At 41.2% G+C, this 57,671-nt stretch carries 54 protein-coding genes (2 of these 54 cut by a window edge); 4 read left to right on the top strand and 50 right to left on the bottom strand.

Translation table 11 applies throughout. The features are described from left to right. From OTG27_RS10745 to OTG27_RS10665, 17 genes are all read right to left on the bottom strand, one after another. On the bottom strand, positions 1 to 256 hold the 5' portion of the coding sequence (locus tag OTG27_RS10745) for an XdhC family protein (RefSeq protein ID WP_268936880.1). The gene continues 794 nt to the left of window position 1, outside the view; 256 of the gene's 1,050 nt are visible here — the first part of the coding sequence; its start codon is at positions 254 to 256; the stop codon falls past the left edge of the window. A gap of 113 nt (positions 257 to 369) precedes the next feature. Next, complete coding sequence (locus tag OTG27_RS10740) at positions 370 to 1,644, bottom strand: MFS transporter (RefSeq protein WP_268936879.1); 1,275 nt, start codon at positions 1,642 to 1,644, stop codon at positions 370 to 372. A gap of 143 nt (positions 1,645 to 1,787) precedes the next feature. Beyond that, positions 1,788 to 4,166 (bottom strand): xanthine dehydrogenase family protein molybdopterin-binding subunit, encoded by a 2,379-nt coding sequence (locus OTG27_RS10735; RefSeq protein ID WP_268936878.1) that lies wholly within the window; start codon positions 4,164 to 4,166, stop codon positions 1,788 to 1,790. 13 nt (positions 4,167 to 4,179) lie between these two features. Beyond that, positions 4,180 to 4,656 (bottom strand): (2Fe-2S)-binding protein, encoded by a 477-nt coding sequence (locus OTG27_RS10730; protein ID WP_106026480.1) that lies wholly within the window; start codon positions 4,654 to 4,656, stop codon positions 4,180 to 4,182. Further along, positions 4,656 to 5,537 (bottom strand): FAD binding domain-containing protein, encoded by an 882-nt coding sequence (locus OTG27_RS26580; RefSeq protein ID WP_268937059.1) that lies wholly within the window; start codon positions 5,535 to 5,537, stop codon positions 4,656 to 4,658. Before OTG27_RS26580 ends, OTG27_RS10730 begins: the two co-directional genes overlap by 1 nt. A 52-nt stretch (positions 5,538 to 5,589) precedes the next feature. After that, positions 5,590 to 6,039 (bottom strand): SRPBCC family protein, encoded by a 450-nt coding sequence (locus OTG27_RS10720; RefSeq protein WP_176548642.1) that lies wholly within the window; start codon positions 6,037 to 6,039, stop codon positions 5,590 to 5,592. A 394-nt stretch (positions 6,040 to 6,433) separates the two neighbouring features. Next, the gene (locus OTG27_RS10715; protein ID WP_268936877.1) at positions 6,434 to 7,393 is read right to left on the bottom strand and encodes a VOC family protein; all 960 of its coding nucleotides are present in this window, start codon (positions 7,391 to 7,393) and stop codon (positions 6,434 to 6,436) included. 40 nt (positions 7,394 to 7,433) lie between these two features. Continuing rightward, positions 7,434 to 8,222, bottom strand: coding sequence for an SDR family NAD(P)-dependent oxidoreductase (locus OTG27_RS10710; RefSeq protein WP_223255793.1), 789 nt, complete (start codon positions 8,220 to 8,222; stop codon positions 7,434 to 7,436). A gap of 34 nt (positions 8,223 to 8,256) precedes the next feature. Next, the gene (locus OTG27_RS10705; RefSeq protein WP_034312295.1) at positions 8,257 to 8,766 is read right to left on the bottom strand and encodes an aromatic-ring-hydroxylating dioxygenase subunit beta; all 510 of its coding nucleotides are present in this window, start codon (positions 8,764 to 8,766) and stop codon (positions 8,257 to 8,259) included. A 21-nt stretch (positions 8,767 to 8,787) separates the two neighbouring features. Continuing rightward, the gene (locus OTG27_RS10700) at positions 8,788 to 10,089 is read right to left on the bottom strand and encodes an aromatic ring-hydroxylating oxygenase subunit alpha (RefSeq protein WP_034312297.1); all 1,302 of its coding nucleotides are present in this window, start codon (positions 10,087 to 10,089) and stop codon (positions 8,788 to 8,790) included. Between the two features lie 38 nt (positions 10,090 to 10,127). Beyond that, complete coding sequence (gene nadX / locus OTG27_RS10695) at positions 10,128 to 10,913, bottom strand: aspartate dehydrogenase (RefSeq protein WP_268565427.1); 786 nt, start codon at positions 10,911 to 10,913, stop codon at positions 10,128 to 10,130. Between the two features lie 16 nt (positions 10,914 to 10,929). Then, positions 10,930 to 12,375 (bottom strand): aldehyde dehydrogenase family protein, encoded by a 1,446-nt coding sequence (locus OTG27_RS10690; protein ID WP_034312301.1) that lies wholly within the window; start codon positions 12,373 to 12,375, stop codon positions 10,930 to 10,932. A 12-nt stretch (positions 12,376 to 12,387) separates the two neighbouring features. Next, on the bottom strand, positions 12,388 to 14,076 hold the full coding sequence (locus tag OTG27_RS10685; protein WP_268936876.1) for a thiamine pyrophosphate-binding protein: 1,689 nt from the start codon (positions 14,074 to 14,076) through the stop codon (positions 12,388 to 12,390). A 30-nt stretch (positions 14,077 to 14,106) separates the two neighbouring features. Beyond that, positions 14,107 to 14,898 (bottom strand): SDR family oxidoreductase, encoded by a 792-nt coding sequence (locus OTG27_RS10680; RefSeq protein WP_055348419.1) that lies wholly within the window; start codon positions 14,896 to 14,898, stop codon positions 14,107 to 14,109. Between the two features lie 101 nt (positions 14,899 to 14,999). Further along, the gene (locus tag OTG27_RS10675) at positions 15,000 to 15,938 is read right to left on the bottom strand and encodes a VOC family protein (RefSeq protein WP_262868810.1); all 939 of its coding nucleotides are present in this window, start codon (positions 15,936 to 15,938) and stop codon (positions 15,000 to 15,002) included. A gap of 122 nt (positions 15,939 to 16,060) precedes the next feature. Next, entirely contained in the window at positions 16,061 to 16,594 is a 534-nt protein-coding gene (locus OTG27_RS10670) for a cupin domain-containing protein (protein WP_034312308.1), read from the bottom strand. 273 nt (positions 16,595 to 16,867) lie between these two features. Continuing rightward, a complete protein-coding gene (locus OTG27_RS10665; RefSeq protein WP_268936875.1) occupies positions 16,868 to 17,683 on the bottom strand; it encodes an IclR family transcriptional regulator in 816 nt (271 codons plus the stop codon). Between the two features lie 1,143 nt (positions 17,684 to 18,826). Here OTG27_RS10665 and OTG27_RS10660 point away from each other — a divergent pair. Together OTG27_RS10660 and yppF are read left to right on the top strand one after the other, a co-directional pair. Then, complete coding sequence (locus OTG27_RS10660; protein WP_191930204.1) at positions 18,827 to 20,122, top strand: MFS transporter; 1,296 nt, start codon at positions 18,827 to 18,829, stop codon at positions 20,120 to 20,122. 253 nt (positions 20,123 to 20,375) lie between these two features. After that, positions 20,376 to 20,558, top strand: a complete 183-nt coding sequence (gene yppF, locus OTG27_RS10655) for a YppF family protein (RefSeq protein WP_055348417.1) — start codon at positions 20,376 to 20,378, stop codon at positions 20,556 to 20,558. A 211-nt stretch (positions 20,559 to 20,769) separates the two neighbouring features. Here yppF and OTG27_RS10650 read toward each other — a convergent pair whose 3' ends face one another. The 6 genes from OTG27_RS10650 to OTG27_RS10625 are packed head-to-tail and all read right to left on the bottom strand — an operon-like array spanning position 20,770 to position 26,838. Further along, positions 20,770 to 22,095: a GntT/GntP/DsdX family permease gene (locus OTG27_RS10650; protein ID WP_034312312.1), complete on the bottom strand. Its 1,326-nt coding sequence runs from the start codon at positions 22,093 to 22,095 to the stop codon at positions 20,770 to 20,772. Between the two features lie 56 nt (positions 22,096 to 22,151). Further along, a complete protein-coding gene (locus OTG27_RS10645; RefSeq protein ID WP_095678358.1) occupies positions 22,152 to 22,874 on the bottom strand; it encodes a GntR family transcriptional regulator in 723 nt (240 codons plus the stop codon). Positions 22,875 to 22,889: 15 nt separating this feature from the next. After that, complete coding sequence (locus OTG27_RS10640) at positions 22,890 to 23,903, bottom strand: sugar kinase (RefSeq protein ID WP_095393900.1); 1,014 nt, start codon at positions 23,901 to 23,903, stop codon at positions 22,890 to 22,892. After that, a complete protein-coding gene (gene dagF, locus OTG27_RS10635) occupies positions 23,896 to 24,651 on the bottom strand; it encodes a 2-dehydro-3-deoxy-phosphogluconate aldolase (protein WP_034312316.1) in 756 nt (251 codons plus the stop codon). The genes OTG27_RS10640 and dagF overlap by 8 nt, the downstream gene beginning before the upstream one ends. Then, complete coding sequence (locus tag OTG27_RS10630; protein WP_268936874.1) at positions 24,648 to 25,757, bottom strand: DgaE family pyridoxal phosphate-dependent ammonia lyase; 1,110 nt, start codon at positions 25,755 to 25,757, stop codon at positions 24,648 to 24,650. Before OTG27_RS10630 ends, dagF begins: the two co-directional genes overlap by 4 nt. Further along, positions 25,735 to 26,838 (bottom strand): amidohydrolase/deacetylase family metallohydrolase, encoded by a 1,104-nt coding sequence (locus OTG27_RS10625; protein WP_268936873.1) that lies wholly within the window; start codon positions 26,836 to 26,838, stop codon positions 25,735 to 25,737. The genes OTG27_RS10630 and OTG27_RS10625 overlap by 23 nt, the downstream gene beginning before the upstream one ends. 703 nt (positions 26,839 to 27,541) lie before the next feature. Here OTG27_RS10625 and OTG27_RS10620 point away from each other — a divergent pair. Continuing rightward, positions 27,542 to 28,045, top strand: a complete 504-nt coding sequence (locus tag OTG27_RS10620) for a hypothetical protein (RefSeq protein WP_268936872.1) — start codon at positions 27,542 to 27,544, stop codon at positions 28,043 to 28,045. Positions 28,046 to 28,211: 166 nt separating this feature from the next. Here OTG27_RS10620 and OTG27_RS10615 read toward each other — a convergent pair whose 3' ends face one another. Both OTG27_RS10615 and OTG27_RS10610 read right to left on the bottom strand, forming a co-directional pair. Then, a complete protein-coding gene (locus OTG27_RS10615) occupies positions 28,212 to 29,801 on the bottom strand; it encodes a long-chain-fatty-acid--CoA ligase (protein ID WP_268936871.1) in 1,590 nt (529 codons plus the stop codon). Between the two features lie 291 nt (positions 29,802 to 30,092). Further along, entirely contained in the window at positions 30,093 to 30,539 is a 447-nt protein-coding gene (locus OTG27_RS10610) for a MarR family winged helix-turn-helix transcriptional regulator (protein WP_048678868.1), read from the bottom strand. A gap of 121 nt (positions 30,540 to 30,660) precedes the next feature. Here OTG27_RS10610 and OTG27_RS10605 point away from each other — a divergent pair, with 121 nt between their 5' ends. Beyond that, positions 30,661 to 31,848 carry an MFS transporter gene (locus OTG27_RS10605; RefSeq protein ID WP_268936870.1) on the top strand — a complete coding sequence of 396 codons (1,188 nt, stop codon included), beginning with the start codon at positions 30,661 to 30,663 and terminating at the stop codon, positions 31,846 to 31,848. A 182-nt stretch (positions 31,849 to 32,030) separates the two neighbouring features. On the opposite strand, the gene OTG27_RS10600 is transcribed toward OTG27_RS10605, so the two are convergent. The 25 genes from OTG27_RS10600 to OTG27_RS10480 all read right to left on the bottom strand — a co-directional run. Next, complete coding sequence (locus OTG27_RS10600; protein ID WP_268936869.1) at positions 32,031 to 32,165, bottom strand: hypothetical protein; 135 nt, start codon at positions 32,163 to 32,165, stop codon at positions 32,031 to 32,033. 151 nt (positions 32,166 to 32,316) lie between these two features. Further along, positions 32,317 to 33,360, bottom strand: coding sequence for an oxidoreductase (locus OTG27_RS10595; RefSeq protein ID WP_268936868.1), 1,044 nt, complete (start codon positions 33,358 to 33,360; stop codon positions 32,317 to 32,319). Between the two features lie 45 nt (positions 33,361 to 33,405). Further along, on the bottom strand, positions 33,406 to 33,834 hold the full coding sequence (locus tag OTG27_RS10590; RefSeq protein ID WP_098865542.1) for a DUF1801 domain-containing protein: 429 nt from the start codon (positions 33,832 to 33,834) through the stop codon (positions 33,406 to 33,408). A gap of 368 nt (positions 33,835 to 34,202) precedes the next feature. After that, the gene (nagE, locus tag OTG27_RS10585) at positions 34,203 to 35,678 is read right to left on the bottom strand and encodes an N-acetylglucosamine-specific PTS transporter subunit IIBC (RefSeq protein WP_057277786.1); all 1,476 of its coding nucleotides are present in this window, start codon (positions 35,676 to 35,678) and stop codon (positions 34,203 to 34,205) included. Positions 35,679 to 35,868: 190 nt separating this feature from the next. Continuing rightward, the gene (locus tag OTG27_RS10580; RefSeq protein WP_268937058.1) at positions 35,869 to 37,074 is read right to left on the bottom strand and encodes an exo-beta-N-acetylmuramidase NamZ family protein; all 1,206 of its coding nucleotides are present in this window, start codon (positions 37,072 to 37,074) and stop codon (positions 35,869 to 35,871) included. A 46-nt stretch (positions 37,075 to 37,120) separates the two neighbouring features. Continuing rightward, a complete protein-coding gene (locus tag OTG27_RS10575; RefSeq protein ID WP_374941257.1) occupies positions 37,121 to 39,061 on the bottom strand; it encodes a glycoside hydrolase family 3 protein in 1,941 nt (646 codons plus the stop codon). A 202-nt stretch (positions 39,062 to 39,263) separates the two neighbouring features. Beyond that, positions 39,264 to 40,274 (bottom strand): MupG family TIM beta-alpha barrel fold protein, encoded by a 1,011-nt coding sequence (locus OTG27_RS26575; protein WP_268936867.1) that lies wholly within the window; start codon positions 40,272 to 40,274, stop codon positions 39,264 to 39,266. Next, a complete protein-coding gene (locus OTG27_RS10565) occupies positions 40,271 to 41,641 on the bottom strand; it encodes a PTS transporter subunit EIIC (protein WP_057277790.1) in 1,371 nt (456 codons plus the stop codon). Before OTG27_RS10565 ends, OTG27_RS26575 begins: the two co-directional genes overlap by 4 nt. Positions 41,642 to 41,673: 32 nt before the next feature. Beyond that, the gene (locus tag OTG27_RS10560; RefSeq protein ID WP_098185305.1) at positions 41,674 to 42,531 is read right to left on the bottom strand and encodes a MurR/RpiR family transcriptional regulator; all 858 of its coding nucleotides are present in this window, start codon (positions 42,529 to 42,531) and stop codon (positions 41,674 to 41,676) included. A gap of 10 nt (positions 42,532 to 42,541) precedes the next feature. After that, positions 42,542 to 43,450, bottom strand: a complete 909-nt coding sequence (murQ, locus tag OTG27_RS10555; protein ID WP_268936866.1) for an N-acetylmuramic acid 6-phosphate etherase — start codon at positions 43,448 to 43,450, stop codon at positions 42,542 to 42,544. A gap of 359 nt (positions 43,451 to 43,809) precedes the next feature. Beyond that, positions 43,810 to 44,991, bottom strand: coding sequence for an ABC transporter substrate-binding protein (locus OTG27_RS10550; protein WP_268936865.1), 1,182 nt, complete (start codon positions 44,989 to 44,991; stop codon positions 43,810 to 43,812). Positions 44,992 to 45,013: 22 nt separating this feature from the next. Further along, entirely contained in the window at positions 45,014 to 45,721 is a 708-nt protein-coding gene (locus OTG27_RS10545) for an ABC transporter ATP-binding protein (RefSeq protein WP_063576370.1), read from the bottom strand. Further along, entirely contained in the window at positions 45,714 to 46,484 is a 771-nt protein-coding gene (locus tag OTG27_RS10540; protein ID WP_374941256.1) for an ABC transporter ATP-binding protein, read from the bottom strand. Before OTG27_RS10540 ends, OTG27_RS10545 begins: the two co-directional genes overlap by 8 nt. After that, a complete protein-coding gene (locus tag OTG27_RS10535) occupies positions 46,481 to 47,476 on the bottom strand; it encodes a branched-chain amino acid ABC transporter permease (RefSeq protein ID WP_374941255.1) in 996 nt (331 codons plus the stop codon). Before OTG27_RS10535 ends, OTG27_RS10540 begins: the two co-directional genes overlap by 4 nt. A 1-nt stretch (position 47,477) precedes the next feature. Continuing rightward, positions 47,478 to 48,341, bottom strand: a complete 864-nt coding sequence (locus OTG27_RS10530; RefSeq protein ID WP_034312368.1) for a branched-chain amino acid ABC transporter permease — start codon at positions 48,339 to 48,341, stop codon at positions 47,478 to 47,480. Positions 48,342 to 49,429: 1,088 nt separating this feature from the next. Further along, entirely contained in the window at positions 49,430 to 49,801 is a 372-nt protein-coding gene (locus tag OTG27_RS10525) for a hypothetical protein (RefSeq protein WP_268936863.1), read from the bottom strand. Positions 49,802 to 49,813: 12 nt separating this feature from the next. After that, positions 49,814 to 50,341, bottom strand: a complete 528-nt coding sequence (locus tag OTG27_RS10520; protein ID WP_268936862.1) for an NAD(P)H-dependent oxidoreductase — start codon at positions 50,339 to 50,341, stop codon at positions 49,814 to 49,816. A gap of 43 nt (positions 50,342 to 50,384) precedes the next feature. Continuing rightward, complete coding sequence (locus OTG27_RS10515; RefSeq protein ID WP_268936861.1) at positions 50,385 to 51,017, bottom strand: HlyD family secretion protein; 633 nt, start codon at positions 51,015 to 51,017, stop codon at positions 50,385 to 50,387. Beyond that, positions 51,014 to 52,654, bottom strand: a complete 1,641-nt coding sequence (locus OTG27_RS10510; RefSeq protein WP_268936860.1) for an MFS transporter — start codon at positions 52,652 to 52,654, stop codon at positions 51,014 to 51,016. Before OTG27_RS10510 ends, OTG27_RS10515 begins: the two co-directional genes overlap by 4 nt. A 313-nt stretch (positions 52,655 to 52,967) precedes the next feature. Then, a complete protein-coding gene (locus OTG27_RS10505; protein ID WP_053534838.1) occupies positions 52,968 to 53,393 on the bottom strand; it encodes a MarR family winged helix-turn-helix transcriptional regulator in 426 nt (141 codons plus the stop codon). 580 nt (positions 53,394 to 53,973) lie between these two features. Then, on the bottom strand, positions 53,974 to 55,671 hold the full coding sequence (locus tag OTG27_RS10500; protein WP_082854641.1) for a sigma-54 interaction domain-containing protein: 1,698 nt from the start codon (positions 55,669 to 55,671) through the stop codon (positions 53,974 to 53,976). 134 nt (positions 55,672 to 55,805) lie between these two features. Next, on the bottom strand, positions 55,806 to 56,207 hold the full coding sequence (locus OTG27_RS10495; protein WP_268936859.1) for a MaoC/PaaZ C-terminal domain-containing protein: 402 nt from the start codon (positions 56,205 to 56,207) through the stop codon (positions 55,806 to 55,808). After that, positions 56,204 to 56,656 (bottom strand): MaoC family dehydratase N-terminal domain-containing protein, encoded by a 453-nt coding sequence (locus tag OTG27_RS10490; protein WP_095678347.1) that lies wholly within the window; start codon positions 56,654 to 56,656, stop codon positions 56,204 to 56,206. Before OTG27_RS10490 ends, OTG27_RS10495 begins: the two co-directional genes overlap by 4 nt. Positions 56,657 to 56,674: 18 nt before the next feature. Next, positions 56,675 to 57,439 (bottom strand): SDR family oxidoreductase, encoded by a 765-nt coding sequence (locus OTG27_RS10485; protein ID WP_057277805.1) that lies wholly within the window; start codon positions 57,437 to 57,439, stop codon positions 56,675 to 56,677. Between the two features lie 20 nt (positions 57,440 to 57,459). After that, positions 57,460 to 57,671, bottom strand: partial view of an acyl-CoA dehydrogenase family protein gene (locus OTG27_RS10480; RefSeq protein WP_057277806.1) — the 3' portion only. 964 nt of this gene lie beyond the right edge of the window; the window shows 212 of its 1,176 coding nt (coding positions 965-1,176); its start codon lies beyond the right edge, outside the window — the gene reads right to left on this strand; the stop codon is at positions 57,460 to 57,462.

Raw genomic sequence — 57,671 nt, 5'->3', positions numbered from 1 at the left:
TCAAGTCATATTGGTGTGTAACGCAAGTGTTAGTCTCCATAGCCTTTTCCGCCCAGCCATATAAATCACTTTCCAAACATCCGCCACTTATCGTACCAAACATATGACCGTCCGTTGCCATCATCATTTTTGCACCTGGAAGTCTGTATGCTGAACCCTTTACACCTATCTGCATGACCATGGCTGCTTTTTCGTGCCGCTCCCATGCGGATCTTATATTTTCCAATACGTCTTTTAATTCTTGTAACCTTGACACTCCTTAACCCCCTTCTGGTATTCACAATATGGAAGAAGAAAAAGGGAGACAAATAGAAAATGCCCTATTTGTCTCTCCCCCATCATTCCTTATCAACGATTTAAATCAGAGCACTAATATCCTTTTCTTACTAAGAAAACACTTAAGAAAAGGGAGAGGGCAACAAAACATAAAAGGGCAATGAACCCGCCATTATATGAACCGCTCATTTGACTGAATAAACCGACAACCATGGGCCCAAGAGCTGCAATTAAATACGATACACAGCCGAAAACCCCACTGATGCTCCCCATAACCTCAGGTGAAGCGACACGGTGAAGCATGGTCATGGTCAGGGCAGCTGGCATGAACAGAAGACCTATCAATAAAATGCTCAAGACGGCCGCAACTGTGCTGTTAGTAGTGAAGAGTGAGAAGAGCATGAAAACGATGATAAGCCCGCATGCACCGCCTACAAAGATCGCCCTCTTCATGAATCGATCGGAGAGAAACCCAGCCACCATTTGTACAACAATGGCTAATGCGAATCCACCTGCATTTATAACAGCGGAATTTACAAAAGCTATCCCTTTTTCTTCAGTCAAATAACTTGGTAAAAATGTGGAAATCCCATAATAGGCAATGGAAATGCAAGAATATACAATCGTTAAAGTCCAGAACATCGGACTCGCAAGGACCGCTTTAACGTTGCCTTTACTTGCGGTTGTAGTTTTCCCCGCTTTTTTATTACTTTGAATATAATTCAATTCCATTGAATTAACCCCGTAATGCTTCGCCGGATTATCCCTTGTCATGATTACAAATAAAATCAAACATACGACAGATAATGCCGCAAGAATAAAGTAGCTTTCCCTCCAGCCATAAGCGGAGGCTATTATTGCTATTAACGGAAGCCCCAGAACTGGTCCTATCGCATTTCCGTTATACCAAGTTGTCTGTGCCTTTGCTTGTTCATTCTGCGGGAACCAGCTTGAAGTTAATTTCAATGCCATTGGATACAGAACTCCTTCACCGATTCCCAATATGGCCCTGGACCATAAAATCCCTCCGATGGAATCGGCCATTCCACCTAAAACCATCGCAAAAGCCCACAAAGCAATCCCGATGAAACCGCTGCGCAGTGCACCTATCTTATCGATGATGAAGCCCCAAGCCAATTGACCAAAAGCATAAGTCACCAAAAATATGCTGCTGAGTGTTCCTTTCACTAAGTTACCATCAATGCCCAAGTCAGTCAGAAAAGGCTTGTTGGCTAGCAAAATATTAATGTTTGCCTTATCCATCATGGAAACAGTAAAAAGAACAAGCAAAGGAAAAGCCGTGAAGAGCCAACGGGCATTCGTCATTTTGCCTGATGAATCATGTAGTTGTGGATTTAAATTATTCAAAAAAATCAGCCCCTATTATCATGAAATGTCCATAACTAGTGTAATCCCCTATTTACACTTCCATTTTCATGCTCGTCTGTTCTTCTGTCATGGCATAGGGCATTATCCAACAACAATGAATTCTAAACCGCTAAATGAACTTTTTAACTTATTTCGATTTTGTGCTTTTTCGTTTCCGCTTCCTTAATCCAATTTCTGAGTTTACTTGGGCTAATGGGCAATTGATTAATCGTGATATCTAATGGTGCGAGCGCATCGACGACAGCATTCGCAATGGCTGCTGGCGGGGAAATGGCTCCGCCTTCACCCACTCCCTTGATACCAAGAGGATTTCTGGTAGAGAGGTATTCCTGGTGGGACTTTTCAACAGTCGGAATCTCCATGGCAGTAGGCAATAAATAATCCATATAAGAGCCGGTCAAAAGTTGGCCTTTCTCATCGTAAACGACTTCTTCATATAGAGCTGCACCAATCCCCTGGGCTATGCCACCCTGCACTTGACCATCAACTATCATTGGATTGATGACCTTTCCTGCGTCATGAACCACACTATAACCCTTCAACTCGGCAAAACCCGTCTCCTTATCCACTTCCACGATGGCAATGTGGACGGACGATGAAAAAGTAACAGTGGGCGGAACGAAGTAATGTGTGACTTGCAGTCCTGGTTCCATTCCAACAGGCACCTTGCATCTGTTTCCCGGACGTGCCGCTAAAGCAATTTCCTGATAGGTCATACATTTTTCAGGTTCGGTCCTAACAAAGACTTTACCATTTTCCATTTGTAAGTCAGCGGCTTCAACTTCAAGCATGGCAGCTGCGACCGCCAATATTTTTTCCCTTAATTTCGCTGAAGCTATTTGAATGGCAGATCCAGCATTTACTGCACTCCGGCTTGCGTACGTTCCGGCACCAAAGGCCAAGTTCGCTGTATCCCCTACCCTTATGGTAATCTCATCTGGGCAAAGCATTAATTCATCCGCACAGATTTGGGAAAATACCGTTTCGTGACCCTGCCCCTGCGGGGATGCTCCAAGGTATGCCACAACTTGACCGGAACCATCAACTGAGACATGGGCACTTTCGAACGGACCTGCACCGGTGCCTTCTACATAAGTGGAAATGCCGACACCGACCAGCTTTCCTTGCTTCTTCAACTCATTTTGCCGCTCTCTAAATCCTTCGTAATCTACCATTTTCAAACCTTGTTCCAGTGCAGCGGGATAGTCCCCGCTATCATATATCAGTTTTGCTCCATCCTTAACCAAAATCCCTTGATCATAGGGCATATCCTCCGCTTGAATCATGTTCTTTCGCATTACGTCCACCGGATCTTTTTTCAACCTTCTAGCGATCATATCGATTATTCGATCCATTACGAAAACGACCTCTGGTCTCCCTGCTCCCCGAAATGGAACATTCGGTGTTTTATTCGTTAACACAATCTGGCAGGTAACATCATAGTTTGGAATCTTATATGCTCCCCTTAGATGGTAGGCACTATTGTAGGCACAGGTTAATCCGAAATAATTGACAGCGCCGCTATCTATGATGAAATGATCTTTTATTCCCAAAATAGTTCCATCCAGATTATAAGCAACCTCAACATCATGGATTTGATCCCGTGAATGGCGGGCACTTGTCAAATGTTCCAGGCGGTCTTCAATCCACTTGACAGGTCTTTTCAATAGCTTGGATAGATATGGGACCAAGATTTCTTCAGGGTGAACACCGCCTTTTGGTCCGAAACCACCACCTACGTCAGGTGCAGTCACCCTGATTTGCTGTTCAGCCAAATCCAATGATCTAGCAATATAAGTTCTAATTTCAAAAGGAAGTTGAGTGGAAGAATAAACATGCAATTGATCTGTACGATTTTCATAGATGGAAACGACTCCCCTCGTTTCGAGCGGGTTGGAAGAAACTCTAGGCGTTTGGATTCTTGCTTTCAGAATATGATCTGCATCTTTAAGCGCTTGTCCAGTATTTCCAGTCGTGACATGGAAATCTGCCTGGACGTTATTCTGTAAATGCTCTTGAATCAATGGGGCATCTTTTTCCATTGACTTGAATGGGTCGACAACCACTGGAAACGTCCTATAATCCACTTTTATCAAATCGGCTGCATCTTCGGCCACATACCTGTTATCTGCAACGACGACGGCAATGGGCTGCCCTACATACATCACCTTATCCTTGGCCAGGACATCTTCATAACAATAATGGATAGTGGGATTGATCGCTTCCTCCAGATTGGCAGGCAAAGCACAATGTGATTCAAATTGGACAAGAGGCTTTATTATCCCATCTATATCCATTCCGGTGAGAATGGCATGCACCCCTTCCAATGCCTGAGCTTCGGAGATATCAAACCCCTTGATTTCAGCATGTGCATGTGTGCTGCGGACAAAGACTGCTTCAACCATATTTGCCGCTCGGATATCTCCCACGAATTGCCCTGTACCTGTAACCAAACGATAATCTTCCTTCCGCTTAACACTTTGACCAACGTATTTTGTCATGCCTGTTCCCCCCTTAATTGGACACAGTTTGGGCAGCCTGCTTCACAGCTTTAATAATATTGGAGTAACCGGTGCATCGACATAAATTTCCTGAAATGCATTTTCTTATTTCCTCTTCACAAGGGTTTGAATTTTCTTCCAGAAAACTTGAAACCGTCATTAAAAATCCTGGTGTACAAAATCCGCATTGCAAGGCATGATTATCCGAAAATGCTTGCTGTAGGTGATTAAGGTCCCCATTCTCCTGGATAAGTGACTCAACAGTCTTGACTTCACATCCATCCGCTTGAACTGCAAGCATTAAACATGAGCGGACCGGATCACCGTTAACATGGATTGTACAAGCTCCGCAAACACCATGTTCACATCCAATATGCGTTCCAGTTAGTAACAGGTTCTCCCTGATGAAATCCGATAATAGCAATCTAGCGTCTACTTCCCTGGATATATCTTGTCCGTTTACTTTTAGATTTATCTTAACTCCATCCATCACATCACCCTGCCCCCTTGTGCACGAATGGTCGCTTTCTTCAAAGCCCGGATGACCATCGTACCAGATAGTTCCCTTCTATATTCAGATGTACCATGGAGATCTGATTCAGGTTCTACCAGCTCCATTGTTAAATCGCTCGCCTCCTTAAAAAGTTCTTCAGTCGGTTCCTTTCCAAATAAAAGTCTCTCCACATCCTCTAAAGCTGTAGGAATGGAATTAACGCCGCCAATGGCTAACTTAACATCAGAAAAACTTCCTTCTTCACTTAAATCCACTACTGCAGCCACCTCAACCAGTCCAAAATCCCCATGCCTTCTAGCCACTTCAACAAATGCCGATCCACTAGCCGGCTTTATTATCGGGAACCGAATTTCTTTAACCAATTGATCCGGCTGTAAGGATGTTAGCATATAGGTTAGGAAGAACTCTTCAGGGCTTACTATTTCTTCGCCATTTACATCGGCAAGAACTATTTCTCCTCTTAAAGCAGTTAGCACGCATGGCAGCTCAGCAGATGGATCACCATGGGCGATGCTGCCGCCAACAGTTCCACGATTTCGAATTTGTTCATGGCCTACCCAACGGATCGCCTCTGAAAGCAATGGACACTTTTCCTTAACCAACTCGGATTTTTCTATTTCCCTGTGTTTCGTCAAAGCACCGATGACCAGTGATTCACCATCTGCATGTATATAACTCAACCCTCCAACCCTCCCAATATCAATAATGTATTTTGGCGTTGAAAGCCTCATATTCAATAATGGGATCAAACTTTGTCCTCCGGATAATACTTTCGCATCATCACCGTATTCTGATAAATAGTGGACCGCTTCTTCCAAGCTCGAAGGCCGAAGGTAATTAAACTTAGCTGGTTTGATAGGAACCCCTCCATTCGTGATTCACCTTTTACATGGGTAAGAAAGACCGGCATTAAATTCTTTGGCGAGTTTTCAACTGCTTCTCCATATCTTTAAAGAATTTACCTGCCATGAATTTTGCAATGCCACCAATGACCCTGCTTCCTACACCAGCAATCATTCCACCTATATCTGCGTTGCATTCCCAAATCAATTGACAACCATCACCAACAGGAATGATTCTACAGTCCATTTCAGCAGAAACAAAACCTGGCTTCCCGCTGCCTTCCGCATTTAAAATATACCGATGGGGCACTTCCAAATCCTTCAATTTCACCTTTCCCGTGTAGTCACCTTTAACAGCCGCAACACCAAGTTTAAGTTCAACGTCATACTCGCCAGCTGCAACTAATGAAAGATTTTGACATCCTGGAATGGCATTCTTGAGTAAATCAGGATTATGCATGGCTTCCCAAATCACTTCTGCACTATAATCAAAGTTAATCTTTCCTGATATCTCCAATTCCCCTCGCCCCCGATTGTACAAATTTTTTATACCCTTTTGCTCCTTTGGAAAAAAAGACATTACCTGCATACATGTATACACCTTAGTTTAAAAAAATATCAGGCCGATGACTACTTTTAATAATATTAATATTCTGAATTATTTGTCAATGTTTTTTTCGTATGATGTTAAATTATTCACTTTTATCGAACCGTACAAGGCTTTGGTTGAAGTCCCCTTCCCGACCATTGCCTTGTATGCTTTTTCTTCTAGGTAGTTATTCAGCTGATTAGGTGGGAAAATGGCTAGGTTTTTCGATTGAATGACCCCGGGGGTTCTTATTCCTAATTATGTAAGTTCCAAATGCCCGGACAATCATCCATACACCTTTTGATTATCAATGGTTACTTGTTTACTCATCGTAACGTTCCAGCAATTCAATAATCACTTTAAAGGTCGCTTTTGTATCCATATAGGCATACCGGCCTTTTCCGTTAAAAAAGTTTCCTGTCTGTATGACCGGATAGCCCCTTTCTTCCAGCATCTTCATTTTAGCCCCCATGTCTTTAACGACAAAAGAGATATGGTGAACACCCTCACCATATGTTTCTAGATGATCTTTCCACGTACTGGGTGAATCGCCCGGCTCGATCAATTCAATTTGAATTAACGGAGTATTGATGAACATATATTTTGATTTGCCTTCAGTGGGCTTCCCTTTGTAAATCACGTTTGTAATATCGGATGAACCAGAATGGATGATGGGAGGTTTTTCAACACCCAACAACTTACTATATGCATCTGCAGCCGCATCAAGGTCTTTGACAACAAACGCAAGCTGTTCCACTTTGTTAGTCCCTAGTAGCGGCTGAATGCTGTCATCTTCCGGTCTTTCCCATGCCGTTACTCTTGGCTCCGCACTTTCAAGTAGTTCAACAAACGTTTTGTGATCATCTAGTGTATCCACATATACATATCGGCCGTCACTTGAAGTGAATTCACCCGTTTGCAAAGCTGGGTAACCATTTTTCTCCATGATTGGCAGCCTCTTTTGGATAGAGTCCACATCAAAAGCTATATGGTGGATCCCTTCACCTACTTCATCCAGGAACTCACGCATCGTTCCTGGATTTTTATCGGGTTCTATTAGTTCAAATTGGACGGTCGGTGTATTCAGGAAAGCCAGTTTGGATTGCGATTCCGTTGGTATACCTCTAAAAGTGATTTTCGAAACAGAACTGTCACCAGTTAGAAAGGGTTCTGCCTTCTTAATGCCCAGCAGTCTTGTGAAAGCTAGATTAGCTGCTTCAATATCTTTTACAACAAATGCGAGTTGATTAATATTCCTATTGCCCAATAGTGATTCAGCCATACTAATAAACCTACTTCCCCTAGTTTATTTTATTATGAACTCAACCCAGTCCGCGAACGGACAATCCTCCATCACTGGAGATGACTTCACCGGTAATAGCACGCGCTGCGTCTGATGCCAATAGGACATATGCAGCTACATGATCTTCGGGCAGCTGTGCAAGCTGAAGAGGGTTTCTTTTTTTTATGCTATTTGCCTTCGTTTCATTATCCACCATTTTAACGAATGGACGTAGGGGAGGAATGACCGATAATGCGGTTAGAGTGCCACCAGGCGCTACAGCATTCACCCTTATGTTAGGAGCGAGTTCAAAGGCAAGTTGGCGCATCAGCCCTATTTGGGCATGCTTGCTTGCTGTGTACCACACCCCGCCGCCATCCGGATAAAAACTGGCACCGGATACGGTGAAAATAATATTTCCATTCGATTTTTGCAGTTCTTCAAGAGCGGCTTTAGCACCGAAGAAGGATCCTTTAACGTTAATATCGATCAGAAAATCATATGCATCGGAAAGTGCATCGGGAGTTACGTCGGCAAATTTAGCAAATCCATCAAAGACTCCTGCATTGGCAACGAAAACATCCAGCTTTCCAAATTGCTCGACAGTGGCCTGGACAGCCCTCTCATTGTCTTCATATTTGCTTACATCGCCTTGGTTAATGAGAATCTCTTCACCAAATTCCGCTTTCATTTTCTTTAGCGTTTCTATCGAGCGGCCGATGATGCTGACTTTTGCCCCTTCTTGTATAAAACGTCTAGTGACAGCCTCCCCGATACCTGAATTGCCACCGGTAATCAGCACTACTTTATCCTTTAACGCCATTGCCATTGTAACCAGCCTCCTCTTTTTAACCAAGTCAACATTATACGAAGATAGCAAGATTTCTGGTATTTATCGTTGATTGATCAACAATGAATATTCTTTTGGAAAGTTTCCATTTACCTTCTTCGAAAATGAATTCATCATTTCGTTCCCCCGAAATCAGATCATGTTGAATATCCGTGCTGCGGCTACGATAGATGAGCAGGTAGCTCTTGACGACTGCCTTTTCACCTTCAACATAGTCTTTAACACGTACATTTGAGACAAAACGCCTTGTTCTTGATGGCGGTATTTCCGCCCAAGCATAATCCGTTTTCAAACGATCCACACGCAGTTTAAGCAGCTCAATATCATCATTAAATGTAAACATGTCCGTTGAATAATCCGGGCGTTCCACCCCTTCTTTATTAACACGTACAGGCATTTGATAACGTAAGCTCGAATGCATTAAATCGAACCAATCATCAAATTCAATATCATCCAGTAATTGAGCTTCATCATACAGCCACTGTTCAAATTGACATTTGAGCAACATTTTCTCCACATTCATTTCACTTACCCCTCCCGCTTATCATTTCGTCATCAATTCAAGCCAGTACTTGTAAAAATTCCTTTGGCTCGCTTCAGTGAATTTATCATCGTAAGCAACACCAGGACCTATAAAATCAACTGGTTCACGATGAAGACCCATTGTATAATTGTAGGTTAGATTCTTTAGGAAAGGCATTGGGCCTTGGGCTGCTTCAGTGATATCAGTAAAAACTTCCGTATCATCCTGTTCGAAAATACCGGATGGACTAAAGGTCAAGATAAATGAATCTCTTGATCTATCTTTCCAATCTTGGGAGGCGTTCTTTTCCACGAGCATCCAAGCAATCACTTCCATTTTATTGTGACCGATTGGCCGCCACATCCTTATTGAAGTGTTGGAGATGAATTGGTCTTTGATTTTTGTATGGGATATTAAAAATGATAGGTTAGGGAAGACATTCCCAATCATATTCTTTAAGTTTGATAACACTCCATATTGTTCTTCTGACAAATTAGTTTTAAATTCATCTTTCAATTCTTCCGGGAAAGCGAAGTCAGGATTAGGAGTCCCTAAGTTTAGTCCATGTCCGTTATCCGTATGGATTTGGAAACCGCGCTTTGAATAGGTAGCATTGGGCACCATGCCCAGTTTGGCAATGGATCCGTGTGTGACCATCGTGTGATAGGAATCACCAACAAAGTTATCGGAACCAACTTTCCAGTTGGAATTAACAACGAATCTTTGCGGAACTCCGATTACTTCCATTTCTGCACGTCCTACAAGGATATCCAAATACCATTTAATGTCGCCAAGGAACTCTTCAAGCGGTTCTGCATCTTCATTCCAAGTTCCAAATAAAAGACCTTTATAGGATTCAAGCTTTACTTTGTGAAGGCCCATTTCCGAGCGGTCAAGGTTGCCCCCATATATGTCCTTTTGTAATGGCACTCCTACGAGTTCACCAGTGTTTTTAAAATTGAACCCATGGTAGGGGCACGTAAATAATGACTTGTTCCCTTTATCTGCACGGCATAGTTTCATTCCGCGATGGGTGCACATATTATAAAACGCCCTGATTTCACCTTCAGCATCACGAGTAATGATGAGCGAGTAGCCAGCAAGTTCACGGGTCATGAAGTCTCCTTTGTTCGGTACTTCAGAATCATGACCGATAAAAACCCATGTTTTCAAAAACACTTTTTCATGTTCTATATCATAAACCTTTGGGTCTCCAAGGAGGTATGCAGGTATAACGCCTTCCTCTGGTTTAACCGTTTCGTTCAAATAGTCAACAACTTGCTGTTTCGACATTTCTTCTAAGGATTTTTCAGTTTTAAGCATACTTTTTCTCTCCCTTCCAAGCTTTACATCATTATGCATTACCCAATCTGAACGCTTTTTTCCTTGTTTTGCAGAGTCGCCAAAACGCTTAATGCCGCTAGATAACTCGTTTTCGGGTTATTTGGCATCGGATCATTTTCCACTTCCAGTTTCAGTTTCCCGAACGAACCTGACGCTTCTATCAAGTGATTGTTTTTTAACACTTTTGGATCGGCAATGATTTTTACTTTCGTCTTTTCTGATCCAAGACCAGCCATAGACAGCACAATCGCAACATTAATGTTTCTCGGAAACAGCTTGATCGCTTCAGCAGCAGTTCCTTCAAATAATACCGTTTCTTCTGTCACTGAAGACCCTGCCGGCAATGCGTTTGGCGGTTTTCTTGTGGTGATGCAAACAGATTCAAGGCCATTCACCGCTTTTGCCGATTTAAGTACATCTAGACCTCCAATCGCACCAGACGGAAGGAGAATATTCACGTTATTCAATTTACAAATCTGGTTTGATTGTTCTTCAAAGGCGGAATTCGCCATCACGCCAATGCTGCTTAGCAAGAGATCCTTCCCGCTTTTAAGCACTTTCAATGCATACTCTTCAGCTGCTTCTATCGTTGCAGCCTCTATGACTAAATCTACATCGGATTTAAGGAGTTCGTCGACATCATAATATGGCTGTGTCCTGAATTCTTCAGCTAATTGTGCCGCAACTTCTTCACGGCGGGCATAAATCGCAACGATTCTTCCACCTGGAAGAAGCCCGTCGTTATTAATGGCCTTAAGCAGAAATTTTCCGATATTACCGCACCCGATTAAACCTAACTTCATGTAGTTTCATCCTTCCTCAATCAGCAAACCCGTATGAGTCCGCAAAGAATTCCAACCCGCAATGTCTTGTTTCCCGCGAAACACCGCTTTCTTTTAAGCCAGGGAAGTCCAGGGCCAAGTCGCTGAAAACGGTATGATTATTATGGAATACCGCACCAGCTTCAAGGCGATCTGCCATTTCGACAGCGATATCTTCATTCTCGGTCCAAACAGATGCACGCAGCGCAAACTCACTATCATTCGCTAATTTTACAGCTTCATCGATATCATTGAAAGGTAAAATTGGAATGATCGGTCCGAATTGTTCCACTCGAACCAATTCGCTCTGCTGATCGACGCCAGTAATAATGGAAGGAAGCATATAATAACCTTTATCCCAAGTTTCCGGATTCAGCTGAATGCCGGTTGTGATTATATTTCCTCCTGACTTAGCGGTACGTTCGATCAAGCCATTCACAAAGTCATATTGTGCTTTATTATTCAATGGACCCATGGTTACATCAGGCTGAATTCCATCACCGATCACCATCCGGCTGAACTCTTTGGTCAGCTTCTCCACAACTTCATCATATCGTGATTCTTGGACGTACACTCTTTTTACAGCAGAACAAACCTGACCCGCTGCTCGTAAAATCCCCATTCTCAAACGTTTGATAGCCGCTTCGTCCATATTGGCATCTTCCAAGATGATGGCAGGATCATTGCCGCCAAGTTCCATATATACTTTTTGCAGATTTCCAGCTGATTTCTGCATGATATCTTTCCCGGTTTCCGTACTTCCGACAAACGCCAATGTCCTTACGCGTGAATCGGAACATAGTGTGTCGCCGATTGCTTTTCCTGATCCCGAGACTATATTGATGACTCCTGGAGGAAAATGTTCAGCAACTACTTTTAAACAGGTCATGATCGTTAAGGGACAATTCGTTGCAGGTTTAACGACAACGGCATTGCCTGCCAAAACAGCAGGTATGACCCTTTTAAATGTTAATATCATAGGAGAATTCCACGGTGTGATTATTGCCGTGACACCTCTTGCCCTTCTTCGGATTTGGACTTTTTGTTTTCCTGGAAGCACTTCAGGCTTCCACCAATCAAGTAACTCTGCTGCACAGCCCTTCATAACTTCAACACAGCGCAGTAAATCCTTTTTAGCTTCAACAAGTGTTTTGCCATTCTCACGTACAAACACTGTAACATTTTCCTCGATAACTTTTGATAGTTCTTCTGCCGCAGTGTTCATCCTGTTTGCCCGTTCCCCGATATCAGAGCGAGACCACGTTTCAAAAGCATTTTCTGCCGCTTCAATAGCGCCATTCACGATTTCTTCAGAGCATTTTGCCACCTGGCCAACTACTTCCGATGTATTTGCCGGATTTACAACATCGACTTTTTCCGGTAATTCTATCCATTCTCCATTAACTAAATATTTTCCTGAAACAAATGGGTATGTCGAAATCATTCTCAATCCTCCTTATAGTTTTTTGGGCTTGAATGCTTCCGCAGCTCCCGGTGGTCCGCCAAATGGTTTGGCCATTGGCCCCACAGCTTCCATATCAACGACGATCATTGAAGGTTTACGTCTTTCCTTAGCTTTTTTCAGTTCGGATATGAACTCATCTCCAGAACCAATACGCACTGCATCAAAATGCATGGACTCAGCCAGTTTCACAAAATCAGGGCTCAATAAGTCCACAGCTACCTGCCGACCATATGCGGCTGTTTGAATATTGCGAAGAACTCCATAGCCTGAGTCATCGAACAATACGATGATAACTGGTAAGTTTTCTTCGGCTGCCGTAACCATTTCCCCGACGTTCACCATAAACCCACCATCTCCAGCCATAAGAACGACGGTTTTATCTTGACATCCCATTTGGGCACCGATTGCTGTTGGAAGACCTTGACCAATTCCGCCGCCAGATGCATGAATCGATGTTCTCGGTTCATAGATTTCAAATAAACGGCTACCCCAAACATTTGCCTGTACGGTCACATCACGAACTAGAATGGTATCCTCTGGTAATACCTCCCTCATGCCATCTACAAATTGCTCATACGGTCCAAGCGTTTCCCTGAGTTGAGCGCGCACTTCATTTCTAAGTGAAAGAACTTCTTGTAAATAAGATGGCTCTGCATGAACTGAACGTTCTTCAAGCTTTTGAATGATGGCAGCAAGCATATCTTTTGCATCGCCAACCAAACCTAACGTGGCTTTATAGTTCCGGTTAATGGCCTGCCAATCCGCATCGATCGCTATATGTTCTTGGGGCACCGGCACTTTCCAGTTGGATGTTTCATTCCCCCTAAACCTTACACCTACGCTAATCAATAAATCTGCATTTCTTAAAAACTCTTTTGTAGTTTCATATGCCGCAAAATGTCCGATGCATTGTTCATGGTTTTCTGGAATCGAACCTTTTCCTGACTGACTGGTTATTACCGCTGCGCCAAGGATTTCCGCCAATTTTTGCAGCTCTTGCGAAGCATTGGCACTGATGACTCCACCACCGGCCCATATGACAGGTCGGCTTGCGCTTACCATTTTTTGAACGGCTAGTTCAGGAATAATTGGCATTGAATTTGTTTCAGAGGGTGAAGTTCGTAGCCCTTCGAGTGAAAGATCCTCTATGATCACCGATTGATAGTCAATTGGAATTTCCAATGTAACCGGACCCGTTGGTGCAGTTAAAGCTTCTTGGATTGCCTTCCTTACTACTGCTGCGGTTTGGTCAGGGTTTCTAAGCCTCACTGCATTTTTACAAGCTCCGCTCATCATTGAAAGCTGGTCTTTACACTCATGTATGTATCCTTTGCCTGTACCAAGATAAGAAGAAGCCACCTCACCTGTTAGATGAAGAAGGGGAACACCTGCTGCCCAAGCTTCCACTAGTGAACCAGCTGCATTTCCTGCCCCTGTTCCAGTACTGGTAATCACTACACCCAATTTCCCGGTGGCGCGTGCATATCCATCAGCCATATTTACGGCACCGCTCTCACCGCGTGAACAAATGAGTTTGATGCTCCCTTCCCTAAGAATTGCATCATAGATGGGCATATTGTGAATGCTGACAATCCCGAAAGCAGCTTCCACACCTGCTTGAACAAGCTCCTTTACGATGGAATCGGCGGTCGTAAACTCTATTTCTTCTTGTATTTTCATCGCGTTATCCTACCTTTTTCAGTAATATATTTATATTGCCTTTCCGATCGCTCCTGCCGTCTCAATCGTCGAACCCGCTACATAACTTGCTTTGTCTGAAGCAAGGAAAACAATGACACTGGCCACTTCTTCCGCTTCCCCTACGCGGCCGAGAGGGATATTCCGTTTTTTCGCTAGGTCCCCGTAATACTCTTCAGGGTCCATATCAGGCGCATTTTTCAACCTTCTTCGCTCCCATTGATCGGTCCGGATCAATCCAAGACTCACTGAATTCACCAATATATTGTCAAAGGCCAATTCCTGGGACAAGGTTTTGCTTAAATTAAGGAGGCCAGCCCTTGCTGCTGCAGTCGCTACCATATGACGTTCAGGTTCCTTGGCAAGCGTTGCATTAATATTAATGATCCGCCCTCCTCCCCTTTTCACTAAATGAGGATGCGAAGCACGAACGGCATATATGATGGCAAAAAACTTTAACTGAATCTGTTCTTCCCACTGCTCATCCGTTATGTCAAAAAAGTGACCCATCACGCTTTGACCGGCTGCATTCACCAAAATATCGATTCCCCCAAACCTCTCAGCGGTACCATTAATGAAAGAATCCACATCCGATTTTGAGGTGACGTCACATGTTGATGCAAAAATATCTTCCTTTTCACCAAATGAGAGCAATTGACTTTGCGCACTTTCCATACGCTCAGCACTTCTGCCGCAAATAGCCACTTTCGCTCCTTCAGCTAAAAACATTTCTGCTGTTTTTAATCCCACTCCCGACGTGCCGCCCATAATGACAGCCACTTTTCCTTGCAATCCTAAATCCACTCTCTTCACTCCTTTTCAAAGCCATTTTTCTCAAATGCTGTCCTTTAATCAACAAGAAGCTAACTACGCGAAAGAATCATGGGAGGAAATTAAACTCCTCCTCATTTTTTCGCCATGACAGAACCACCTATATGAGAATCAACCCAGCCTGGATCGGGATCTCCTCCCATTGCTTTGCGCGCTTCAGGTTTCGGCGGCCCTGCAATCCCCCACTGATCCATTAAATGCGGAACCCGTTTCCATACACGTGCTCTCCACTCAGATTCATCTTCGATCGTTTCCAGATAACATGTATACTCCATTACAAAACCGCCTGGGTCTTGAAAATAACAGAAAATATTGTCCCCCGGCCCATGACGTCCAGGTCCCCAAAGTTCTGACAAGCCCGCTTTTCGGACATTGCTTATTCCTCGCATCAATTCATCCACGGAATCGACTTCGTATGCGATATGATTGACTGACGCATGCTCATCTTGATTGAAGGCGATGGAGTGATGCTTTCTGTTGCACCGGAGGAATGACATTTGATGCTCACTCCAGTCAGTGACTTTAAAACCAAGAACATCCGTATAAAACTCAACAATCATATCTAAGTTCTTCGTGTTCATTACAACATGATTCAATTTCACTGGATCCACATTTTTCTTGCTCCAAATAGATGTTTGCACTTCCACCCAAGCCGAAAGTTCGATCACGCGGTTTTCCGGATCAATAAACCGCAGGCCATAACCGGCACCTGCTTCATCCAAATATCCAGGCGGTTCAATAATTCGAACGCCCTTCGATTGTAATATCCCTGCTGCACGGTCTACCGCATTTTTATCGACCATGCCAAAAGCTATATGGTGCAATCCTCGTTTTTCTCCCCTGTGAAGGCTAAGAATATGATGTTCCGGTCCAGCCCCCCGGAAATAAACCGTATTCTCCTCTTCCGGAACATCCACCCTATCCAGACCCCAAACCTTTTCATAAAACTCTGCTTGATCGTCGAAATTCGGAGTAATCATGCTTATATGCCGTAAATGAGTAATCCCAAGCATTTTTTTAACCTCCCATAATTTAGATTGCCCTTTTGATCATTCGCATTGGCCATATTTAACAATCTAATCGAAAAGGGCGCCTCATTAATTTTCATAATGCAGGTGCCCTTTCGGCTTAATGATCAATCTTTAATGATGGCTTCTCTTTCTTTAGAGCGTTGTTTACGAAGTTCTTCCAGTTCACTGCCTTCAGGATATGTCGGTAAGTTAGGCTTCACTGCCCCAAGCATCACTAGCATGCGCGCCTCTACATCCCCGTCATTCCTAATTCCCCGATAAACCCCTGGCGGGCTGCTTATGCAGTCTCTCGCACTTAATTTAATTTCATGCACTTCACTGTAGCTGTCCTCTTGAATTAATGCCGTGACTTCACCCTCAAGAATGAAAAACACTTCTTCAACATCGTCATGAAGGTGCAAAGGACCGATACATCCCGGAGGAAGCACCATCGTACTTAAAGTGAAATGTTCACCTGCAATTACATTCGTATCGTTATTGGCAGTGGCACCACGTCCGATATATCTCATCTGTGCGCGTCTATAAGCGGGATCAATTTCTTCTTGGAACTTCAAGACATTCCAATCAAGAGTACGGTCTTTCAATCGGGCAACATATTTTTTTTCAAAATCCTTCACTGAAAAAGTTTCTTTTGTCATTTTAAAATTCCTCCCTTATTTGTTGTTTCTAAACCGAATTATGTTTCATAAGCAAAACATTGTTTTGTCTATGAATTAAGTCTAAAATGAAAACGCTTCATTGTCAATGAGTTTTTAGAATATTTAAAACTATTTTTATAATCCGAACGTTCATCACTATGGGATAAACTTGTAACGATTTGCTTTTCTTAACAAAAAAAAGTGTGGATTTCCCTATTGGGAGATCCACACTTTCGAAAGAGACTATTCACTTATTAATCGATTTTAAATCGTTCAGACATCTTCGTGTTGATAAGGCTTAACCCCGCTGTATCCCATATAAACGGATAACTGACGAGAAACTTCCAACAGTTTCGGCAAGGCAATTTTATCGATGAAATCCTCTTGATAAGCAGACTCTGTCGCTACGACATTCAAGGCAGCCAATACTTTCCCAGTCCTATCAAAAATCGGGGCGGCAACCGAACGGATGCCAGGGTGGAATTCCCCGCTTGTCATCGAATAACCATTTTGCCGAATCAAATCCAGCTGTTTTTGAAATTCACCAGGCGCGGTGAGTGTTTTGTCTGTATAAGGAGTAAGGTTCGATATTTTGAACATTTGCATGAGCAATTCTTTCGGTTGATATGCCAAAAGTAATTTTCCATTGGCCAAAGCATGTGCCGGCAGCCGCAAGCCTATGTTCACATTGACAGCGGATACACCTCTGATCGGGGCACTTCCAACATAAACAACTTCCTGTCCATCCAAAATGGAAAGATGGCAGGAGGCTCCGATTTCATCACGCAAGGTCTCCATATAAGGTTGGACAATTTCCTGGAATTTCAAGCTATTCAAATAGCTGAACCCCAATTCAAGAACTTTAGGAGTTAAACTATAACGTTTGGTATGTTCATCCTGAGACAAGTAACCAATATTTTGTAATGTGAATAATAAACGATATGGTACTGTTCTGCTTACTCCCAGTTGTTTTGCTATTTCTGAAAGAGACAAGCTCGGCTGCACTTCATTAAAGAGCTTAATGATTTCCAAGCCCCTAACCAATGAATTAGCACTATATTTCTCTTTCTCTTTTTCTTCGCTTGCCATTCAAGTATTCCCCCCGTTGTGAATAAATCTCATTTTCCCTGACTATAACCCGTTCAGTAAAGCTTTCTTCATACCTAGAAAGAAGAACTTGCAACACATATATCCATTTTTTTCTGATCGTTCTTTTGGTGAATGTTCATGATGCATACTTCAATGGTTGCCTATTTTCTTTTGCTTCCTTAACTAGAAAGGTACTTTGGCGCCAGTAGCGCGCACCGGCCTTCACTTTGCAAGTTCTTCCAATCATATTTCGATGGATTGTAATCAATTCAGAAGTTTCCGTTCACTTTCTTTCATGCTAACAACAGCTGGTCTATGAGTCATATCAGATATACTCAATGCTTTCAGCGCTTCCGGAAAAGCTAGTAAAAGCCGGGAACTTTTAACCTAGCTGGTGTCTTCGAGCGCAATTCATTATCCCTATTCCTATTAAAGAATCAGTACCGCAAATTGGCAACCATTACTACCTTACAATCCTTAACTCTTCATGTATAAATAGAATAGTGTTTATGTGTCAATTAAAGCATATAAACATATATAAAACTATTTGGAAGGCCTAGCATAATTGACGTTTCATTAGAAAAGCTCGTTGTTATATGACCAAATATAACCAATTACAGCAGTAAAAACAAATAAAGAATTTTCATACATCGATATTTTCTGTCAAATCGCGAAATTTTCCGTATTAAGCATTTCATATACAAAACAATATAAATGAATTATAGATTTTCCTGATTTTAAATTCAATATCAACAAGTCAGAATTTTTAATAATTTGTAAATAATTTGTTTTTTGGACACAAAGAATTAGTATTACTTCCATTTAAAGTCCTGGTTGATAGAGCTCCCATCTACTCAATAGGATGAAACTAAGTTCGATTTATAACCGAAAGCGCTTATAATCTAAAAATATAAAATAGTCAAAATATTAAATTGACAATCAAATTATTTTAATTTATCGTTAAGAAAGTAAAACTTTGTTTTCCTTACAAAACACATCTGTTTCTTTTATCTATCAAATTTTTAAAGAAAGGCGGGAAAAATCAAAACAAACTAGTACCTTTTTAAAGGGATAACTTTAAAACACTTATTCTCAAATGTAAGCGTTTTAAGGAATGTTAAAAAGCGATAGGGAGATGGTATTATGTTAAATGGGCAAAAAAGATGGTTGTATATTGCCGTACCAATTTTTTTCTTTTGGTTTTTCGGACAAATTGATAAGGTTGGCATTTCCATCATTCAAACAGATCCAGAATTCTTGCATGCACTCGGTATTACAGGTGCTGACAAAAATGCAAAGATCGGTCTTCTATCTTTTGTATTCACCATTGCTTATGGAGTTTCAAATCTTTTTTGGGGCTTCATCATTGATAAATTAGGTGCCCGAAAAACAGCCATCGCCGGTTTATTCGTTTGGACAATCACGATGATTATGTCAGGACTGGCAAATTCATATGAAATATTTTTAATTAGCAGGATCATTCTTGGTTTTGGTGAAGGGATGATGATTCCGGTTTCCGGAAAGCTCATTTCTAACTGGTTTAATAAACGCGAACTGGGGAGGGCCCAGGCATCTTGGCTTACCGGAAACTATTTAGGACCGGCAATGGGAGCCGTTGTTTTGGTGCTTGTGATATCTTTACTTCACTGGCAAGCAGCTTTCTTTATGCTTGCAGCTTTCAACTTATTTATAAATATCCCGATGTTCATCTTAATGACGAGGAATACACCAGAAGAACACCCCCGTATAAGTAAAGATGAATTGGCATTCATTCGCCAAACGGATGATGAAATAAAAGAAACCGCCGCCCATTCAGAGAATAAGAAAAGTTTCGCCCAAGATTATCGTTTCTGGATCGTTTGGTTCGGTATGCTCGTATGCTCCTTCTTATTTTTCGGAATCAGCATTTGGCTTCCTACATATCTCATTGAAGCAAAAGGGTTTGAAAAGGAAGGAATGTCGAGCATTACTTCACTTTCCTGGCTATTCGCTTTAGGATTTGTCTTGGCATGCGGTTTTCTGGCTGACAAAACCAGACGTCCAAGTTTGATGGCCACGATTCTATTTTCATTGACGGCTGTCTTTTTGACTGTAGCAGTCTTCATCCCCAACCCTATTTTGGCCGGACTATGTATGGGACTGGCAATGGGATGTCAAGGCGGTGTGTTCCACCTAAGCAATATGCTCATGGTAAAATACTCAACACCTGAAACGGCAGGACGAGCCGCAGGTCTAATTGGATTCACGAATATCATGGGCGGCTTTTCGAGCTATATCATGGGATGGCTTCGTGACTTGTCTGGCGGGGACTTCAGTTCATCGATCGCCATGCTGATTTTTACAGCCCTCTTGGGTTTGGCAGCTTATTTATTCTCCATTAAGAGAGAATCCGCAGAACTGCGCTTATCACCTATACATGTACAAAAGATACAAGCATGAAGTCCTTGTAAAATCAGTTTTATATCTCCAACCCTTGAATTATCAGGGGTTTTTCTTGTGCCGACTTAAAAGTAAGTCGAAATAACATCGCTCTTTTTTGGATTTCCCGATAAAATTTCCCACCGGTTACTCCGAATCACTCCTTTATTTGTATAAATATGTCGATAGTTAAAATATTCAAAAAATGATATTTTTTTGAATGCCCATGTTATATTATTTATGGAAAAAAATACTTGTCAAGTAAGGTGAGTGTGTGAATATAGAAGTTTTAATTCTCCATTATATTCAGGAAAAACGTCAAAAACCTAACCATGCCAATGATTTATTGGACTATATTCAGAATGAATATGTAAACGGGAAGCTGTCAATCTTGCAATATAGAAGTCTCTGTCAGGACTTATATCTTCGAGGAGCCAAACAAACGTCTCCTGGATGAAGCTACACCCTTGTCACTAGACTAACTGCTTCCGATTGTGGATGAATTTTGTTACTGTTTTATTCCGCAACGACCAATCCATAAAAATACAGCCGGTCATTTCTCCCCCCAGTATGTTCATAAATAAATAAAAGCCTCCGTGATCTGTCACCCCAAGACAGTTCACGGAGGTAAATGTTACTTAATCAGACATTGCAGAATTCCATTTTAATTAAATGAATATATCGAAAATTAAAACCAAACCGAATGCAACGAAGGAAAGTAATGTTTCCATCACTGTCCAAGTTTTGAAGGTTTCTTTAACGGTTAGTCCCATGTATTCTTTTACTAACCAGAAACCGGCGTCATTAACATGGGAGAACATGAGTGAGCCTGCCCCCGTGGCAATTACGAGCAATTCTAGATTTACACCCGTCATATTGGCAACGACCGGTGAAACGATCCCTGCTGCCGTGGTCAAAGCGACGGTTGCAGAACCTGTGGCAATCCGAATCAATCCGGCCACAAGGAATGCAAGAACGATCGGTGATAAAGAAATTTCTTCAGACATGGAAGCGATTGCAGTCCCTACGCCACTATCGATTAAAATTTGCTTGAACCCTCCGCCAGCACCGATAATTAGAATTATGGATGCTAATGGCAATAAGCATTCTTCCGTCAACTTTTTAATTAGTGATTTGTCCATTCCCTGTCTGTAGCCCAAGAAATAGTAAGCTGCAAAACAGGAGATTAATAGGGCGATCACTGGACTTCCGATAAACAATAAGAATTTTTCAATCGAACCTGGTAGCGGCAGATAAGGCGCAACTACCGTTAAAACCATCAACAATACTGGCAAAAGGATGATGAAGAACGATACTCCAGTGCCTGGTAATCCACTTGACTTTGTTTCGACACGGATCAATTCCGGTTCTCCAACAGGAATAACCCGTTTATGAATCCATTTTGCGAATAGCGGTCCCGCAATTACAGCTGTAGGGAATGCGATGATCAAGGAGTACAGAAGTACCTGCCCCATGTTAGCATTATAAATTCCAATAGCTGTCATGGCTCCAGGATGCGGAGGCACCAGCCCATGTACGATCGATAAACCAGCAAGTACTGGAATGCCAATTAACAAGATGTTCACTTTGGTTGATTTACGAATGGAAATGACCAAAGGAAGCAATATTACTAAACCAACCTCGAAAAATACCGGAATGCCGATGATGAAACCAGATAAAAGCATGGCCCATGGCAGGTTTTTCACACCGAATTTATTAATGAAAAAGTCAGCAACCTGCATTCCAGCTCCGGAGTCGGACATCATCTTTCCTAGGATGGTCCCTAAGGCCAATATTCCAATAAGGTGCCCAAGGACCGCTCCGACACCCGTTTCATAAGCTCCAACGATCTTGTCCATTGGCAGTCCGGAAAAAATCGCTAAAAATAAACTGGCAACAGTCAGGCTGATGAACGCATGCCATTTCCACAATGATACACCCAAAATGACGATTACGATTGCTATCAGCGTGATTCCTAATAAATATAGTTCCATATATTCTCCCCATTCCCAAGAAATCGCTTACATTCAAACCAATACAATAAATGGGATTATTGTACCGGCTCGTTATATGTCACAATGTAGTTCTGTTTAGCCGTGTTGTAATATCCTTCACTGTATTCCGTAACATTTCCGTCCCCATCACTGGAAATCCTAATCCTCTTTAGTACTGGACTATTTTTTTCGATTTTCAATGTTTCGCAAATGTGATCCGGAGCGATAGCAACGGCAAACTCATCTCTGAATGTTTCAAGTTTGACGTTTTGCTCTTCCAAAAAGCGGTACAAAGAATTGATTTGGACCTCTTTTATCTCTTCTTGGTTTAAATCAAGTGAAATATAATGTGTAAAGTAAATATAAGGTTCATTGTCCAATAAATATATTCGTTCGATACTTATGCAACGGGCACCAAATAAAGAATGCAGCTTAGAGTCTGAAGAAAGGTCAATCTGACTTATGTTTAACACCTTTTTTAAAATGGAGTGCCCTTCCTCCACCAACAGCTCTGTGAAACGTTTCCCTTTGGAAAGTTTGACAATCGAACCATTAGCTATGACTCTAGTGCCTTTGCCGCTTTTCTTTTCAACATACCCCTCTTGCACGAGTTCTTTGATTGCATTACGGACAGTAACCTTACTTACGTTAAATTCTTCTTCTAAAAGAGGCTCGGAGGGAATGTTTGTGTCGATGGCATAAACCCCATGTAAAATACGATCCTTTAATATTTCTTTTATCTGTAAATACATCGGTCCATTTTTCCTGTTCACATTCATTCCTAATCTCCTGCCTTATCTTTTAATATCTTCCATTTTACCTTCCATTGCCGAGAGTATCTCCTTTTCAGTTGCCAAAGGAGTATCTCCAACGACAGTACATGCCAGCATTCCTGATACAGCAGCAAATCGTACTGTCTTTTCAGGGGAATATCCTAGCAATTCGCCATGTAAGATTCCGCTGGTGTAAGCGTCGCCTGAACCTATTCTATCATATACGGAAAATGATAGGATATCGGAAAAGTAAAATGTTTCTTCTTTGTATATATACCCCCTCAAAGTATGGCTATTATCACTGTTGATCGAACGGTGTGTCCCCGCTATCGATTGAATTTTGAATCGCTTGGCCACTTCAGGGATCAACTCAACAAGCTGTTCTTCCCTTGTGGAACCTTCTGACTTCATTCCTAAAATATAAAGGGCGTCTTTTTCATTCATCATGACGATATCAGCCAAAGAAAGCATTTCCTCATAATGAGGCTTTGCGTCAGCGTAACCACCCTCCCATAAGGAAGGTCGGTAATTGCAGTCGAAACAGACTGTACCGCCCTTTTCTTTGACTTTTCTAGCCAGCACCTTCATGCTTTCCCGTACATTTTCCGCCATTGCAAGCGTGATTCCGCAAAAATGGATGATATCCGTCTTTTCCGAAATCATATCCATATCATAATCGGATAAGGTGGCAGTATTAAAACTGCTTTCCAGTCGATTGGAATATGTGACACGGCTCGCCCGCTGTCCAAATCCATTTTCCAAAAAGTACATCCCCATGTATTTGCCGCCTCTAGAGATGTAGTTCCTGCCGATTCCTAAGCGCTGCAAAGCTGAAATTGCTGAATCACCAAGGGGGTTATCCGGTAACATTGTCACAAGATACCCATCATGTCCAAGTTTTGTCATCGCAGAAGCTACATTTACTCCCGTGCCTGAAAAGGAGTATTGCAGCGTGTTAGCCTGTGATAGCAATTCATGCCCTGGTACCTGCAATCGCATCATTACTTCCCCGAATGCCACAATCCTTTTAGGCATATTTTTCAACCAATTTTTTCGTCATGGCCAATAATTTCCGTACATCCTCCCCATTCGTTTTACCAGTCGCTTCATCAATGATGGAAGAATATACGTGAGGAATGACTTTAGGCACTTTTGCTTCTAATGCAATTTCTAATATGGTCTCAAAATTATTTAAGTCGATTCCACCTGTTGGTTCCAAAGCAAATCCCTCTTCACCACAAGCTTTTGCTACAGCACGATATTCATCTTCATGCTTCAGCCCTTTCATAGGGAAATATTTCAAAGCATTTCCTCCCATATCGCGAACGAGCGCAATTGCAGCTTTGATTGGCACAATGGCAGTTTCACTTGCGCCTGCACTTACTGGACCAGTGGAGATATTCACATAACCGACTTTCCCAGTTGGAGAAACAAGTGAATTTATCCAGCTATCCTTCTCGCCTAAATTGGCCCTCGTAGCACCAACAGCCGGAAAAACCTGGTTAATATGACTGCCTGGATAGTATTTTGCTATTTCTGCGACAACTGCAGCCTGTCTATTATCGCCTGCGCCCAATCCAATTGAAACGGCTTCATCAATGGCTTCCCCGTATTCTTTCATTGCTGTGACACCTGCTTCGACAGTTGGATAATCCTTTGAGAGTACACCAACCAATACATGTCCTTCAGCTGCTTCAAAGACTTCCACTGCATTTTCCACACTATTTGCAAGTACATTTAAGGCTACACGATCATTCAATAACCGTTTGTTTATGTTTGTCATCCTTGTTTTCCTCCTAATATGGTTCTTAATCGTGATTCAATGACATTTATATCATCACCTTGCAATGGACGCGGATCTATATCGAAAAAGCCTTGCCGTATCCCATAATCCCGTGTATAAATGGCGATATCCCCATTTTTGAGCTGCTCGTTCACTTCTTTCGCCGTCGTTTCCGTTATCAAAGGATTTATGGAAATACGTGCTCTATATATGGCACGTCCGGCTTCATCCTGAACTATCGTTACTTTTACGCCATCAATCGAGTCAAGTGATGTGAGAACTTGTAAACTAGCTTTTTCTTTTTCGCTATTATCCGTCTTGACAAAATACTCATCCAATGCCTGAAGCAGACCAAAGGTCGTTTCCTTTCCAACCTTCATGCTCCTTCCTATACAGTGCAATTGAACCTTTACCCATTCGATATATTTTTTTCTGCCAGCAACGATACCGGATGTGGGTCCTTCAATGGCTTTTGAACCACTATAAATCGCCAGGTCGGAGAATTGTATATATTTTTCCAAATCTTCTTCCGCTGCTGCATCGACAATCAGAGGGATATTATTCGTTTTGGCCACTTCCCATGCCTCTTCGACCGATATCATATTTTTCTGGACAGCATGATGTGATTTCACATATAAAATAGCGGAAGTATTTTCATTTATGGCCTCCGCAATATGTTCTGCTTTCCCTTCATTTGCATATCCAACTTCAACCAATTTTCCGCCGCCAAGATAAATCATGGTTTCAACCGGTGCACCATACTGAACATTATGGCCTTTCAGCATGATGATTTCATTCTTTTGAATTCGATCTTGATGAAGCCTTTCGCTTTTCCTTCTGTTTCCTTCAGTAACGATTGCCGCTACTGAAAGCGCAATTCCGCTTGATGCTGAATTTACAACCACAGCTGCTTCAGAATGAAGCAAATTCGCTATATGCTGGCCTGACTTATCGACTAAATCAGCAATTTCAACATAATTTTGCCCACCTTTTTTCATCGCGTCCATTACTGTGTCAGTTGGGGCAGAGACTCCCAATATGCTCATTCTTCCGCTTGCATTGATGACTCTTTTCAAACCATATTTAGCATTCAATGAATTCTCCATTTATAACCACTCCTTTTACAACAACTCTTTTTTCTGCCATCCTTTTTTCGCCTTCGGAATCCAATAAAAGGGTCGGCTCATTCTCGATCGAGAATAAAGTCAGGTTCGCAATATCCCCAGCTGAAATCCTTCCAAGCTCTGGTTTATTCAACCAGGCTGCTGCTTTGACAGTAACCGCATCGATTACTTCCTTTAATGGATAACCGAGGTACAAAAATTTTGTAAGCACATTTGCCATATTAAAAACTGGCCCATTCTCTCTGTTTTTCCGATATATATCCGTACTGATCGTATTGAAGCCGATTCCCCGCTTTTTAGCCATTTCTGCAGTTTTAAAAGAAAAGCTTGCCGTTCCATGACCTACATCCAAATGTACACCACGTTCAATCGCCTTAATCAACTCAGGCAGCGGCTCTTCTCTTTCATCAAATAAATTATTCGCTTTACCATTTAGAAAATGAGTAATAATGTCCTTTTCCTCAAGTAATTGAAGGACTTCCTTAATACTAGGCGGCCCTGAACCGATATGAACCATTAATGGTAAACCCGTTTCAGCCGAGAACTTCCTAGCGATTTTTAATGGCTCGACACCATTTGGACCAACTACACTTTTACTTATTCTCGCTTTAAGTCCAACGACAAAATCCCCGTACTTGGAAATTGCCTTCATTAATTCCCCTTCGTCCAGCCATGAAATATCCGATAACTCATCAACCCTTTTCAATCCAATCCGCGAAATATTCAGAAAGGCGAAAACATTCGTTTTGGAATTTTCACAGCTTCTAACCAGATCGGTTATCCTATCTGCCCCCGTGCTTCCCGCATCTATGACCGTTGTTACACCAGTTTTATATCCAATCTCATCAACCTCATCACCATAAGGATCGAATTCCGGGAAAGCATGTACATGCATATCAATCCAACCGCTCGAAACAAAAACTTTTTGATCATAATCTATTATCTTATCTCCTGTTGCAGTTCCGGGTCGTGCAATTTCCTTAATCATCCCATTTTCCAGGATGATATCCGCTGCTTTTCCCTCTACCATTTTTACATTTTTCAGAACTAACGTATCTGTCATTTCCCTCATCCTTTTCGGTACATCCTATCGATTGAAAGTACTTTGTATACGGTTACACTGAATTGTATAAGAATTCATTAATTTCTCTTTACAAAAATAGATTATCATATTTTGTCGAACTAATCAATATAACGTTATAATGTTTCATTTTAAATTTACAGAATTTTCATAAGATCAAGGCTATTTTTTCTTTGTGCTTCTTAGTTTCTTCATATAATATAATCTCATTAGTTTTTTTAAAATTTTCATGCTACCCATGAAAAAAAGGCGGGAAGAAAAACAATCTGTTTTTCTTTCCGCCTTTTTTTACGAATTCACAAAATCCATTGATGGAAGTTTCTACTCTAATTATCCGAATAAAGAATTATGGGTTTAAAGGGTTTGAACGATTCCTCCTAGACACCGCTAAAAGACCCCTTTTGTCTCCAAACTGAATAATTAGATCCTTTTTTTCTTTTTATTCAACCATATAATTAATCCAATTATCGCTATAAATAAAATGAATAGGTCTATGTTGTACATAGAAAATAAATTTCGACCAGCTATTATTACTGAGGACATCCTGATTATAAAACCTAGACATATAGAAATAAGTACAATTATTACTGTTTTAAAACTTTTTCCTTAGTTTCCATATTTTTGACCCCCTATATAGTATGAAATTATACCAAATTTTCAAAAAAAATAAGGGAGTGTATTAAAAATGAAGAAAAAGTCCTTATTTTCAATACTAATAATCAGTTTATTAGTATTTTCACATGTCCCCAATACATTGTCCGAAGAGAAAAATGAAACAATACTTTCATCAACAGTCAACCCCATTGTGGAAGTCAAATTAATTAGTGATGATGTTATACAAATACAACCAACAGCAAGCATCATTGAAATGAGCAAACCTATTGCTCATCAAGCTAAACTAACAAATACCCAATTAGGAAAGATGGTAAAGGCTCATCAAAAGGGAACAACATGGTTAAGCATCGGAAGTACTCTTGTGTTTGCGGGTGGCCCAACCTCACCAGCAGGAGTAGCTACTGCACCGGCATCAGTACTTGCTGGCAGTCCTAATAGTTTAATAGCAGCATATTATTCCGGAAAACAGGCTTATCATGTATCTGTCTATGCTAGTGGTAAAAAACCAAGTTTATCTAAAATAACGTATATATATTACACTAAGTCAAATCTTTCATTTAGAAGCCCTCGTTAATTAATCCTTCCTGCTCCTAATCTTACAGTGGAAATGTTGCTTTCCATAATATAAAAACCAAGAATGCTTATTTAAAAGCATTCTTGGTCTTGTTAATTGCCATACTTCATTTGATTTTCCTTTTTACGACATTCACTTAATATATATCCCGTTCCTATGAAAGCCGTTAATTTACCTTTTTCGATCCTTTCCAATGGATTTCCCTCAATCGGTATTTTTGTAGCTTACCTGTTGCCGTTTTCGGTAAAGACTCTACGAATTCAACTTTTGTCGGTGCTTTAAAGTGAGCCATTTTTGAGCGGCAAAAGGTAATGATCTCATTTTCCGTCACTTTTGCATTTTGCTGCAGCACAATGATTGCCTTAGGCGTTTCTCCCCATTTATCGTCTGGAATGGCAATGACCGCAGCCTCCAAAACATCTGGATGTTTATACAATACCCCTTCTACCTCTGTTGATGAAATATTTTCCCCGCCGGAAATGATTAAATCCTTAGCTCTGTCTTGTATCTCAATATACCCATCAGGATAGGTAACTGCTAGATCCCCAGTATGAAACCAGCCATCCCTAATTGCTTCGGCCGTCTTTTCCGGATCCTTATAATATCCTTCCATTACAACATTGCCGCGAGTAATGATTTCCCCCAGTTCCTTTCCATCCCAAGCGACTTCTTTCCCTTCTTTATTGACTACCATCGTTTCCCCATTGAAAACCAATTCAATACCTTGTCTTGCCTTTATTATTGCTTGTTCGTCAGCCGATTTAGCTTCAAACTCATCCTTCCACTCATTATATAGGATGAATGGGGAAGTTTCTGTTAATCCATATACGTGGATCATATTCAAACCAAGGATATCTTGTGCCTTTTGTATAAGCGCTGCTGCTGGAGGAGCACCTGCCGTTGCCATCCTTGGATGCACTTTGATATTTGTTTCTTTTGCTTTAGGGTCATTTACCAGCATATTGACGACAGTAGGCGCTCCACATAACAATGTAATATTATGACGGGCGAATAATTTGAGAATAAGAGGGGGATCGACTTTCCTTAAACAAACATGAGTCCCGCCAGTAGCTGTTACCGACCATACCCCTCCCCAGCCATTAGCATGAAACATTGGCAATGTATGTAAGTATACATCGTCATGCTTCACCCCTAGGTGATAAATGAAATTAGCGGCGTTCATGTAATTCCCGCGATGAGTTAACATGACCCCTTTTGGTTTTGAAGTCGTTCCACTCGTGTAATTTATAGTCAAAAGTTGATTTTCATCGATTTTAACCTCCGGCAGTTCATTATCATTTGCATGCAAAATGAAATTCTCATAATCTATTCCAGGTAAAGTGGTTTCATATCCTTCAACAGGCACGATGATGATCTTTTCCAAGGAAAGTTTAGTAATGATCTTTTCGATCGGAGCGGTGAATTCTTCATCGACTATCAACATTTTTGAATCGCTATGCTTGATGATATATTCCAAATCCTCTGCAGCAAGCCTATAATTCAAAGGAACCATTACCGCTCCCATTTGACAAATGCCATAAAAACATTCCAACATATAATGCGTATTTGGCAACATAACTGCAATATGGTCACCTTTTTCAATTCCCGAAGAATACAAAGCTTTGGAAAGTTGATCTGTTCGCTGCCCGAATTCCTTATATGTAAACTTTTTCTCTTCATCGATGACTGCCACTTTATGAGGATAATATTTTACTGCCCTGCGCTTCCAATCAATTGGAGTTAATGGGGAAAACATTTTTACCATCTCCTTCTTTCCAGATTCACTATATACAGCACCCTGCTTGGTTCGTCATGATGGATTCTGAGAAAAAACTTCGTATCCTTTTAATACATATTCATTTTCCAGCCATCATATCTTCTTTAATGGATTTCCATTTAAAGATTTTTGAATGGCCTATCCGCTTTGAAATGAAAAATCCAATTTTTAATTATTCTGATAATTAATCTCCTAAAAACAGTGAAATTCACTGCTTTAAAAATATAGTTCTTCTTTCTATTATAATGGAAACTATACACGTCAGGAAGATTATATTTTATTATCTATGCATGCCGATAGATGTTCGGTAAGTTTCCCAACGATTTGTTTGAGTCGTTCCGTTTCCTCTTCATTCAGGACGCTATAAAAGTCACGAAAGGTTTTGGTAAAACACTTATTGATGGAATGATAGGTATTCCTTCCACTTTCGGTGGATTGGATAAAAACGACCCGCCGATCATCCTCACTGTGTACCCTCTCAATCAACTTCTTCCGTTCAAGCCGATCAATTAGTGCAGTTCCTGCTGCGGGTTTAATTTTCAAATGATTCGAAACATCTTTAACCGCTATGGATTCATTCAAGACTATTAATTGCAATGCGCGATACTGCACAGTAGTTAAATCATATTTAACCAGTAACGGTTCCACCAATTCCTGTGATAGGCTGCTTAATTCCCTGATCTCTAGATGTAAATTATACAATTCACTTGAATGCATGTTTGACAATCCTTTCTTATTGACACTATCTATCTAAAACTATAACATAATTAACGTATCAAAAAATTAACCATGCGAATTAAATTGGTTATTGATTTTTAAAGAGAGAGAGAGGCTGTCCATGTCAGCAGAACAACGCAAAAAGATCATTATCCTCATGATCAATATGTTTATAGCAATAGGAAGTTTCGGGATCATCATTCCCATTTTACCAGCATACCTGGCCTCCATTAATCAAGGCGGAACCGCCGCTGGCCTAATGATTGCCATTTTCGCAGGTGCACAACTTATCTTTTCGCCAATTGCCGGAAAATGGACTGACCAATTCGGGCGCAGAAAAATGATTATTTATGGGTTGGTCGGTTTGACATTATCCATGTTTATTTTTTATGCAGTCAATTCCATTTGGTTATTATATGCTTCACGGATCATTGGCGGAATCGGGGCAGCTTTGCTTATACCCGCAATTTTTGCTTATGTTGCCGATATCACCACATTTGATCAACGCGCTAAAGGCAATAGTTTAGTATCTGCCGCCATGTCCCTGGGAATTGTAGTCGGTCCAGGAATTGGAGGTTTTTTAGCTGACTTTGGCTTGAAGTTTCCCTTTTTGATTTCTGCGCTTGTATCCCTATCAGCAGTCGTATTTTCAATTTTTGTTTTAAAAGAAAGCGAAACGGCACAGGTTACTCAATCCATGGATGTAAAAACTGAAACGATGCTTCGGAAGATCACTTTATCCGTGAAAAAGCCTTATTTCATCCCACTCATCATTACGTTTGTAATGAGCTTTGGTTTAATGGCGTATGAATCTGTAATTGGTCTTTATCTTGATAATCAATTCAATTCGACTCCTAAGGACATCGCCGTCATGGTTACAGCCACCGGTATCGTCAGTGTAATAGTTCAATTGTTTGTCGTCGATCGGATCGTACAGCGTTTCGGGGAAGTGAATGTGCTGAATATCTTTATCAGTGTTGCAGCCATCGGGTTCCTCCTATCACTTTTTGCATCAAATTACCTGATTTTCTTTTTGATTTCACTTATCATCTTCCTTTCCACTTCCATCTTACGTCCAGTTCTTAACACACTGATTTCCAAGATGGCAGGGAATGAGCAAGGTTTTGCAATGGGTATGAATAATGCGTATATGAGCATCGGAAATGTGCTTGGACCAACACTTGCGGGAATGATGTATGATGTCCACATTACCTATCCGTTCATGTTGGGTCTTATCCTCTTATTCATTACTTTAATGATTACTATGGCTTGGCAAAAGCGATCACTTCATGCAAAGGCCTTATCTTAGAGCTTAAATGGCATTTCAAAATTTATTCCTTAACGAATCCCCCGAGTAGCATCCGCTATCCGGGGGTTTTCATTATGATTTTTTTATCCATTCTTCTTTTAATTGAAATCCTCCAAAACAGTTTAATAACGAGTAACACTTCAATCTCTTGAGAACTAGCTCCAATTTCATACGGTAACTTCTCATATTTTTGCGTAATACTCGAATTCACGAGTATTTGCTTCAAACTCACGAGTAAATGCGTCAATTTCACGAGTATTTGCTCCAAATTCACGAGTAAATGGCTCGAATTCACGAGTAAACAGCTTACAAATCATGCGCATCCTCTACAATTTACAAGTATTTGCTCCATTCTTTCCTTAAGTTGAAGCTGTTATCTCACCAAAATAAAAAGCGACCTTATTTTTGGAATAAGGCCGCTTATCATTCAGTTTTCTCATTTCATATTGTTATAAAGGGAAATTAATTTCATTTAATATAAATGGCTTTCTTTCCGTTACTGCTTTCAAAAGCCGCATCAATGATTTTAATGACCGCCAACCCCTCTTGGGCAGTTACTGGAGCTTTTTTCCCGCTCAATATACTATCGGCAACTGCCTGGTAATACGTTAAATAAGAACCATGCAGTGTTTCAATGGTTTCATGTATCTCATTTTCTCCTTCAACCGTAACCAGCTTACCATAAAATTCGGGATAATCTGCACCCCAAGAGTCATCGACTGGTTTTTTCCCCTCACTTAAGTCAGCCTCTTGGCAATCAAGACCGTATTTGATAAATGATCCTTTACTTCCATGCACCTGATACCGCGGTCCATTATACGGAACGATTGAGCCTGAATGCAAGATAACCCTCAGCTTTTCATATCCTAATATCACATGGAAGTAATCATCCGTTTCTGCATTTTCTTTTTGGGAAAATACATCTGCCGAAACGAATTGCGGCAAACCAAACAAATGAAGTGCTTGATCGATGAGATGTGATCCTAGATCATAAAGCATGCCTGATCCCGGGCCCGGTTTTTCCCTCCATCTATCCCTGACCACAGGCCGGTATCGATCATAATGGACTTGGTATGTATTGATTTCCCCAAGCACTCCATCATCCATAAGTTTTTTCACAGTCAAAAAGTCATTATCCCATCTCCTGTTATGATAGACACTTAAAACAAGATTCTTTTCCTCGGCAATCTTGATGAGCTCCTCCGCCTCCCAAGCTTCCACAACCATCGGCTTTTCGAGAATGACATGCTTTCCGGCTAACAAGCTTTGCTTGGCCATTTCATAATGCAAACCACTCGGTGTCGTAATAACAGCCAAATCAATGGACGGGTCTTCAAGAATTTCCTCTAAGCTGCCTACCACTTCCACATCTTTCAAATCTTTTTGGACTTTTTCCTTATTGGAGCTCACAACTTTCACTATTTGAAACTGCTCTAAAACACTTAGTAATGGCGCGTGGAAAGTAGCTCCTGACAATCCGTACCCAACTATGCCCACTTTAATTTTTCTCATTTTCAATCCCACTCGCTTTCTTGTTCCTCTTAAACAAACATTTTATTATATTTCATTGTCCGGGTATGTATCTCTCAAAAACTTGACAGATTGATTAATCAATTCTTTCAATACATTAATATTGATATCTGCCACTTTATTGATGTACACACACGCTTTTCCGGAAGTGTGTTTTCCAAATACCTGTAACAATTCTTCTCTTTTTTTGTCCCCTGGAGCAAAGTATAAACTGATTTTTGCTTTTCGAGGTGAAAAGCCTACCAGTGGGGCATCGCCTTCGTGACCAGATTCATATTTATAATGATAGGTTCCGAACCCAATTATGCTAGGTCCCCACATCTTTGCCTCATAACCTGTCGTTTCGGTAAAAACATTCAACAATTCGTAGGCATCTTCACGTTTTTTCGAATTATCGACGTTTTCGATGAACTCAATGACACTACTGTCCGTCTCATTGGTTTTTTGTTTATACATGACCGGAACCTCCCTTATATTAAAAGGCAGAAAAAATTCATAAGATATCGCTTGCTCAGTATCTTAATACCCTATACAATCGTGTTTTTAGGTTGTTATGTATGTATACAGCCTTCATCACCGATGTATCAATGATTGGCGGACGAGCTCCTTTACTATTTCTCTATGCTTCATGGCAAATCCTTCATTCAATACCCTAATATATTATAGAACATTGATTCGTTTTATTCTATTTTAAGAGCAAGTTTATTAAGTAAATCTTTCGCGCTTTAAAAATCAGTACTTTACCATAATAATCTCTACGATCAGAATTTATTATTCTGATCGTAGATTTTTTTATTAAAAGGCAAACTGCAGTTTTACCAGATCTATTGCCGCCTGATCTTATCTATTTCATCAGCTATGAATTGCACCTGTGTCCCTACGATGACTTGAATGCTTTGGGGACCCACAATATTGATTCCGGCAACCCCTGCTGATTTGATTTTATTCTGATCGACAGCTCCCATATTTTCCACTTCCACCCTTAATCGGGTAACACAATTATCTACAGATGTTACGTTAGCGTCTCCGCCTAATCCCTCATATATAGCGGAAGCCATTCCAAAGAATTTACTCTCATTATTCCCACCTTGACCGCTGTCTGCTTCCGCAATCGCTCCTCCGCCATCAAGCTCATCTTCTGTATCCTCTTCTCTGCCGGGAGTCATTAAATTGAACCTAGTTATCAAGAATCGGAATAAGAAATAGTAGATGACTGCAAAAGCCAGTCCTTGAAGAAGCAGCATATAAGGTTCATTTGCCATTGGCAATCTTGAGCTTAAAACAAAGTCAATGAATCCTGCACTAAAACCGAACCCTGCTGTCCATTGGAAAGTCGCAGCAATAGCCAACGATATTCCTGTTAATAAGGCATGCACAACGAATAGGGCTGGTGCAACAAACATGAAAGCAAATTCCAAAGGTTCAGTAACGCCTGTGAAAAATGAAGCGAAGCCAGCTGCGAGCATTAATGAGGCCACTTGTTTTTTCTTCCGTGATTTTGCCGAATGGTACATGGCAAGAGCCGCTGCCGGTAAACCGAACATCATGACGGGAAAGAAGCCGGCTTGATACATGCCTGTGGTTCCTTTTATTCCCGTTCCAGCCCAGAATTTACCGATATCGTTAAGACCGATTACATCGAACCAGAATACGGAGTTTAACGCATGATGTAAACCAGTTGGTATCAAAAGCCGATTGAAGAACCCATAGAGTCCTGCTCCAGCGGCACCTAATTCACTTATGCCTTCCCCAAATATAACTAACCAGGAGTAGATGAGTGGCCATACGAAGAATAATATTAGGGAAACCAGTAACATGGCAACCGCAGTAAGGATCGGAACAAGGCGTTTACCGCTAAAGAAAGCGAATGCATCCGGCAGTTCTACCTTACTGAACCGATTAAACATAGCTGCCGCTATAAGACCCGAGAGGATTCCGACAAATGCATTTTCTATTTTCAGAAACGCTGGATTTACATCTTTTACATCGATTCCTTGCAGCATCGCCACCGAGTCCGTGGAAAGCAATGTCGTTACGACTAGATAGGCTACCAGCCCGCTCAGAGCGGCAGCTCCATCTTTTCCTTTCGACATCCCCAACGCCACACCAACGGCAAACAAGATAGCCATATTGTCAATGATCGAAGAACCTGCTTTGATTAAGAAAGCTGCTAACGGACTTCCCGCTCCCCATCCTGCTGGATCTATCCAGTAACCGATTCCCATTAAAATGGCGGCTGCCGGCAATACGGCTACTGGCAGCATCAAGGAACGCCCTATTTTTTGAAGATATTTTTTCATTTTGCTTTCCTCCTGACAATTACTGATTTAGGGCAAACCCCATATTCTATTAGACAACGGTTCCTTCCATTTTAGAACTTCATTTCATTTATAAATTTGACTATATTCAGGAATAAAGTCTTAGCGATTTACTCCTCCTTCGAAAGCCCATAAAAAAAGAAAAGTCCAACCCGGACTTTTCTTTTTTCACTTATTTATAGAGCAAGTAATTTTTGCGAACCTTTTTAAAGGCATCCTGCTTTACTTGATATTCTTTCAAGATTTCATTTACAGTTGAACCTTCTTTAATTCTAGACATTATCCAGCCATTGCCAATCAATAAATTGAAATTGTTGGCTGCAAGGAATTCGAAGTCACCGGGATATAGATCCTGAATGGTCTTGATGATGTGAAGTCCAGTAGGGACAGCCTTGAACTGTTCTCTATCCGTTATATAAATTTCCACTCCGTGGCTAAGTTTACCTGCATGTTTTGAAAATGTAGGTGTAAAGGACGCTGCCCTGAATTTTACACCGGGTAACCTTAATGCATTTAATTTCCCAGCAAGCTCATCACCGTTTATATAAGGAGCACCTATCAACTCGAATGGTTTGGTCGTTCCTCTGCCTTCCGAGACATTCGTTCCCTCGATTAAGCCTGTAGCCGGATATACGAAAGTAGTGGAAACTGTCGGCATATTCGGTGACGGCAAGACAAAAGGGAGACCAGTATCGTCATAATCCATATCTCGCTTCCAGCCTTTCATCTTGATGACCTTGAGATCTGCTCCAATTTTAAATTCCTTATTGAACAAAGTCGCGAGTTCCCCAACCGTCATCCCATGCTTAAGCGGGATTGGATACAACCCAACAAACGATGAGAATTCAGGTTCAAGGACCGGCCCATCTACCGACTCTCCGCCTTGTGGGTTCGGCCGGTCCAGCACGATAAAGGGGATATCATTTTCTTTGGCTGCTTCCATTGCATAAGCCATCGTGTAGATATAAGTGTAATAGCGTGTTCCGACATCCTGGATATCAAAAACAAGGACCTCAACATCCTTTAACATTTCAGGTGTCGGTTTTTTCGTTTTACCATATAAACTATAAACGGGCAATCCTGTTTTTTCATCAATATAATATTCAACGCTTGCACCAGCTTGCGCATCTCCACGCACTCCATGTTCAGGACCAAATAAAGCCGTTAAATGAATATCCGGATCATCATGAAGGAGATCGACGATGCTGGCTAAATTAGAGTCGATGCCAGTTGGATTCGTAATCAAGCCGACTTTCTTTCCGCTTAAAACGTTCTTTTCTTCTTTTAAAAGAACTTCAATACCAGGATTGACCTTTTGTTTTTTCTTCTCTTTAACAGCAGTTACACTTTTTGAGGAAACGATGCCGAAACAAAGCATGCAAATGGCAAATAGGATTATCATTCTTTTCAAATTGCTTCTCTCCTTAATTTTTAATGGGTCTTCCAGATTTAATATCTAATCCATATCCATATTTATAAAGGCTTTCAGAGGGCTTAGTTACTGAAGGTATATCGACCGGCAACGTGCCTTTTGGTCTTGATTCTCCAAAAATGGTCGAGATGCCTGCCGGGATATTCGGCTGTCTATAACGCCCATTCGAATACCCTTTAAACCCGTAAACAGCAAGAATCGCCTTCGCTTCTTCAAAGTTTGCAACATCATAAGGGTTTCTTAAACTCATTAAAACAAATTCTTTGTCTTTTTTCTTGGCATGATTCATGACCGCTCTAGGGAAGGCTGTTGCCCACTTCGACGAATCTTGAATGCTGTCATCTATCACTCCATCATTGACAGCCGGATCGTTTTTGACAATATAGGAACCAGTTATGACAAAATCCGATTCATCAATGAGTCTGGCCACTTGATCTGTAAATGACTTTCCTGAAAAACTCATACCCGTTATTTGGACTTTCTTTATTTTCTTTTTATCAGCTAATTCGCTTATGCTCCTGGACATGGATTCAACTTGGTCATCAAAAGGAGCAAGAATTAAAACTTTATCATTTTTCTTAGGTTTGAAAGGCAATGTTTTGTGTTCATTTTTCAATAGAGTGATGGCATCTTCCGCCATTTCCCTTTCTTTTTTCAAATGATCTTCGTTACCGACCACTTGAAGCGCGGTTTCGATTTTTTTATCTATCGGAGTATCTTCCGGGTTTAATATTCCTCTTTTCACTTTTAGTTCAAGTATCCTCGTTACAGATTGATTGACCTGATTTAGAGGAATTTCCCCGCTTGCCACTGCTACCTTCACTGCATTGAATACAGAGGTTAGATTCTTTTCCATTTGAAGCGAATTAACCTGTGCCGGCATCAAAGCAATATCAACACCAGATTTCAGGGCAAGGACCACAGCTTCTTCCTGTCCGAAGTTGTCCGCGATGGCTTTCATATTCAAAGCATCTGTAACCACAACACCGTCAAATCCCATTTCTTCACGTAATAGACCCGTGATGACCTTTTGTGACAGCGTTGCAGGAACCATAATTTCTTGACCGTCTTTTTTACTGATATAGGTAGTGTCATCGAATGCAGGAAATTGAACATGTGCAGTCATCATCATATCAACTCCAGCATCGATAGCTCTTTGGAAAGGAAGCAGCTCGATGGAGCGCAAACGCTCTTTATCATGAGAAACAAGGGGAAGACCATAATGACTGTCGACTGCTGTATCTCCATGGCCAGGGAAATGCTTGGTCGTCGCTATCATGTTCTGATTTTGCAATCCTTTTATCATCTGAATGCCAAGCTTTGATACAAGTTCCGGCTCGGAACTGAAGGATCGAACGCCAATAACAGGATTTCCGGGATTATTATTGACATCGACAGACGGTCCGAAATTGACATTTATGCCAAGTGACGACAGTTCCTTGCCAATAATTTCTCCGGATTGATATGCGTAACTCTCTTGTCTGGCTGCACCAAGTGCCATATTACCAGGAAGGTTCGTTCCAGTTTGAAGGCGAGTTACGATTCCACCTTCCTGATCAATCGTTATGAACAGCGGAAGGTCCGGGCTTGCCATCTGTAAACCATCGGTGAGCCGAACCGTTTGTTCGGTATCGACTACATTCTCAGCAAACAGAATCACACCGCCCAGATGATATTTTTTGATAATGCTTGCAACTTCCGAGTTCATTTCAATAAATCCGGTCGCCTTTGTTTCTCCTTGTTTTTGCCAATTACGAAAATCCGGCATGAGCATTTGACCGACTTTTTCATCGATTGTCATGTTTTCTACGATTTCCTGTATATCTGAAACCGTTTTTTCATTCTCGTATCCCTTTGCCGTCGCATTCCCTCCCATAATGGACAAAACCAAACATAATGCGATTCCAGCTGGGGCACATATCCTTTTTATCATTCAGGCTTCCTCCCTTGTATTCTTTTTAGTTCTGTTAGCAACAATTCCAAACCACTGCCATGAAGGGGTAAAAATGAATGGAAATGAACTATATAGATCCTATAAAGAAATCAAGGCAGCATCGGGAATCCCAGCAGCCGCCTCTTTAAAAAGCCTTCATGAAATGTTTCCATTTCTCCCTGGATTCTTTGAGTCCAATTGTTTACTCCATTATAAGTTTTATTGTTTGACCAGGCTTTAGAAGGGACAGCAAGGGAATATCTTCTTCTATAACTCTTCCTATAACGTTGACTCGGTGGTCTGCCCCTAGGTCTCTTTTGCAAATCTGAACCTCTCCCCGATACCTTCCATAAGCATCATTGTCCATCGTTATGGATCCAAGGCTTCGTGCAGCTGTATTACTCGGCTCAACATTTGCGGTGACACGGGTATTCTGCAGCCGGAAAACATCTTGAGAAACATCTGGCCTCAATTTATACTGACCGCTTTGCAAAAGTCGGGATTCCATTCCAATAGTTAGAATGTTCAGATTTTCATACGCAGTTAGATTCTCAAGCAAATTACCCTCCGTTCCCTGATCTCCAATGTAAACTCCATCCACATGCTGGATCAGCTCAATTCCGGCGGCGTAAGGATTCATCAACCTGTGTTTTTCAAGCGTTGGAAGACCCTCATGAAGAGGACCGCGTTTACTTCCTGCACCCGGGATGAAAGCAAAGATCGGTATGCCGTATTTCTTGAACATTCTATTTTGTTCATGAAAGAACTCTTCTTCAAGGCCCGTTTCTGGCCTTGGATAAAAGTTGTGCCAAGCTATCAGTCTTTCCGGTTCCACTCCGCCCCCAAGCACGGCTAAAAGTTCATCCTCATTCAACGTACTTGCATTTAGTGAGAGTGAAAACACCTTAGATAAAGATATGACCGTTTCTTTATCGAACCCATCATCAAGGCGAATCCCTTTAATACCTAATGGCCATAAATCCGTAAATTTGTTAATCCCCAAATGATCAAGCGTATTTAATGAGACATCTGCATGGATTTCCATTCCATAGTCCTCTGCAAGCTTTAAAAGCCTGATCATCCTCTTCACGAGGTCCCCCTTTTCTTCAGGAATATGGAGCGAGGTAAATACTCTCTTCACTCCCAGGTTAGCAGCATGTATAATTTGTGTTTCTGCAAGCGGGTCCTGTAGATAAAAAGAAATTCCGATCACTTAAATTCAACCGCCATTTCATCTTTAAATCCGAACAGATACGTAAAAATAAACCCTGCTATATAGGAAATGAACAACCCAGCAAGGAACAGGGCGATTTGGTTTGGATGAACTAGAAAGGTAAGCGGCAGTCCGGACACACCGATGGAAGACGTGGCGATCCCGAATTGAGCTTGGAATGCTCCGCCTACTCCTGCACCTAAACATGCAGTTAAGAAGGGCCGGCCCAATGGCAGGGTCACTCCAAATATAAGGGGTTCACCAATACCTAGCATTCCTGAAGGAAGCCCTCCTCCGATAGCCCTCTTCAAACTTGCTTTCTTCGTTTTCATATAGATGGCAAATGCCGCTCCCACTTGGCCCGCGCCACCCATCGCCAAAATAGGAAGCAGTGGATCATCACCAATCGAATTTATCAATTCTAGATGGACAGGCGTTAAACCTTGATGTAAACCAGTAATGACGAGAGGGAGGAAGGCCGCCCCAAGCACGAATCCAGCTACAACACCGCCGAAATCCAATACATTCAATAACCCATTCGTAATGGCATCCGATAAAAACCCTCCTACCGGCATAAATACAATGTAAGTGACAATCCCGGTAATGAGTAAAGCGATGGTTGGCGTCAAAATGATATCCAGTGATTGAGGAATGAATTTCCTGACCTGTTTTTCCACCAAGGCTATGAAAATAGCTGCAAAGAGTACTCCGATCAACCCACCGCGGCCAGGGAGCAAATTTTCACCGAACAATGAAATGTCGCCGACGGCCGGATTTATGACCAAGATACCAGCAAGGGCACCAAGTGCAGGTGATCCTCCGTATTCTTTTGCAGCATTGGTCCCAACCAAAATCCCCAAGTAGGCAAACAGACCGGATCCGATAACGGTTAAAATGATGGCTAATTGTGATTCTGCTGCAAGCCAGCCCGCTTGAACGATTGCCTTTGTAATACCGGTAATCAAACCTGATGCCACTAAGGCGGGAATTAAAGGGATGAAAATACTTGCAATCCTGCGTAAAAAAAGTCTAAACGGTTTTGCGTTTTTCCTATCAATCTCTGATTTATTCTTCGAGGCCACTTCTTTTAAGTTCAAATCTCCAGAAGCTTCCCCCAGAAGCTTTTCAAATTCTGTATGAACCTTGTTCACCACGCCTGGCCCGAGAACGATTTGTATCGTTTCCTCTTCAATGACGCCAAAAACGCCTTCCGTATTTTTTATATCTTCCATTTTTACTTTCGAACGATCAATTGGCAATACCCTCAGTCTCGTCATACAATGTGCAGCATCGGCAACATTAGATGCCCCACCTAATTTCCCCAATAACTCTTCTGCTAAACTGGCGTACTTATCCCCCTTACCCATTCATAAGCCCCCTTTTTCAAATCTCGGATTAATCATTTATATCGATCTGTCATCGATTTAATGGCAGACCTTGTGTTATCAATATATTGGACAGTTTCTTCATACTGCTCTGAAGCCATCCCCAAAAACAAAATGTCAATCATATATAATTGCGCCAATCGTGAGGATGTTGCTGCACTTCGAAATGGTGCTTCATTCGAATAGGATGTAAACAATGTGGCATCACACAAAGAAGATACCGTTGTTTGGCCATAATGGGTCAGCCCGATTGTCTTGACCCCACGTTCCTTTGCCAGCTTCAATATATTGACAACTTCAGGTGTTTCCCCAGAGAATGAAATGGCAAAAACGATGTCATTCTCATCAGCATTTGCAATCAGGGTTGCAACTAAATGCATATCTGTAAAAGCCGTTGCTCCTTTATTGATGCGAAGTAATTTTTGCTGAGCATCCGCAGCAACTATATTCGAAGCACCCACACCGCAAAAGTGGACGGTTTTTGCATTCAGCATCAGCGTCATGGCATGTTTTAGATTATCATGATCGATTATTTCAGATGTGTCCCGGATGGTCTGAATCGAATTACTCGTTGTTTTCTCCACAATCCGGTACAGTGATTCGGAAGGCTCGATATCCCGGTAGCCCTGTTCAACCGTCTTCATCAAATCTCCGGCAATCCTTATTTTCAGATCTTGATATCCTTTTATTCCAAGCGATTTACACAACCTAATAACAGCAGCCCCGCTTGTTTGGGCAGACGTACTTAATTCCTGTACAGTGCTGTTCACAACTTCATGAGGATTCTGCAGAATATATTCCGCTAGTTTTTGTTCTGATTGCGGCAGCTTGCTCAACATCGTCTGTATGATGGATAATCCTCCTGTAGCCATTGCTTCCCTCCTAATCTTCATAGATCGAGATGGCTTTTCTGACATCTCCATCCGCTTTTTCCAGTAACTCCATAGCTTTTTCATAATCTGTTGCCGTTTTTATCATGACAATCGCTGGCTTAACTTGATTATTTGCCTTTTCAAGCATATTCAAAGCTTGATCATAATCAGCATTCGTTACTGTTTCTATGATGTTTACTGCACGATCCTTCAGTTTTTGATTACTGACATTTACATCGACCATCAGATTTTCATAGACTTTGCCCAATCGGATCATTGTTGCCGTTGAAATCATATTGAGTACCATTTTATGTGCGGTTGCCGCTTTCATTCTCGTGGATCCTGTTAACACTTCCGGCCCGACCACCACTTCAATCCCTATATCAGCTTCTTTCGTGATGCTCGAGTTATTATTGCAGGATAAAGCGACCGCTTTAGCCCCGACCTTTCTTGCATAACGCAAAGCACCCTTCACATAAGGAGTGCGCCCGCTTGCCGCAATGCCAATAACCGTATCATTTGCTGTAAGCGCCACGTCAATCAGGTCACTTTCCCCAAACTCTTCTTTATCCTCTGCACCTTCAACAGCCCGAACAAATGCCTTTTCCCCTCCTGCGATTATTCCCAGCACCCTATCAGGCGGAGTGCTGAAAGTCGGGGGACATTCCACAGCATCCAGCACTCCGAGCCTTCCGCTCGTTCCTGCTCCGATGTATATGAGTCTCCCTCCTTTTTTTAACGATTCGCAAGCCCATTCAACTGCCGTTTCAATCTCTGGCAATACCTCCTGAACTGCTGCTGCCACTTTAAAATCTTCTTTATTGATTGCAGAAATGATGTCCATTGTAGTAACACTGTCGATATTCATCGTCTTTTCGTTCCGTAATTCAGTCGTTAATGAACGCAAATGTTCTTCCATAGACTATTAAATCCTCCTATAAACAATCACTTAAATATAATTTCATTTTTTAATAGAAATTAATGAAATTATATTTCATATTATATTCAATGATAGCGTTTTCATTACTTAGAGACAAGATATTTTTGTAAAATTTGTTAACCGGCAATCTCCGTTCTTCAAAACTCGATGCTGGCGGACTTGCATCTATCCCTTTCAGAGTGGCTTAATTTACCCATAGGAGCCTACTATTTTTAGTGTGAATTTTTTCAAAAAAAAAACGTGTACCGTCACCTTATTAGGAACGATACACGCAATTTTGCAAAAAGCTAAACTAGTATACTACTCCAGACCCGGTACACCTGTACTCCTTTACCCAGTTAACGGATCGGGACTACTTTCCCGTTTTCTACTGCACCGACGACAATAGTTGATGCAAATCCTCCATTTTCATCAATTGAGGGAATATCGTATATTTTTTGATCTGGCCCTATATTTGAAAGTCCGTCTTGCATATGTTTACGGATGGCCTTGGCATCATCAACGCTGCCTGCAGATTTCATCGCTTCCACAAACGCATACATCGCGATATAATTCAATCCTACTTCGGAGCTTGGATCTTCCTTATAATTCTTTTGATATTTCTCGACGAATGCAGGCACTGCTTCTTCATCTGAGTCCATCAATGGCAGAACGCCAATCGAGCCTTCCAATGTTTCATATGAACCTGCAATCGGCTTCATTTGATCCAGCTTTGCTTGATCCATGATGATGAAACCGCCTTTAAATCCCAGCTCCCGAGCTTGCTTCGCCACTTTTGCCGTAGGTTCCGAAGCTCCACCGATGAATAGCACATCAGGATCTTTTTTCAAGGCATTTGTGACAATCGTAAAGAAATCGGTTTCTTTGGCGAAATCAATCGAAGAATTATAAACGACTTTTCCGCCTTGCTTTTTCCAATGTGGGAGCACGGCTTCCGTCCAGTCTTTACCGTATTGCGAAGATGTTGGCAAAGCGGCAATTTTCTTGCCGAAATGTTCCATCGCATATTTTGTAAAAGGCTCGATATACCCCTCGTAATTCGGTGGGATTCGAACAGTTAATGAATTTCCGCTCTCGGTCACTGCCGGTTCACTCGTATATGCACCAATGATGAATTCCTCTTGTTCATTAAAAACCTGAAGTGCCAGCACGCCTCCGCTGTGAGGCGTGAATATGATCGGCGTATCATATTCCTGAATTAAACGTTTAGCGTTCGACCCTGTTTCATTAGGTAAGTATTTATCGTCCAACGATACTAAGTTCAACGTGTATTTCTTACCATCTACTTCAAAACCACCAGCATCATTAATTTCATTGACGGCCATTTCGACACCATTCAATGTCCGTTTCCCATATAACGCTGCTGCCCCGCTTAAAGGACCGCTAAAACCGATGTTTACGACATTGTCATTTTTTCCTTTACTGCCACTGCTGGACACAGGGCTATCCCCTTTATTGCACCCGGTCAAAACAGTGATGGTTAGCAGGAGAAAGACAAATAATACTTTCAGTTTTTTCATAAAAATCCCCCATTCAATTTATTCAGGCCCCGATATACGCTTTCCTTACTTCATCATTGGCTAATAGCTCACTTGCTGTCCCTTGAACGACAATTTCCCCATTTTCAAAAACATATCCTTTATCTGCAATGCTTAGGGCAGCATTCGCGTTTTGTTCAGCAAGCAGAACCGTGATTCCTTCGCGGTTTATTTCTTCAATGACTTGAAACATTTGTTCAACAATGAGTGGAGCGAGTCCCACCGAAGGCTCATCAAGCATCAACAATTTCGGTTTTGACATCAAAGCCCTTCCAATTGCGAGCATTTGCTGTTGGCCGCCGCTCAGGCTTCCCGCTTCATCATGATGCTTTTCTTTTAAAATCGGGAATAAGTGATAGACGTATTCCAAGGAATCCTTGATCTCCGCTTTTTTCTTTCGATGCACATAGGCACCCATCCGCAGATTTTCCTGAACGGTCATCTGTGGAAACAGTTTACGTCCTTCGGCACACTGAACGATCCCCTCCCGAACATTCTTATCCGGGGCACGGCCCCCTATCGGCATGCCTTGAAAATGGATTTCCCCCTTGGAAAGCTTACTGATTCCGCTTATGGAACGAAAAGTCGTGCTTTTTCCTGCTCCATTAGCTCCTAGCAAAACAACGATTTCTCCCTCAGCAACTTCGATATTCACATGGTTTATCGCAGTGAAACTTCCATAATTCACGGCGACATCTGTTAACTTAAGCACTGGCACTCCCTCCCAAATAGGCTTTAATGACCGCTTCATTTCCGCGGATTTCCTTAGGAGTGCCCTCGGCAATTTTTTCTCCGTAATTAAGGACCATGATGTGGTCTGCCAAGTTCATGATCATATGCATTTTGTGCTCGATTAAACAAACGGTCAGTCCCGATCGATTCAATTTTTTAATCAGTTCTGTCAAGCCTTCCGTTTCATCCGGGTTGATACCCGCAGCAGGTTCATCAAGAAAGATGATTTCCGGTTCTGTCGCTAGGGCCAGAGCAATGGCTGTCCGTTTCTTTTCCTCCTGTGAGATGCTCGAGACCATTCTGTCAGCCGATTCCGTTAATCCGACAATATCAAGCACCTCCATAGCCTTATCCCTGCAAGCCGCTTCCTCCAGTTTTAAACGTTTTGTTCTTAGAATGGCATCCACCAAATTGGATTTTGTTCGCAGTCTATGACCGACAATGACATTATCCAACACGGTCGATTGATCGAAAAGGCTTGTCGTTTGAAAGGTTCTTGAAATTCCGAGCCCCGCAATTTCATTGGCAGGAAGTTTGGTGATATCTATCCCTTTAAAAAGCACCGTCCCGGAAGTCGGTCGATGAAAGCCACTGATCAAGTTAAAAAAAGTGGATTTCCCTGCACCATTTGGCCCGATTATTGCATTGATTCTACCTTTTTCAATTGAAAAATCCACATTATTGACGGCCGCCAATCCTCCGAAACGCTTTGTCAAATTCTTAGTTTCGATTAGCAAATTCATCCCTCCTCAGCTTTTATGTGCAATTCGCCCCTAACCCCGGACAGTGCATTATTTTTTCGCTTTCTTTGCCAATCAAAGAATGCCCCTGCGATTCCGCGCGGATAAAAGATAATGATCACCGTAAGTAATGGTCCGAATATCAACATTCGATATTCTTGAAGGAATTGCAGATTCTGCGACAGGATTACTAATAATAATGTTCCTACCAATGGACCTGAAAGTGTCCCGATTCCGCCAACCAATAAATACATCAATAGATCGAACATGATGGCAGTTGATCCGATATCAGGTCCAATGAAACGGATGAATGAAGCATACAAGGCACCTGCCAAACCTGCGAAGAATGTGGATAGGACAAATGCGGCTAACTTATTCTTCATTGTGGATATACCAATCGTTTGTGCAAGGTCCTCGCTGTTCCTGATCGCCATATACGTTCTGCCGGTCAATGAGCGTATAATTCGATACATGATTAAAATCACTGCAAGCAGGAAAATGAGAACGAGATAATATTGGGATGCTGCAGTATCGAATGTGATAGGTCCTATATTCCCAGGAGCAGGGATCCCGATCAATCCCCTAACCCCCTCTGTAAGTCCCTCCCATTTATCGATCACCAGATAAATGATGTAACCCACACATAGGGTATAAATCGCGAAAAAGTGTTCCTTTGTCCTTAGCGCAATCAAACCGATTAAAAACCCAATGGCACATGTGATTAAACATGCACATATTAGTGCCAGCCAAAAGTTCATTCCCGCTTTTACTGTGAGCAGTCCAAGAGAATACGCTCCAATCGCAAAAAATCCAGCATGTGCAAGCGAGAGATACCCAGTATAGCCTGATAATAAATTGATTCCATAAACAGCTATCGCCCAGATGAACGAAAGTGTCAGCATATGGAGATAATAATCGTTTTGCGCGATATAGGGGAATGAAAAAGCAAAGACGATAAGAGCGATAATCCCATTTCTTTTCGTTAATATCCTCACACTACCTCTCCCCCTTTGCAAAAAGACCTGTTGGTTTCACCGTTAATATGATGACTAAAAGTATGAATGCAATGATGTCTTTATAATCATTTGAAATATAAGTTGCACCCAGGCTCTCACTGAAACCTAGGATATATCCACCTACGATCGCCCCCGGGATGCTGCCCATTCCACCCAATATGATAATGACGAAGGCTTTTAGGATGACTAAATGCCCCATGCCGGGAAAAACAAGATTAATCGGTGATGCAAGGGATGAAGCGATGGCTGCTAATCCCCCCGATATCATGAAGGTAAGCATCGCGACTTTATTAATGTTGATTCCTACTAATGACGCCCCTTCACGGCTTTGGGACATTGCAATTATCGTCGAACCGGCATAAGTTTTCTTTAGGAAAAGGTAAAGTAAAACCATCACTGCGATAGCTGACACGATGATCAATAATCGCTGAAGTGTGAACGTCAGTCCCAGGATATTGACGACTTGACCATATGGAGAAGTCATAGTATGGAAGTCGGCACCCCAGACAAATTGGGCAAAAGCTTCAAGAAAAAGGAGAATGCCGATGGCTGCAATCTTATCGTGCAACGGAGGTGCCTCCCTTAACAGGCGGAACACGAAACGTTCCAAAAGGACTCCCAACAAACCAACAACGATAATGGATACGAACATGGCCATCCAGTAATTGACCCCATATAATGTCATCATTGACAACGTGATATATCCTCCCAACATATATAGGGCACCGTGTGCAAAGTTCGGAATATGCAAAATTCCATATACTAGCGTCAATCCCAGTGCAACGAGACTATATACGCTGCCAATCGTCAAACCATTAAAAAGCTGCTGGATCAAAATTTCCATTTATTTCCTCCTTGAAAATTAATGAACTTCACTTTGCTGTTCCTGGCTCACAATCCTGTCCATATTTTAAAAGCACAAATCTGTATTAAAAACATTTTCACATACTCTCCCATAGCATCAACATCTCGGGAATGGCCAATAAGCTTTAATTCCCTTTATTCTCCGCCTATAGAAATAGCTTAGGTATTTGTTGTTAGCGCTTTCATTTTTTTCGGGCGTAACGATCGTGCAGACAAGCTGTATTTAGGGAAAGACAATGATTCCATTTTCTGTTTAATGACGGTTTATACATGGTGGCCGTCTGGTTTTTTCACCCCTTTCACCTCGCACCTTCCCATAGGAGAATCATTCCGCAGAATAATTTCCAGATTAATTTCCAGATTAATTTCCAGATTAATTTCCAGATAATAATGCAAGTGCCGTGCCAAACAGTAAATCACCTTCAATAAGGCTATTAACCTGTCTGTGAATTCATTATTGAATTGTAAAATCTCAAAAGTATCGGTTCCATACGGGATGTCCTTCATTCACTATTGACTGAAAAAATCATTTCTGAATCAAAAAAAATTAAAATGGAAAGGAACCAAAAAATCCCGTTTATAACTTCCATCATTTCACATATTAGCAGGCGGGTAATAATGTAAAAAAACACAACCTAAGAACCAATAATTTCCTAAGGTAATAAAGCCCGTCATCCCCAAAAAACGCGTAAATATAATTAGGAATTCAGTCAAAAAGACAGCACCTCCAATTTTGGATAATATCCAAAATTGGAGGTGCTGCTCATACTTACCTATCATTTCCACGACCTCGATATTTTTTAAGTTTCCTGAAAATTTTTGCATGAGGAATCAAGCGCTTCTCCAATTTCATGGTAATTTAGTAGGTTTAAGCCGCTTTCGTCAAGATTTCCTTATCAGCTTTTACCACGGAGATCAGCTAGTAAATTATTGTTAATCCTCAAATCTCTTACCGATCGAATGGGTCACGCATTCATAATGTCTAAGAACCGTTACCTTGCAGTTGTACTTAACACACGATTTAATGTTACCTCACTTTTTAGAGTTAGTTCATCCTTAGGAATTTTTCTACACTTCACTGTTTTTTTCATTTTCACGCTTACGATTCATGTTTTTTAACGCTTTTCTATATTCTTCATCCTTCATAGCCAAACCCTTGATGTTTAAATCTTCCTGAGTCGTATCCTGGAAACATTGAAGGGCTTGGCGGTAGGCCTGATCGTTCATGTGATTAACCTGCCCAACGGAAGCAGTTAGAGTCTGCTCTGGAACCTCTGGAACCAATTCAGATTTGTCAGGTGAATGGATGGCTTCCTTACCAGTTTCGTTTATAACCGTTTCACGTGCCATCTCTTCTTTTGAAGTTGACCAGAAATTAATCTTGAACAATCCCCCAATAACAGCCATAGCCAATCCTATGCAAGCAATAATGGTCACCATCTGACCAACCCCTTACTGTACATGTGTTAGAGTTTGTGTGACTTCCGCTACACGTTTTCCTAAAGCTCTTCCTAACTCTTGGGCTTGCTTAGGAAGCAAATCTGTACTATCAACAGGACAGGACACCCCAACCCCGTAATAAGATCCATATAAAGCATTTTCTGGAACATTACCAGGTAAGCCGACGATAATCATCCCTTGGTGAAGCATTGGAGTAATGAGGTTAAGCATCGTTGCTTCTAATCCTCCATGGACGGTAGCAGTCGTACAAAATACAGCACCAATTTTGTTTATCAGCTTACCTTCTGCCCATAAGAACCCTAATTTATCTATCCAAGCTTTTAATCCAGAGCTAATCGTCCCGAAATGTCCAGGACATCCCCATACAATCGCATCCATTTCTGATAGCTTATATACATCTGCCTGATCCACATGATCTATATGCACTTCACCATACACTTCTTGAGCCCCTTCCGCTATTGAATATGCCAGTGCCTTTGTATGTTCACCTTCACTATCATAGACTACATAGATTTTCATAAAATTCCCCACTCCTCTTGGTTGCATTGATGCGAATTTTCATCTACAACGAGATTTTAACTTTAGCATTCATACCAGGAAGTACTTTGGCGGATTGATTCATAATTGAGATTTTAACAGAAACTTTCTGAGTTACCTTTGTGAAATTGCCCGTATTCGACTCTGGTAAAGACGAAAATACAGATTTAGTAGCATAGCCGATTTCTTCAACTTTTCCTTCGAAAGTTACGTCGGTATCGCCATCTACGTTTATATCCACTGAATCGCCTTTTTCAATATCCTTTAAATCTGTTTCCTTGATGTTAGCTGTAATGTATAAATGCTTGAGGTCTGCAGCTTGGGCTAGCACTTGGCCACCTTGTACTAGCTGGTCATTGCCTGCTCCATTTTTAATAATCGTTCCCTCCATGGTAGACTTTATGGAAACGGCTTGACCTTCTTCATCAATTGTTCCTATTGCCTTTCCTTTTGTAACAGCTTTACCCTCTTTAATATTCCAATCTTTGAGCATACCAGAAGCTGGTGCTACAATTTGAACCATGTCTGCAGATACCTTCGCATCATCGGTTTTAACAAAGTTCTCATTTTGATAATAAAAGTAGGCACCGCCTGCTAGCAAAGCAATTACAACAAGAATACCTAAAATATTGGCAATTATTAAACGACCTTTACTCATACGTATTTCCCCTTTTTATTCGTTTTTTCCAATGGTGCTGGAAGTAAAATGTGCTGCTCTTTCTGCACTAGCGACCTTCCTTTGCCCGTTACAGCCTTTCCGATGGAAGCTAACAACATGATTATGCCTAATACCAGGAGAATGGTAAATAAATCATGGTAAGCACCTAGAAGCGCACCTTTTTGACTATTCTCAACCATTGAATAATAAGCCATGCTTTTTGCCTCTGTAAGTGTATGTCCATTATTGATATAATTGCGGACCAATCCGGCCATCTCTGAGTTAGTTTCGGGATTCAATAGAGATATTTCCCCTCGAACATCTTCATAGTGAATCGCATGCATTCGATAAGCGAACCATCCTAGTACTGGTCCAGCAATTGAACCAAATAAATTTCTCATTGAATGCAGGGATGATGACCGTAGTACTGCCTTGTGAATGTCACCTGCCAGTGCTGTTCCCAATGCCCCTGATAATAGCACCATGCTTACGCCTACGCCTATACAAGCCATTTGAACATTTATTGCCGTTAAAGAAACCTCGGTTCCCATTGATCTCCATTGAATACTGATCATTATGATGATGATGGATCCTACCATTCCCAGCCTGCCTGCACCCCATTTGTCATACAGCAAAGTACAGATGATGCCAGACGCCAAAAAGCCAACAAAAAACCACAAATAAAAATACGTAAGGTATATGAATGGAGGATCAAGAATGTTACTCAAAAACCCATTAGCTCCTGCAATCGCGACGATAAGAGCAATATGAGCAGTTAAAGCCATAATTGTTCCTGAAACTGTTTTTGCTGACCACAATGATCTGATTGGAATAAAGGGATCAACAGCATTAAAATCAACCGCTATGAACAATAACGCCAATAGAAGAGCAATCACAAAAAATGGCCAAACCTGATTTGATGTTAAGCCGCGTTCTTGTAAGTTATACAGCGGGAAAATCAAGTCCAATATTAATAAAGTGAATAAGAAAATTCCTTTCATGTTATGTTTCGTCGTTCCTGAGTTTAACTCTGGCTTCGTTTTGGGTAATATCCTGAACCCTATTACAAGGCAAATGAGGGATGAGAGAATATTTAACAAGAATATCCATCGCCACTCTGAAATACTTAAAGATAAGGATCCAACAAATGCACCTACCGCGCTGCAGCCAAATAAACCACCTATCGCAAACAATATAAACAGATTCCGCACCTTGTTTGGGTAAGACCTTAAACTAAGCGGGAGGATTGTCAGAAACAATACACCTGCCCCTAAACCTTGGAGTGATCTGCCAATGGTGAGCGGAATGATCCCCCAGCATAGAATATTGATGATCGTTCCACCAAGGAATATGAAAATGAAAGTAAGATAAATTTTTCTTATTCCATATTTCATGGGAAGGATACGTCCAAATGGGAGACCTAACGAAAAAGCCAAATTTGAGCAAATGGATGGAAGTAACATAACGTGAGTACTTAAGTTAAGTCCATTTTGAATAACCATTTGATTCAAGATGTAGGAAAGACTTGTAAAGTATTGAGGCCCAAATGAAAATAACGTTAATATAGAAATGAGCACATATTCCGGCAAGAAGGGTTTCTTTATCTCGCCACTCAATACATTATTTTGTGAATTCATATAATTCCCCCTTTCTTTCTAAGCTAATTTTGAATGTCAAATTCCATTCCTTAATATTTTTAAAAGAAAAAAGTCTTCACCATCCATTCATATTGAGCAGTTAAACATGCAACATACCCAAACTTGCTATTTGCAATTTGTATTATACAACATATATAAAATATAGCAATAAAAATATTACCCAAACAAACCTATAACACGGAAAAATGAAAAAGCCTAATTCAAATAAGAACATTTGAATTAGGCTTTTTCATGAAAAGGTTCATTAAAATATGTAATAAACATTACTGGTTCTGCTTATCAAAAATTCGGATTATCTTTGTTTCCAGTTCTTAATATCCTGATTCAAACGTGTTAAATTCCTCTGAAGAACGTTTAAATCTTCCTCTGACCAGTCTTTAAGAATATCGGATAATCTTTCTTGACGAGACTTCTGAGCATTATGTAATATTTCTTGCCCTTCTTTCGTCATGACAATTAAGCTGATTCGTCCGTTTTTCGGATCTGGATAACGGCGAATGAATTCCTTTGACTCCATAGCGGCAACCTGGCGACTTGCGGTAGACACATTCAGTCTCAATTGGTCTGACAATTCATTAATGCCTAGTGGCCCATGCTTATCCAATTCACTTAGCAATAAAAACTCGGATCGATCTAGGTTGCCTATTTGTCTACTGGGGGATGTTGTTAGACGTACAAGCAGGGCTATGTCATATTCAATTAACTGGAGTGAGTCCAAAATCTATATCTCCCTTCTAGTGATTTACTTGAAAAATAATTAGGCTGAACTGTGTAGCTGGTTCTTTATATATATTTTCCAATTAAAATGATCCACTACCCTTGTATGTGTATAAAAACAATATACATGATTTTCAATGGCTTACCAAGTTTTAAAGCTTTATTAAACCCATTTAAATCAATATATTGAATAGGATTTAATCAGATATCTTATTGATAAATTCCCCTGTTTGTCTCTGACATTCTGAAGGTTCGAGCGAAAATCAGTGTTGATAAATTAATTCTGTAACTTCTCATTTTCTTCCTCCCCTGTAAAAATCGGCTTTTCCTCTTATTCATCGGAACTTTAAATAAATTTGTTGATCGAGGAGACTGGTTTCTCAGTAAGACCGTCCTCTCGCCAAAGATGTTTACATCTGGTGAATCTAGGTTGGACACCGCTGCTCCGTTCTATTTTATCTTTTCGTCTTTGGTTCACATTCAATTTATATTTTTTTATTGAATTTTCGCCTCTCGTATAATCAGTCAAAAAAACTGAACCTCCCATTTTTCTAACATTGAGAGGTACAGTTCAAACTCATCTATTCTTTTCCACTGACCTTTAATCGATATTTTTTAAGTTTCCTCACGATTGTTGCCTGACTGGATTCCAGGGCTTCTGCTATTTCATATGTAGTTTGGTAGGTTTGAGCCGCTTTCGTCAAAATTTCCTTTTCGGCTCTTTCCACCGCTTCTTTTAAAGTTAAGGTAGCATTGAGGTTCGGTTGATTCCGATTTTCCGGCTGATATTCTTCCGGAAGGTCGTTAATCGATAATATTCGATTATCCGTCAGCACGACGAGCCTTTCCACAATATTAATCAATTCACGGACATTTCCTGGCCAATCATGTTGATAAAAATATTCCTTCAACCGCGAATCTATTTCTTTTGAGAATTTATATTGTTCGTTTGCTTTTGTTAAAAACAAGTCAGTCAATGCCAAGATATCCTCTCTTCTTTCCCTTAGAGGAGGAATCGTAATCGGAATGACATTCAACCTATAAAAGAGGTCTTCACGAAAATCACCCGTTTTGACCATTTCCGAAAGATTTCGGTTCGTGGCTGCTATTATGCGAACATCGATTTTCTTTGGTTTTGTACCTCCGATTCTTTGAATCTCCCTTTCCTGAAGGGCCCGGAGCAGCTTCACCTGAAGTTGCAGGGGAAGCTCACCGACTTCATCCAGGAATAGGATACCACTCTCTGCAAGCTCAAACATCCCTGGTTTTCCTTTTTGATTGGCTCCGGTAAATGCCCCTCCTTCATATCCAAAGAGCTCGGATTCCAATAAATCAGCGGGAATTGCCCCGCAATTTATTTTGATGAAGTCTCCTTTTTTAGACCGGATGCTCCGATTATAGATATTGCGGGCAAGGACATCCTTTCCAACACCCGTTTCTCCCAGTATGAGTACTGTTGCATCAATATCCGATATTCTTTCTGCTATCTCATAAATCATTTTCATTTTATCACTGACGAATACGACTCCATCTTTGCTCGTTATCTTCCGCAGTTTCTCAATTTCCTGCTTATATTGATGATTCAGTTCATTAGCTTTCGTCAACTCATGCATCAGTTCATTTAAATCAGATAAATCCCTTATATTCGTAACGACTTGCTCTATTTCCCCTTCTGCATTAAAAACGGGACTCCCTGTTATCAATGTTTCCTTTCCCGCAAAATTATCCTGTACGACTGATACCGTTCGTCTCAGCTTCACTACCTTATGAGTCACCGACGCATTCAGTATGCCGCGTTTAATCAATTGGTCCACAGATTTGCCGATATAGTACTCTTTTGGTATGCCTGTGATCCGTTCAATTGCCGAATTGGTATAAAGCGTGATTCCATCTTGATCGGTGATGTATATTCCATCATAGGAATTTTCGATTATTGCATCCAGTGCGCGATTCAATTTATCCGTCTCATGAGCATCAATCAGTAAATCATCCAAAAATTCCGTTTCCCTGCCTATATAAAGAATATTGTCAGCATCCATTTGTTTCATTAATAAAAATAAATACCGTTTATCATGCAGCCTTGCAGCTGCAAGCCTTTTATTATCGAGAAATTGCCACTCATCGAATTGTTCGGTTAATGTATGATTACCATCCTGGCTTAACAATTGATTAAAATAGTTTCCCCAATCCTTAATCCGATTTGCAGAATCCACGACTAGTGCAGGAAAGGTCCACTCTTTGAGCAAATTAAGCTGAGAATCCTGTTTCACTTGATTCATTACTATTCACCTCACCGCCGCAAAAAGAATTCTTTTTAAGTACAATTCTGGATAATTTTCGAAACTCCTTTAAAATTGTCGAATTTCGCTCCTAAAAAAAGTAGTGATGAAATAATTTTCATCACTACTTTACCTCAGTAAGTCTTAAAAATAATCTCTCCACTGATCGCTTCCTTACCTGACTGGTTAGTGGCCGCTACGTTGAAAAAGTATCTATTCCCATTTTTTTCTTTTAGATCCGCTTGAAGAGTTATGACATCATTCAAGAAAACCATCCCTTTGAAACGAATCTTGTATTCTTCGATAAATCCAATTTCATAAAGATTACTGAATAGCTTTGCGAGGTTTCCCATCGTCCACATTCCATGTGCGATGATACCTGGAAGACCAGCATTTTTTGCTTCCTCATCAATGGTATGAATGGGATTGAAATCACCTGATGCGCCGGCATATTTAATGAGGTCCAGTCGTGTTACTGGTGCAAGCTCGATGGAATGTAACGAGTCACCAATATGAAGTTCGGTTAATGTCGTCACTTACTCATCACCATCCTTCTGATCGTTTCATTTAAAATGACAAGCTGTTCAGCAGTGAAGACAATTTCCCCATTTACATCCGTCCCATAATTTTTAAACGCTAGAAATCCCATTTCCCCTTGTTTCCCTTTTTTCTCATAATAGTCTTTCACTTCCGTATAACAGGTGATTTCTTCCCCTACCTTAAGCGGCCTGTTATAGCGATAAACCTGCTCACCGTGAATCAAGCCTTTATTCGGGAGATTTAAGCTTTCAATCGTCCCAAAATCAAAGACCCTTGGGAAAGTTGGTGGAGCGATATTCGTACCGTACCTTGATTGCCTGCCTGTTTCTTCATCAATGAAAATCGGGTGGGGATCACCAATCGATAATGCGAATTTTTTAACGGCTCCCCGTTCAACTATATTTTTAACGGGGTTGGATCGTTTTCCAATACTTTCGTTGAACATAACATCCCGCCTTTTCCCTTAATTTTTTGGACCGCCCGCAACATATAAAACCTGCCCGCTAATGAATGAGGATGCCTCATCGGCAAAGAATGCAACAGCATGAGCAATATCACTTGGCAAACCGCTTCTGGCAACTGGAATACTGTTTGCCCTATCCTGGATGAATTGTTCAAAACTCACTCCCACCCGCCTAGCTGTTTCTTTCGTCATTTCGGTTTCGATAAAGCCTGGTGCAACCGAATTAGCCGTTATCCCATATTTGCCAAGTTCAATCGCCAGTGTTTTTGTTAACCCCTGAAGCCCAGCTTTTGCGGCTGAATAATTAGCCTGCCCGCGGTTCCCAAGGGCCGAAGTGGATGATATATTGATGATTCTTCCGTACTTATTTGCAACCATATGCTTCTGGGCGGCACGTACTGCATTGAAAGTACCTTTTAAATGCACATCCATTACCGTCTGCCAATCAGAATCGGTCATTTTAAAAAGTAAATTATCCCGGATGACCCCAGCATTATTCACGAGAATATCAAGGGATCCGAATGTGTCGGCTATTTCTTTTATCGATGCTTCCACCTCTTCTGGATTGACCACGTTGGCCACTTTGGTAAAAATGGTATAACCCTTATCCCTTAGTTCATTTCCTGTTGCTGTCAAAACCTCTTCGTTGATATCGATAATCGCCACGTTTGCGCCTTCACTGGCAAACAGTTCGACGATCGCCCGGCCAATCCCCCTGCTTCCACCTGTAACTAAAGCCGTTTTCCCTGAAAATCTCCCTGTCATAATCGTCTCCTCCTAATCTATTATAAAAATTGCCCTACTTTAACATGTCCCTTAATCAAATTTCGGGAAATGATCATACGCTGTATTTCATCCGTACCATCATAAATCCTCCAAAGCCTGGCTTCGCGGTACCAGCGTTCGATGGGAAGCTCCTTCGTATAGCCCATGCCACCGTGAATCTGCAATACACGATCAACGACCCGATTCCCCATATTGGCTCCATAGAGTTTAG

Origin of the sequence: Peribacillus sp. AS_2, assembly GCF_026891895.1 — a bacterium.
GTDB classification, from domain to species: Bacteria; Bacillota; Bacilli; order Bacillales; family DSM-1321; genus Peribacillus; species Peribacillus frigoritolerans.
This window is presented reverse-complemented; position numbering and strand designations above follow the sequence as displayed.

Excerpts from the sequence above, each read along its gene's own strand:
- OTG27_RS10735 (WP_268936878.1), bottom strand. The coding sequence starts at position 4,166 with ATGACAAAATACGTTGGTCAAAGTGTTAAGCGGAAGGAAGATTATCGT.
- OTG27_RS10730 (WP_106026480.1), bottom strand. The coding sequence starts at position 4,656 with ATGGATGGAGTTAAGATAAATCTAAAAGTAAACGGACAAGATATATCC.
- OTG27_RS10715 (WP_268936877.1), bottom strand. The coding sequence starts at position 7,393 with ATGGCTGAATCACTATTGGGCAATAGGAATATTAATCAACTCGCATTT.
- OTG27_RS10710 (WP_223255793.1), bottom strand. The coding sequence starts at position 8,222 with ATGGCAATGGCGTTAAAGGATAAAGTAGTGCTGATTACCGGTGGCAAT.
- OTG27_RS10705 (WP_034312295.1), bottom strand. The coding sequence starts at position 8,766 with ATGAATGTGGAGAAAATGTTGCTCAAATGTCAATTTGAACAGTGGCTG.
- OTG27_RS10700 (WP_034312297.1), bottom strand. The coding sequence starts at position 10,089 with ATGCTTAAAACTGAAAAATCCTTAGAAGAAATGTCGAAACAGCAAGTT.
- nadX (WP_268565427.1), bottom strand. The coding sequence starts at position 10,913 with ATGAAGTTAGGTTTAATCGGGTGCGGTAATATCGGAAAATTTCTGCTT.
- OTG27_RS10690 (WP_034312301.1), bottom strand. The coding sequence starts at position 12,375 with ATGATTTCGACATACCCATTTGTTTCAGGAAAATATTTAGTTAATGGA.
- OTG27_RS10685 (WP_268936876.1), bottom strand. The coding sequence starts at position 14,076 with ATGAAAATACAAGAAGAAATAGAGTTTACGACCGCCGATTCCATCGTA.
- OTG27_RS10675 (WP_262868810.1), bottom strand. The coding sequence starts at position 15,938 with ATGCTTGGGATTACTCATTTACGGCATATAAGCATGATTACTCCGAAT.
- OTG27_RS10670 (WP_034312308.1), bottom strand. The coding sequence starts at position 16,594 with ATGACAAAAGAAACTTTTTCAGTGAAGGATTTTGAAAAAAAATATGTT.
- OTG27_RS10665 (WP_268936875.1), bottom strand. The coding sequence starts at position 17,683 with ATGGCAAGCGAAGAAAAAGAGAAAGAGAAATATAGTGCTAATTCATTG.
- OTG27_RS10660 (WP_191930204.1), top strand. The coding sequence starts at position 18,827 with ATGTTAAATGGGCAAAAAAGATGGTTGTATATTGCCGTACCAATTTTT.
- OTG27_RS10650 (WP_034312312.1), bottom strand. The coding sequence starts at position 22,095 with ATGGAACTATATTTATTAGGAATCACGCTGATAGCAATCGTAATCGTC.
- OTG27_RS10645 (WP_095678358.1), bottom strand. The coding sequence starts at position 22,874 with ATGAATGTGAACAGGAAAAATGGACCGATGTATTTACAGATAAAAGAA.
- OTG27_RS10640 (WP_095393900.1), bottom strand. The coding sequence starts at position 23,903 with ATGCCTAAAAGGATTGTGGCATTCGGGGAAGTAATGATGCGATTGCAG.
- dagF (WP_034312316.1), bottom strand. The coding sequence starts at position 24,651 with ATGACAAACATAAACAAACGGTTATTGAATGATCGTGTAGCCTTAAAT.
- OTG27_RS10630 (WP_268936874.1), bottom strand. The coding sequence starts at position 25,757 with ATGGAGAATTCATTGAATGCTAAATATGGTTTGAAAAGAGTCATCAAT.
- OTG27_RS10625 (WP_268936873.1), bottom strand. The coding sequence starts at position 26,838 with ATGACAGATACGTTAGTTCTGAAAAATGTAAAAATGGTAGAGGGAAAA.
- OTG27_RS10620 (WP_268936872.1), top strand. The coding sequence starts at position 27,542 with ATGAAGAAAAAGTCCTTATTTTCAATACTAATAATCAGTTTATTAGTA.
- OTG27_RS10615 (WP_268936871.1), bottom strand. The coding sequence starts at position 29,801 with ATGTTTTCCCCATTAACTCCAATTGATTGGAAGCGCAGGGCAGTAAAA.
- OTG27_RS10610 (WP_048678868.1), bottom strand. The coding sequence starts at position 30,539 with ATGCATTCAAGTGAATTGTATAATTTACATCTAGAGATCAGGGAATTA.
- OTG27_RS10605 (WP_268936870.1), top strand. The coding sequence starts at position 30,661 with ATGTCAGCAGAACAACGCAAAAAGATCATTATCCTCATGATCAATATG.
- OTG27_RS10600 (WP_268936869.1), bottom strand. The coding sequence starts at position 32,165 with ATGATTTGTAAGCTGTTTACTCGTGAATTCGAGCCATTTACTCGTGAA.
- OTG27_RS10595 (WP_268936868.1), bottom strand. The coding sequence starts at position 33,360 with ATGAGAAAAATTAAAGTGGGCATAGTTGGGTACGGATTGTCAGGAGCT.
- OTG27_RS10590 (WP_098865542.1), bottom strand. The coding sequence starts at position 33,834 with ATGTATAAACAAAAAACCAATGAGACGGACAGTAGTGTCATTGAGTTC.
- nagE (WP_057277786.1), bottom strand. The coding sequence starts at position 35,678 with ATGAAAAAATATCTTCAAAAAATAGGGCGTTCCTTGATGCTGCCAGTA.
- OTG27_RS10580 (WP_268937058.1), bottom strand. The coding sequence starts at position 37,074 with ATGCTTTGTTTCGGCATCGTTTCCTCAAAAAGTGTAACTGCTGTTAAA.
- OTG27_RS10575 (WP_374941257.1), bottom strand. The coding sequence starts at position 39,061 with ATGATAAAAAGGATATGTGCCCCAGCTGGAATCGCATTATGTTTGGTT.
- OTG27_RS10565 (WP_057277790.1), bottom strand. The coding sequence starts at position 41,641 with ATGGGTAAGGGGGATAAGTACGCCAGTTTAGCAGAAGAGTTATTGGGG.
- OTG27_RS10560 (WP_098185305.1), bottom strand. The coding sequence starts at position 42,531 with ATGGCTACAGGAGGATTATCCATCATACAGACGATGTTGAGCAAGCTG.
- murQ (WP_268936866.1), bottom strand. The coding sequence starts at position 43,450 with ATGGAAGAACATTTGCGTTCATTAACGACTGAATTACGGAACGAAAAG.
- OTG27_RS10550 (WP_268936865.1), bottom strand. The coding sequence starts at position 44,991 with ATGAAAAAACTGAAAGTATTATTTGTCTTTCTCCTGCTAACCATCACT.
- OTG27_RS10540 (WP_374941256.1), bottom strand. The coding sequence starts at position 46,484 with ATGAATTTGCTAATCGAAACTAAGAATTTGACAAAGCGTTTCGGAGGA.
- OTG27_RS10530 (WP_034312368.1), bottom strand. The coding sequence starts at position 48,341 with ATGGAAATTTTGATCCAGCAGCTTTTTAATGGTTTGACGATTGGCAGC.
- OTG27_RS10525 (WP_268936863.1), bottom strand. The coding sequence starts at position 49,801 with ATGGTGACCATTATTGCTTGCATAGGATTGGCTATGGCTGTTATTGGG.
- OTG27_RS10520 (WP_268936862.1), bottom strand. The coding sequence starts at position 50,341 with ATGAAAATCTATGTAGTCTATGATAGTGAAGGTGAACATACAAAGGCA.
- OTG27_RS10515 (WP_268936861.1), bottom strand. The coding sequence starts at position 51,017 with ATGAGTAAAGGTCGTTTAATAATTGCCAATATTTTAGGTATTCTTGTT.
- OTG27_RS10510 (WP_268936860.1), bottom strand. The coding sequence starts at position 52,654 with ATGAATTCACAAAATAATGTATTGAGTGGCGAGATAAAGAAACCCTTC.
- OTG27_RS10500 (WP_082854641.1), bottom strand. The coding sequence starts at position 55,671 with ATGAATCAAGTGAAACAGGATTCTCAGCTTAATTTGCTCAAAGAGTGG.
- OTG27_RS10490 (WP_095678347.1), bottom strand. The coding sequence starts at position 56,656 with ATGTTCAACGAAAGTATTGGAAAACGATCCAACCCCGTTAAAAATATA.
- OTG27_RS10485 (WP_057277805.1), bottom strand. The coding sequence starts at position 57,439 with ATGACAGGGAGATTTTCAGGGAAAACGGCTTTAGTTACAGGTGGAAGC.